Genomic DNA, 44,687 nt, shown 5'->3' with positions numbered 1-44,687 from the left:
CCAACGCCCGCCGCTGGGCGCGGCACTACGTCTATCTGGCGCAGCAGTTGATGGACTGATGTCCTCCCCGCATGGCGGGCAGGGGGACAGCCGAAGGCGGCGGAGGGGCTGATCGCCGCAAGCTTCGCCCGCCCCTGCGTCTCGTCGGCCTCGCCGACGATCCACCTTCCATTCCATGGGACGGTGACCCTCGCCTCACGCGAAAATGAGGGGCGGGGTCGCGCCGGAGGTGATTTAGTCCGCCTCCATGAAGGCGAGGGGTTGGATTCTGGGCGCGGCCGCCGTGGCGGTCGGCGCATTGGCGGCGGGCGGCGCCGCCCAGCCCAGCCGTGCGCGCGCGGTCCAGGTTCCGGCGACCCAGGACGAGCCGGTGGTGGTCGAACTGTTCACCGCCCAGGGCTGCGCCGGCTGCCCCGAGGCCAATCGCGCGGTCGAGACCGTGGCGGCCGAACCGGGGGTCATCGCCCTGACCTACGCCGTCGACTATTGGGACTATCTGGGCTGGACCGACACCTTCGCCAAGCCCGAGTTCGCGGCGCGGCAACGGGCCTATCGCACGGCGCTGAAACTGCGCGCCCTGCCGACGCCCCAGGTCATTCTGGACGGCGCGCGTCAGGCCCAGGCGCGGCCCGAGCCGCTGCAGGCGGCCATCGACGCCCAGGCCGAGCGCCGCGTCTTTCCGCCCGAGATCGAATTCCGCGACAGCGGCGACGCCGTGGGCGTGGGATCGGGCCGCGCCCCGGCCGGCGGGGCCGAGGTCTGGGCCGTGACCTTCACCCCCGGTCCCCAGGAGGTGACGGTGGCGCGCGGCGACAACCGGGGCCAACGTGTGCGGCACGTCAATGTCGTGCGCCGCCTGACCAAGCTGGGCGACTGGCGCGGGCGGCCGATGCTGTTCCGCCTGCCGGACGGCGACGCCGAGGGTGAAGCCGTGGCCGTTCTGGTCCAGTCCAAGGCCGACCGCCGCATCCTGAGCGCCGCCGTCGGCTAGGGTGACGATCCAGGCCGTTCGCGGGCCTGGTCATCTTCAATCAGTTTCCGATCCGCATGATCCGGGGCATGGTCCGGTCGAACCGCCGCGTGCTGTTCGAGGAACGAGGATCGAGTTCGTGATGAAGCGTCTGTTCGTCAGCCTGATCGGCGTCGCGGCCCTGTCGGCCGGGACCGGAGCCTTCGCCCAAGAGCCGGTTCACGTCGATCCGACGGCTGATGCGGCGGCCGAGGCGCGGGGCGTGGCCCAGGCGGTGACAGCGGCGGAGCTGGCGCAATGGGGACGTGAGCGGCGCGACCCCGGCGCCCTGATCATGGCCGCGCGCCTGCTGGCCGAGGTTCCGGTGCGGGCGGGCGGCGACGCCCCGATCCTGACCCCGGACGCCCTGCTGGACGAGGCGGCGGGTTTCGCCCAGGGCAGTCAGGCGGTGCTGGACGCCGTGGCGCGGCTGAAGGCGGCGGGGACGCGCGGGGTGCTGAGTTCGCCGTTCGGACGCGGGCCGGTGTTCACCGTCAAACAGATCGAGCCGCGCGAGACCTATTGGTTCGAGGTCGAGGCCAAGGGCGGCGAGGTGCTGCGGGTCGCGGCCATCGGCGACGGCGACACCGACATCAATCTGACGGTGCGCGATGCGGACGGAACGCTGGTCTGTCGCGACGGTTTCGGCGATCATTATCCGGTCTGCACGACCCAGCCGCGGGCCGATGGGCGGATGCGGGTGGACATCGTCAACCGGGGCGCGGTCTGGACGCGGGTCCAGATCCTGACCAACTGAGGAGACGGGACATGAGGGGCATCGGACGACGAACGGCCGCGGCGATCGCCCTGGGCGCCGGTCTGTTGTTGGCCGGATCGGGCGCGGCGCGGGTCGAGGACACGCCCGAATCCCTGCGCGCCGAGGCCTTCGAAGCGGCGCAATGGGCCATCGCCTCGGACGCCGCCGACGCCCTGGCCAAGGTCTCGGCCCGGTTCGCCGAGGGCGACGACGCCCTGGGGCGGCTGGCCGAGGAACGCGAGACCCTGCTGGGCCGTCGCGACGCGCTGGAACTGGAGCTGGAGCGGCTCTACGCCGTTCAGGGCGACGAGGGACGCGACCGCCGCGCCGCCGCCCGCGCCGATTATGAACAGGTGCGCGCCCGGCTGACCGCCGTGGACGCCGACATCGAGGCGCGTTTTCCCGCTTATGCCGAACTGACCAGTCCGCGCGCCCTGACGGTGGCCGAAACCCAGGCGTTGCTGAAGCCGGACGAGGCCCTGCTGCTGGTGCTGGTGAACCCCGAGGCGGCCTATGTCTGGGGCCTGTCGCGCGACCGGGTCGAATGGGCGCGGGCCGAGGACCTGGGCGACGCGGCCATGACAGCCGCGGTGGCGAAACTGCGCGAATCCCTGACCACGGCGGCCCAGAACCGCAGCGACCTGGACCCCTCCATCTTCGCCGGGCGGCCGGTCGCCGCCTTCGACCGGGCCGAGGCGCACCGGCTGTACGCTGAACTGATCGAACCGGTCGAGGGGGTGTTCGAAGGCAAGTCGACCCTGATCACCGTGGTCACCGGCGCCCTGACCACCCTGCCGCTGGCGGTGTTGTCGACCGAGGCGCCGACGGGAGCCGACACGGCCGAGGCCCTGGCCGCGACGCCGTGGCTGATCGACCGTTACGCCCTGGCCACCCTGCCGTCGGTGTCGAGCCTGAAGGCCCTGCGCTGTCACCTGGTGTCGGACCCGGCGCTGCGCAGCCCCGGCTGCCCGCCCTCGGCCGCCGCGTCCGCGCCGCGACCGGCGGCGCGCGCCGAGAACCGGGGCTTCACCCTGGCCGCCTTCGGGGCGCCGATATTGGCCGGGGCGCCGGACTACGCCTCACGCGGGGCGCCCGCGGCGGACTCCATCCTGGGCGAAGGGCGGCTGGCCGATGTGTCGCGGTTGAAGGCCCTGCCCTATCTGCCCGGCTCCAAGACCGAGCTGGAGGCGCTGAAGACCCGCTATCCGCGCGCCCTGGTGCGCATCGGCGGCGAGGCCACCGAGACGGCTGTGCGGCAAGGCGACGCCGTCGCCCTATCGAACGCGCGGTTCGTGGTGTTTTCGACCCACGGGCTGATGGCCGGATCGACGGCGGCCGAGCCGGGGCTGGTGATGACCCCGCCCGACCAGGCGACCGAGGCCGACGACGGCTATCTGAGCGCGTCCGAGGCGGCGCGACTGAGGCTGAACGCCGAGTTCGTGGTGCTGTCGGCCTGCAATACGGCGGCCTCGGACGGGCGTCCGGGGGGCGAGGGTCTGTCGGGCTTGGCGCGGGCCTTCTTCTACGCCGGGGCGCGGTCGGTGCTGGTGTCGCACTGGGAGGTGTCGGACGCGGCCACGACCGAACTGATCACCTCCAGCTTCGCGGCCCTGGATGCGCCGGGCGCCGATGTCGGCGACCGGGCGCGGGCGCTGCAAGCGGGGATGCGGGCCGTGCGCGCCAACCGCGCCTGGACCCACCCGGCCTTCTGGGCGCCCTTTACTCTGGTGGGTGAGCCGGGCTGAAGCCCGGCCGCCTAACGCTCGCGACACGGTCACTCGCTTTTTGAGGCGATCCTCCCCCGCGCGGCGGGGGAGGGGGACCACGAAGTGGTGGAGGGGGCGGCTACGCTCTCAAGCCCCGGCCTTCTTGGCGAAGGCCCACGCGGCCGCCGACAACGGCTCGACCTGGGCGGCCATGGTCTTGGCGTGGCTTGAGGCGGCCGTGCCGTCCCGCACCCGGCCGGCGATGCCCTGGCAGATGGCGGCCAGGCGGAACAGGTTGTAGGCGGTCAGCCAGTCCAGGTTGGTCGGCGCCGCCGAACCCCGTCGGGCGGCGTAGCGATCCACCGTCTCCGCGACCGACGGGATGCCCAAGGCCTCCAGATCGGCGCCCGCCAGGCCGTTCCGCAACGTCGCCGGAATGGCCCAGGCGATCAGCAGATAGGACAGATCGGCCATCGGATCGCCCAGGGTCGACAGCTCCCAGTCCAGCACGGCCAGCACCTTCGGCGCGCTCGGCGCCAGGATCATATTGTCCAGACGGAAGTCGCCGTGGACGACCCGGGCCGGGGCCTCGGGCGGCAGACTGTCGGGCAGGAAGGCGATCAGCCGGTCCATGTCGGGGATCGGGTCGATCTCGGACGCGCGATACTGTTTGGTCCAGCGGCCGACCTGGCGGGCGAAATAATTTCCCGGCGGGCCATAGTCGGCCAGGTCCAGTTCGACCGGGTCAAAGCCGTGCAGATCGGCCAGGGCGTCGGTCTGGGCGTGATAGACGGCGCGGCGTTCGTCGGGCGTCAGGCCGGGCAGTTTCAGGTCCCAGAACACCCGGCCCTGGACCCTGTCCATGACATAGAAGATCGAGCCGACGACCGCTTCATCCGTACACAGGGCATGGGGCCGGGCGACCGGATAGCCGCGCGCGTGCAGGGCCGAGATGACGCGGAATTCGCGGTCCACGGCATGGGCGCTGGGCAACAGAACCCCTGGCGGCTTGCGACGCAGCACATAGGCGCCCGAAGGGGTGGTCAGCTCATAGGTCGGGTTCGACTGGCCGCCCTTGAACTGACGGATCGTCAGGGGACCGGCGTAGTCCGCGACGTTGGCGCGCATCCAGGCGTCCAGGCGCTCGACGTCCAGCGCATGGCGGGGGTCGACCTCGCGCGTGCCGGAGAAGGCGGCCTGAGGGTCGGCTTGGGGATCGTTGACGGCGTCGCTCATTTGGCGGCGATGATGGCGGCCCGGACGGCGGCGCGCCAGCCCTTCAACAGGCGCTCGCGTTCCTCGGCGCCCATGCGCGGGGTCCAGCGGGCGGGGGCCTGGGCGGGGGCGGCCGACAGGTCGGGAACCAGACCGGCGCCCAGGGCGGCCAGGCGCGCGGCGCCCAGGGCGGTCATCTCTTGGAAGGCGGGGCGCTCGACCTCGACCTGGCAGATGTCGGCCACAAACTGCATGGCGAAGGCATTGGCCGTGACGCCGCCGTCGACCTTCAACGTCTTCAGCCGGGGGGCGCCGTCGTCGGCCAGGGCGTCCAGCAGATCGCGGGTCTGATAGGCCAGGCTCTCCAGGGCGGCGCGGACGAAATGGGCCGGGCCGGAATCGCGGGTCAGGCCGACCACGGCGCCGCGCGCATCGGCCTCCCACCACGGCGCGCCCAGGCCGGTGAAGCCGGGCACCAGATAGACGCCGCCGTTGTCGGGCAGGGACTGGGCCATGGCCTCGGACTGGCGGCTTTCGGAGATCATTTTCGCCCCGTCGCGCAGCCACTGGACCGCCGAGCCGGCCGAGAAGATCGAGCCTTCCTCCGCATAGGCCGCCACGCCGCCCGCCTCATAGCCCAGCGTGCCCAGAAGGCGTCGGGTCGAGGCGACCGGCTGCGCGCCGACATTGGCGACCAGGAAGGCGCCGGTGCCATAGGTGATCTTGGCGTCGCCGGGGTTCAGCGCCCCATGCCCGACCAGGGCCGCCTGCTGGTCGCCCGCCGCCCCGGTGACGGGCAGGGCCAGGCCGAACAGGGCCGGATCGCAGGTCCCCAGCGTCTCGGCGCAGCTCCTGATCGCGGGCAGGGCGATCCGGGGCACCCGGAACAGGGCGCACAGGTCGTCGCGCCATTCGCGCGCCCTCAGATCCATCAGCGAGGTGCGGCTGGCGTTGGTGGCGTCCGTGACATGGGACGCGCCGCCGGTCAGTTTCCACACCAGCCAGCTTTCGATCGTGCCCAGCTTGACCTCGCCGCGCGCGGCTCGTTCGCGGGCGCCCGGCACGGCGTCCAGCAGCCAGGCGTATTTGGTCGCCGAGAAATAGGGGTCCAGGATCAGGCCGGTCGCGGCCTGGACCATCGGTTCATGGCCCGCCTCGGCCAGGGCGGCGGTGACCGGGGCGGTGCGCCGGTCCTGCCAGACGATGGCGCGGTGCAGCGGCTGGCCCGTCGCGACGTCCCACAACACCGAGGTCTCGCGCTGATTGGTGATGCCGACGCAGGCGAAGCGGGCCACGCCCCCGGCCTTGCGGATCACCTCGCGGCAGGTCTGGAGCGTGGCGGTCCAGATCTCGGCGGCGTCGTGTTCGACCCAGCCCGAGGCCGGGAAATGCTGGGCCAGTTCGATCTGGCTGACGGCGACGGGCGACAGGCCGCCATCGGTCTCAAGCTCGAAGGCGATGGCCCGGGTCGAGGTGGTGCCCTGGTCGATGGCGAGGATCAGCGGACGCATCGGACCATTAAGGCCGCCTGGGACGACCGCGTCCAGATTTCCTTCTCCCCAAGGGGAGAAGGATAGGGAAACTAGAATTCCTTCCAGGACGAGCCGGGATCGCGTTCGCCGGGGTTGGCCGACTGCTGGCCCCAGCCGACGATCATCAACGCCTTGTGGCTGCGGATGCGATAACGGCCGATCATCGGGCTGACCGCGCCCAGGGGCGCGCCGGTGCGGGCGTCGTAGAGAAAGCCCGAGAATTCGGCCACGCCGATCCGGTCGCGGCGGGAATAGACCGACAGCTCCGGCAGGGAGACGACGTTCAGGTTCTCATTGATCGGCACCCGCATCTCGGGCAGGCCGACGACGCGGCGCATCTGTTCCAGCGACAAGGCGCCGGCGCGGATCTCGAAGACGGCGTCGGCCTGGTTGCGGTCGGTCGACAGACGATAGCCGGCGTCCGACAGGGCCGAGCGGATGGCGCTGACGGCGTAGGCCCCGCTGTCGACGCGGAAATAGACGTCGTCGACGAAGATGCGCGACCCCTGGGCGATCGGCAGGATCAGCCCCTCGGCGGCGCGGTCGGCGGCGCGGGCCAGCAGCAGTTGCTCGGTGGCCGTGCGGCCGGTGTTGGATTCGGTGGTCGAGGCGCAGGCCGACAGGGCCAAGGCCGCCGTCTGGGCCGCGACGAGGATCAGGCGCTTCATCACCAGGCTCCGATATTCGGCATGGAGGTCCAGGGTTCGGCCGGGACCAGGGCCTCGCCGGTCTGCAACAGTTCGACGGAGATGCCGTCCGGCGAGCGGACGAAGGCCATGCGGCCGTCGCGCGGCGGGCGGCTGATCGTCACGCCGCCGTCCATCAGCCTGCGGCAGGCGGCGTGGATGTCGTCGACGGCATAGGCCAGGTGGCCGAAATTGCGCCCGCCCGCATAGGTTTCCGGGTCCCAGTTGTAGGTCAGCTCCAGCTCGGGCGAGCGTTCGGTCTCGGCCCGGTCCTGGTCCTGGGGCGCGGCCAGATAGACCAGGGTGAAACGCCCCTGTTCGCTCTCCATCCGCCGCGTCTCGACCAGGCCCAGCAGGTCGCGCCAGAACCGCAGCGAGGCGTCGAGGTCCGATACGCGGACCATGGTGTGCAGATAACGCATGGCGACAACTCCGGTCCCGGGGAGGGGCAGGGGGCGTTCCTATACCGACAAGCGGGTAAGAACCCGACTCAATTCGGGTAAAAAGTCATGTCGCGCGCGCTAGGCGAAGAAAAGCAGCCTCAAGCAGCGAGCGACCGCGTCGCGAGCGTTAGGCCAAGAAAAGCAGCCTCAAGCAGCAAGGCTCCGCGAGCCGAGCGATAGGCTCAAGAAAGACAGCCTCAAGCAGCGAGCGACCGCGTCGCGAGCGTTAGGCGAACAAAAAACTCAATGCGCCTCGGGCGGGCGGGCCGCCGGGTCCAGGTATTCGCTCTCGGGCTTGGCCTTCTTGCCCCGGATCACGAAGCGGCGGTCGCAGTAGCCGCATTCCACGAAGTCGTCCTCGCCCATGTCCATATAGACCAGCGGGTGGCCCAGAACGCCGCCGCCGCCGTCGCAGGCGACGCGCTTGGTCGAGACCTTGATCTCTTCGGGCGGCGGGATGATCGCGTCGGTGGAGCGGGGCGGCATTTTCGGACGGCCTGGCCTTGGCGGTGAAGGGTCGGCGGCATACCTATGCGGCGCGCCCTCGGGCGTCAAACGTTCACAGCCGGACCCGCATGACCGAAGCCGAAACCCCGCCCGAGAACGCCCCGATGAACGCGATCGAGATCCGGGGGCTGAAAAAGACCTATGCCGGGTCCAAGAAGGCGCCGCCCAAGACGGCGCTGAAGGGCGTGGACCTGAAGATCCGGCGCGGCTCGGTGTTCGGCCTGCTGGGTCCCAACGGGGCGGGCAAGTCGACCCTGATCAACATCCTGGCCGGGGTGGTCAACAAGTCGGAAGGCGAGGTCCGCATCTGGGACCGCGACATCGACCGGACGCCGCGCGACGCTCGCGCCGCCCTGGGCGTCGTGCCGCAGGAGATCGTCGCCGACGTCTTCTTCACCCCCAGGGAGGCGCTGGAGGTCCAGGCCGGCTTCTACGGCGTGCCCAAGGACCAGCGGCGGTCGGACGAACTGCTGGCCGCCGTCGGCCTGTCGGACAAGGCCGACGCCTATGTCCGCTCCCTGTCGGGCGGGATGAAGCGACGGCTGATGGTCGCCAAGGCCATGGTGCACGCCCCGCCGGTGCTGATCCTGGACGAACCGACCGCGGGCGTGGACGTGGAGCTGCGCCGCCAGCTCTGGGACTATGTCCGAAAGCTGAACGCCGAGGGCGTGACCATCGTCCTGACCACCCATTATCTGGAAGAGGCGCAGGCGCTCTGCGACACCATCGCCATCGTCAACCACGGCGAGATCGTCGCCTGCGAGCCGACGTCGCAACTGTTGCGGCGGATGGACACGCGCAATGTGGTGGTGACGCCCGAGGGCGACCTGGGCGCCCCGCCCGCGCTGGAGGGTTTCGAGGTCACGCCGCGCGCCGACGGCGCCTTCGCGGTGACCTATCGCAAGGGCCGCTCGTCGGTGGAGCAGGTCATCAACGCCGTGCGCGCTGCGGGCGTGACCATCGGCGACATCACCACCGAGGACCCGGACCTGGAGGACGTCTTCCTGGCGCTGACCTATGGCGACGCCTCGCGGCAGGACCCGACCAAGGACTGAAGCCGGGGTCCAGACAGCAAAACGCCCGCTCGGCCGGAGGGGGGAGGGGGCGGAGCGGGCGTCTCGCTTGGAGGAAGCATCGGCCCGCCGAAGCCCTGTCGGAAAATCCAGGGGGGCTGGGGGGGCTGTTCAGGATCCGGGACGTTCCGAACTCCGACGAGCCGATGGTTGACTTTTCTTCCCTCAAACAGGCGGGCGAAGGACCGAAACAGGGCCATTTCGTGTCGTTCGCGAACGTCGAATTCAGACGTCCGCCCGCCGGTTGCGCGCCCTGAGATCGGGGCTAGTCTGATCGCCGATGAGTCTCGACTTTTCCGGCGCGCCGCCCCTGCCCGGCCCGGTCTTCTTCGACCGGCGCGAGCTGATGCAGATTCTGTCGGTCTACGGGCGTCTGGTCGCGGCGGCCGAGGCGCGGGACTACGCCCTGGCCGACGGGCGCGACGCGGCCGAGTTCGCCGTGTTCCGGCGCAGCGGCGACGCCCCCGCCTGGCGCATCGAGAAACGCCCCGCGCTCCAGGCGCGCCAGGGCCAGTGGGCGGTCTTCGGCGAAGGCGGACAGGTCCTGAAACGCGGGCGCGACCTGGGCCAGGTGCTGCGCGTCTTCGACGGCCGCCGCTTCACCGTCATCGACTGAATCGCCGCGTCCGCCGCGAGTCACCGAAAGGTCATGATCGTTGAAAAATAGCGGTATTCCGACGAACGCCGGTTGACAACAATAGGTTAACGGCTTGGATGGCGGCGGAAGGGACCACCATGACCGCCTTGCCGATCTCTCGCCTGATCTGCAGTCACGACTTCTATTGGTCGCGAAAGCGCCAGGCCGACGTCTGTCGCCGTTGCGGCGCCCTGTCGCCCGTGCTGGCGCTGCATTTCCGCAGCAAGACGTCGTGGACGGTCGGCGCGGACCTGCCGCCCGAGCGGGGCAATGGTTTCGAGGCCCTGCCCGCCCTGTCGGCGCCGTCCGCCCCCGTCGCCGCCCCCGAACCCCCGGCCCAGATCACCGCCTTCGTCGCCGAGCCGGCCGAGGCGCCCGCGCCTGAGATTTTCGCGCCTGAAGTCCTCACGCCTGAAGTCCTCGCTCCTGAGATCCTCGCGCCCGAACCCGCGTTCGACATTCCCGCGCCGGTCGAGACGCCGCCGACCCCCGCGGCCCAGATCATGATCGTCGAACTGACGCCGTCGGCCGAGCCTGAGCCGACGCGCGCCGCGCCCGAACCCGAAAGAACCGAGCCTGAGGTGTTCGAGGTCGAGACCTTCGCGTCGGACCCGTTCAGCCGGCCGATCTTCTCGCGCGCCCTGACCGATTTCAGCGGCCGCGACGCCGCCCCCCTGCTGCGGCCTCTGGTGACCTGAGGCTTCCGCCGCCTTCGTGCGGCCGATTTCGGTCTAGCGTGAACGGCGCCGCGCCTGTCATGATGGCGCGACGTCGGGAGGGCGGATGACCGAGCACGGAGCGGGCGACTACAAGGACCTGGTGGTCTTCCTGGCGGCGGCCGGGGTGATGGTGCCGCTGTTCAACCGGTTCAAGGTCAGCCCGGTGCTGGGGTTCCTGGCCGCGGGCGTGCTTCTGGGGCCCGACGGTCTGGCGCGTTTCGCCGACGCCGTGCCCTGGCTGCGCTATCTGACCATCGACGACGAGACGCAGATGCGCCAACTGTCCGAACTGGGCGTGGCCTTCCTGCTGTTCATGATCGGGCTGGAGCTGTCGTGGGGACGGCTGCGCGCCATGCGGCGGCTGGTCTTCGGACTGGGGCTGGCCCAGATCGCGGCCTGCACCGCGGTGCTGGCGGGCGGCTTCATGCTGATGGGCCAGCCCTGGGTCGGGGCGGTCGTTCTGGGCATGGGCCTGGCCCTGTCCTCGACCGCCGTGGTCATGCCGGTGCTGGCCGAGCGCGGCCGCCTGAAGGGCACGGTGGGGCGTTCGACCTTCGCTGTTCTGCTGGCCCAGGACCTGGCCGTGGCGCCGATCCTGATCACCGTGACGGTCATGGCGACCCTGGCTCAGGCGGGCGGAGAATTGGACCCGCCCGCCCTGGGTTCGGCCCTGTTCACCCTGGTTCCGGCGGCGATCGGCCTGGCCCTTTTGATCATCCTGGGGCGGCTGGTCCTGCGGCCGATGTTCCGGTCGGTGGCGCGCGCGCGCAAGCCGGGCCAGGGCGGCGAACTGTTCCTGGCGGCGGCCATGCTGGTCGTGGTCGGGGCGGGGGTCGCGGCCCAGGCGGCGGGCCTGTCGATGAGCCTGGGCGCCCTGGTGGCGGGCATATTGCTGGCCGAAACCGAATACCGGCGCGAGGTCGAGGTCTCGATCGAGCCGTTCAAGGGCCTGTTGCTGGGCGTCTTCTTCGTCGGCGTCGGCCTGAGCCTGGACCTGGACGCAGTGGCCGCCGATCCTCTGGCGGTGTTCGGCATGGCGGCGGCGATCACCGGGGCCAAGATCGCCATCATCTTCAACCTGGCCCGGCTGTGGGGCCTGTCGATCCGTTCGGCGGCCGAGACCGCCCTGGTGCTGGGTCCGGCTGGAGAATTCGCCTTCGTCATCCTGACGGCGGGCATGGTCGAGGGCGTGGTCTCGCCCGCCTTCGCCGCCCAGGTGCTGCCCGCCGCGACCCTGAGCATGTTCACCGTGCCGCTGATGGCCCTGCTGGGTCAGAGGCTGAACCGCGCGGGCGGGGGCGGGGAAACCGCCGTCTCGGCCGCCGGCCTGTCGCCCGAGGGCGCGCGGCCCGAGGGCGCGGTGATCATCGTCGGCTTCGGCCGGGTCGGCCGCCTGGTCGGAGAGCTGCTGACCGAGCACGGCCAGAGGTTCATCGCCCTGGACACCGATCCCGCCGCCGTGGCCCAGGCGCGTAAGGACGGCATCGAGGCCTATTACGGCGACGCCGCCCGGCCCGAGCTGCTGCGCAACTGCGGCGTCGACACGACCCGCGCCCTGGTCGTGACCATGGATTCGCCCGGCAAGGTGGACGAGGTCGCCATGGCCGCCCGCGCCGCCCGCGACGATCTGATCCTGATCGCCCGCGCCCGCGACGACCGCCATGCGGCGCGCCTGTACGCCCTGGGGGTCACCGACGCCGTGCCCGAGACCACCGAGGCCAGTCTGCAACTGGCCGAGAACACCCTGGTCGACCTGGGCGTGCCCATGGGCCTGGTCCTGGCCTCGGTGCACGAAAGACGCGAGCAGTTCCGCAAGGTCTTCCAGGCCGCGGCGCCCAAGGACCGCGCCGCACGGCCCAGTCGGGCCTTGCGCAGCAGCCTGGGGCGCGACCCCGGCTGACGCCGCGACGGATCGTCACGGAAAGCTTCCGTTAAGGCGAAAGACCCATTTTCGTCACCGTTTGGTGGTCTGGGTCCGCCCTAACGGCCCTCCTCCCCCGGCCATTCCCCCACAGTCCGGCCCGGCTCCGTTTGTCGGAAATCCGGCCGTCGTATTGAGTCGAGTACGCTTTTTGATGCGAGACACCGTAATCCCCACCGCCGCCGACACCGTTTCGAGCGAGCCGCGCATGAACCGCCGCCAGGCCGCCAAGATCCGCACGCGCGGCAAGGTGCTGGACGCCGCCCGAAACCTGTTCGCCGAGCGCGGCTATGACGCCGCCACCATCCGCGACATCGCCAAGGCCGCCGGCATGTCCACCGGCGCGGTCTTCGCCAACTTCCAGGACAAGGCCGAACTGTTCGAGACCGTCCTGGCCGATGAGATGGGCGACCTGCTGCTGGCCGTTCAGACCGGCGCGCCCAAGGACGGAACCGTGGCTGAACGCCTGACCGGCGCCCTGGCCGCGGGCTATCACCGCTCGCTGGACCAACTGCCGCTGATGCAGGCGACCATCGCCCGGTCGTGGTTCCAGCCCGACGACGCCGACCAACGCTCGCGCGTCTTCGTCAAGCCGATCATCGAGACCCTGGTCGCCATCCTGCGCGACGGCGTCGGTTCGGGCGAACTGCGCCAGGACCTGGACCTGCCGCTGCTGGGCCGGATGATCTGGGAGATCTATGTCTCCAACTTCCGCTTCGCCGCCTATGACGGCTGGGACATCACCCAGTTGGAGCCGCACGCGCGCAAGCAGGTGGACATGATCCTGGCCGGGCAACTGGCGAAGTGACCGAAGAGGCCCCCCGATTGGGGGGCCTTTTTCGCATCAGCTTTTCCAGCGCAGGGTCGTGGGCGTGACCGGATTGACGAAAGCCCGGCCCTCGGCCCGGCTCTTGGTCCATTCGCGCTTGAGCTGCTGGTACCATTTGGCCTGTTTGTCGGCGTCGTCGATCCAGATCAGGGCCGGGTCGTAGCGCAGGCCCTCGTTCTGCAGGTTCACCATGCCGCCGTCCTGTTTCAGGAAGGCGACCACGCCCCGGCGCAGGAAGGGCTTGGCCAGGTCGAAGACCCAATGGTCGGACCAGAAGATCTGGGTGATCCGCGTTTTCGTCTCGGTGACGGGCGTCAGGCAGGTCAGGGCCAGAACCTGTTTGTCCCCGACCTGGATATGCTCCCAGCGATAGCCGGGCAGGCGGAAGGTGATCTCGGTCGCCGGGGCGCCGCCCAGGATCTTGTAGGCGCGGCTGTTCGACGACGGCGCATGGCGGGCCATGGCGAAGCCGTGCTCGCGCGGCTCGAAGGCCTTGGCCTTCTCATGCATCGAATGTTCGGATCGCCACCACCACTGCTGGTGCACGAAGGGACCGTGGGCGGGGTCCATCAGGCCGACGACGGCGTGGTCGATATGGCTGTCGAAATCCATCCATTCGACCAGTTTGGCCCCGCCGCCGACCACGCCGGGAAAGACCGGCGGTTCATGGTCCGGCTCGGGCTTGGTGCGCGGGTCCGACGCCATCCAGACGAAGACCAGGCCCTGGCTCTCGCGCACCGGATAGGCGCGCACGCGGATGCGGTCGGTCTCGAACGCCTGGTCCTGGACCAGGGACGGAATGGAGGCGCAGGCGCCGTCGGGGCGGAAACGCCAGCCGTGATAGGGGCATTCGACCGTCTGGCCCTCGCCCGGCTTGTCGACCACCCGGCCCGCCGACAAGGGCGCGGCGCGGTGCGGACAGATGTCGCGCAGGGCGAAGATCTCGGCGGCCTTGCCCGGCCCGCTCTTGGTGCGGCCGATCAGCACCGGCTCGCCCATCAGTTCGTATCGTTTCAGCGAACCGGGCGCGACGTCGCGCGACAGGGCGACGAAATACCAGGCGTCCATGACGAAGCCCTTGCCGAAGGCGGCGGGCGGGGCCTTGGCCTCGGGCGTCGAGGCGGCGGTCTGGGCGCGGTCGGCGGACGTCATGGCCGCGATCCTAACGATGCGCGGGGCGGAAGTCTTGACCCGGCGCAACCAAAGCCGTCATCGGTTACGACCAAGTCGATAAGACGGGTGATCCAGCCCGTTCCGTTCCTGGGGGGACCTCTATGACCCGATTGTTCGCCGCCGCCGCCGTTGCGGCCCTGCTGACCGCCGCCGCGCCCGCCCTGGCGCAGGAGCACGATCACGCCGCCCACGCCGCCCACGGCGCTCCGGCCGCCCCGGCGGCGCAGGCGGCCGACCACGGTCATGCCCATGCGAATTTCGTCTCCGGCCGTTTCCATGTGCGCGTCGACGGGCCGGAGCATCCGATCGGCGACGTCATCCTGATCCCCGGCCTGTCGTCCTCGCCCCATGTCTGGGACAGGATCACCGACAGTCTGAAGGACCGTTACCGCGTCCACCGCATCCATGTTCAGGGCTTCGCCGGGGCCGAGCCGATGGACAACGCCACGGGGCCTGTTTCCGCACCCGTCGCAGAGGACCTGGCGCGCTACATCCGCGAACAGGGGCTGAACAAGCCCGCCGTCATCGGCCACTCCATGGGCGGGACCATCGGCATGATGCTGGCGGCGCGCCATCCTGACAGCGTCGGCAGGCTGATGGTCGTGGATATGATCCCCTTCATGGGCGCCGCCTTCGCCGGGCCGGGCGCCACGGCCGAGAACGTCGCCCCCCTGGCCGACCAGATCTACGCCGGCATGATGAACGGCCCGGACGAAGCCTATCGCGCCCAGGCCGCCGCCTCCGTCACCGGCATGATAAAGACCGAGGCCCTGCGCGCCGGCCCCCTGCGCGACGCCGCCCGCAGCGACCGCGCGGTCTCTTCGGCGGCTTTCCGTGAGCTGATCGTCACCGACCTGACGCCCGAGCTGTCGCACATCACGGCGCCGACGACGGTTCTGTATGTGAAGTTCAACGACCCGCGCATGAACGACGCCATGATCGACGGCATGTACGGCGCTGCATTCCGAAATCTGCAGGGCGTGACGCTGAAACGCATCGACGACAGCGCCCATTTCATCATGCTGGACCAGCCCGCGCGGTTCGAGGCGGAAGTGAACGCCTTTTTAGATTAATGGCCCGCACGGTCATGCTTTCGGCGGAAACGGCCTTCACGGTCGCGTGAAGCGGGTAGGCCGTTTCCGCGCGACCGCTGTTCGGCTAGAGCGGTCGCTGGATCGGGATTGAGGTTGGCATGGCGGGTTTCGGCCAAGGCGGTCAGGGCGGCGGGGCGCAGCGGCGCACCCGGATGCAGCAGTTCCTGTACTGGGGCGCGGTGGCGGCCGTCTGGGGCCTGATCTTCCTGGTCGTCTTCTTCGCCGTCTTCGCACGCGACCTGCCCGACACCTCGACCCTGTACGAGATCGACCGCCAGCCCTCGATCACCTATCTGGACCGCAACGGCGCCCTGATCGCCACGCGCGGCACCCAGCAGGCCCCGCCCGCCGACCTGGAATCCCTGCCTGACTACGTCCCGGCGGCCTTCATCGCCATCGAGGACCGACGCTTCTATTGGCACCCCGGCTTCGATCCCGTCGGCATGAGCCGGGCCATCGTCGCCAATATGCGCGCGGGCCGGGTGGTGCAGGGCGGATCGACCCTGACCCAGCAACTGGCCAAGAACCTGTTCCTGACGCCGGACCAGAACCTGAAGCGCAAGGTTCAGGAGTTGATGCTGGCCGTCTGGCTCGAGATGAAATTCTCCAAGAAAGAGATCCTGGCCCTCTATCTGAACCGGGTCTATTTCGGCGCGGGCGCCTATGGCATCGAAGCGGCGTCGCAACGTTATTTCGACAAGAGCGCCAAACAGTTGACCGTCGGTGAGGCGGCCCTGTTGGCCGGGCTGCTGAAAGCCCCGTCGCGCTATTCCCCCGTGTCGGAGTCCGAGCGCGCGGCGACCCGCGCCACCGTGGTCCTGAACGAGATGGAGGACATGGGGGTCATCACCGCCGAACAGCGCGCCGCCGCCGTGCTGGAGCCGGTGCGGGTGTCGCGGACCCTGGCGACCCAGCACGCCCAGTATTTCATCGACTGGCTGGACAAGTCGATCCGCGGCCTGGTCGGCGAACCGACCGAGGACCTGGTGGTCGAGACGACGCTGGACCTGACCTTGCAGACCGCGGCCGAGCGCAGCGTGCGCCGCATCCTGGATCGCGACGGATCGCGCGGGGTGCAGCAGGCGGCCCTGGTGGCCCTGGACGGCGACGGCCGGGTGCGGGCCATGATCGGCGGCGCCTCCTACGCCGACAGCCAGTTCAACCGCGCCGTGGACGCCCAGCGCCAGGCCGGCTCGGCCTTCAAACCCTTCGTCTATCTGGCCGCGCTGGAGGCCGGATACACGCCCCAGACCCCGGTGGTGGACGAGCCGATCCGCATCGGCAACTGGTCGCCGCGCAACTATTCCGGGACCTTCGCGGGTCCGATGACCCTGGCCCAGGCCGTGGCCCAGTCGACCAACACCGTGGCCGCCTCGGTCGCCGATCAGATCGGCCGCGACAGCGTGGCCCGCGCCGCCCGCCGCCTGGGCGTCACCAGCCGCATCGGGCTTGAACCGGCCATGGCCCTGGGCGCGGTCGAGGTGTCGCCGATCGACATGGCCACCGCCTATGACGCCTTCGCCAATGGCGGGCGCCGGGTCGAGGCCTATGGCATCAACCGCATCCGCACCCCGCGCGGCCGGGTCATCTATCAACGCAGCGTGCGCGAGAACGCCAGCGGCCAGGCCATCAACAATCCGCCGCTCTATTATCTGAACCAGATGCTGCGTGGGGTGATCACCTCGGGCACAGCGCGGTCGGTGGCCATTCCCGGCCGCGACCTGGCGGGCAAGACCGGCACCACCTCGGACTATAAGGACGCCTGGTTCGTCGGCTACACCGGCGGCTTCGTCACCGCCGTCTGGGTCGGCAAGGACGACAACAGCCCCATGCGCGGCGTGACCGGCGGCTCGTCGCCCGCCGCCATCTGGAAGGGCTTCATGGAGGCGGCTCTGCCGCGCCTGAACGCCCCGCGCATTCCCGACGGCCCGGCCATGCCCGAGGGCTGGCGGCCCCAGGACCCGGTCGGCGACCTTTTGGGCCAGATCGGCGACGCGGTCGGCGGAACCGAATCCGAGCCGGTCGATCCGGCTCAGGGCGAACCCTATCGGCCCGAACCCGAGCGGCCGACGACGCCCGCCCAGCCCGTGATCCGCCCGACCACGCCCCAGCCGGATCGCCGCGACCCGCCGAACCAGCAGCCCGAGGGCCGCCCGGCGCCCGAGAAGAAGTCCGACCCGTTGTTCTTCTGATCGATCCTTCTCCCCTTGGGGGAGAAGGTGGGCGTCGGAGGCGTTCGGATGAGGGGGCTGTGTCAGGCAGGCTGACCGGCTGACAATTATCGCGGATCAGGCCTACCCCTCATCCGTCATGCTCCGCATGACACCTTCTCCCCCAAGGGGAGAAGGACGACGATCAGCGTCCGACTGCGTGCAGTTCGGCGCCGTGATCGCGCAGCCATTTGCGGTGCGGGCGGTGATCCCCGATCAGCCGTTCGACCACCGACCAATAGGCCGGGCTGTGGTCGGCGTGGACCAGGTGCGCCACCTCATGGGCGGCCAGATAGTCCAGCACCGGGGGCGGGGCCATGATCACCCGCCAGGAATAGCGGATCGAGCGATTGTGCGGGCTGCAACTGCCCCAGCGCGATTTGGTGTCGGCGATCGACAGCGTCACCGGCCGCTGGCCCAAGGTCTTCAGATGAACCTCGGTGCGCGCCGTCAGGGCCTCGCGCGCCAGGCGTTTCATCAGATTGACGACCCGGCGGGCATAGGCCTCGCCCTCGCCGCCGGAAAGAATGGTCGGGCCGTCGTGCGTCTCGACCAGTCGGGCCGCCCCGGCGCCGCCGGTCGCGGCCAGCCGCACCGTTCGACCGTGCAGGGGGATGACGCCTCCCGGCGCCAGCGGCGAAGACGGGGGGCGGATCGCCAGCCGTTCGGCGATCCAGGCCGCCTTGGCGCGGGCGAAATCGACCCCGTCCTTCAGCCGCCGCTCGCTGGGAGCGGTGACCACGGCCTCGCCGACACGGGCGTCGATGCGGATCGAGACCCGGCGCGCCCGACGATTGACCGACAGCCGCAGCGTCAGCGGCTCAGCCGTCAGGCCGTCAAGCCGCAGCCGCTGGCCGTGCTGAAAGGCCACCGACGGCCTCCTCGTTCAGGGCGATGAAGTCGCACACCCGCGGATAGATCTCGTCGCGGAAACGGCGGCCGTTGAACACGCCGTAATGGCCCACGCCCGGCTGGACATAGAGCACGCGCCGGTCGTCGGGGATGTTCGTGCACAGGCCGTGCGCGGCCTGGGTCTGGCCGACGCCGGAGATGTCGTCCATCTCGCCCTCGACGGTCATCAGGCCGATGTCGGCGATCTGGGTCAGATCGACCGTGCGTCCGCGATGTTTCAGCAGGCCGCGCGGCAACAGATGCTGTTGGAAGACGATGTCGATGGTCTGGAGGTAGAATTCCTCGGTCAGGTCCAGGACCGACAGATATTCATCATAGAATTCCGCGTGTTTCTGGGCGCTGTCGCCGTCGCCGTCGACCAGGTGGCCGAAATAGCGCTGATGGGCGTCGACGTGTTTGTCCTCGTTCATGGACATGAAGCTGTAGAGCTGGACGAAGCCCGGATAGACCCGCCGCCCGACCGCCGGATAGGGCAGGGGCACGGTGTGGATCATGTTCGACTTGAACCAGGCGAAGGGCCGTTCCTCGGCCAGTTGATTGGTCACGGTCGGCGACAGGCGCGCGTCGATCGGCGATCCCATAAAGGTCATGGAGGCCGGGCGGTTCGGGTCCTTGTCCTCGGCCATCAGGGCGCAGGCGGCCAGCACCGGCGGTCCCGGCTGGCAGACGCCGACGACGTGGGCGCCCGGTCCTACCTGGCCCAGCATGGCGCGGACGTGGTCGATATAGTCGTGGAAGTCGAAGCGGCCTTCCAGCATCGGCACGTTGCGGGCGTTCTCCCAGTCGGTGACATAGACGTCGTGATCCTGGAGGAAGGTCTCGACCGTGCCGCGCAACAGGGTGGCGTAGTGGCCCGACAGCGGGGCCACGATCAGCACGGCGGGGGCCGTCGTGGGCTTTCCGGCCTTGCGCAGATCGGTGACGTCGCGCTCGAACCGCACCAGGCGGCACCAGGGCGAGGACCAGACCACGCGTTCGGCGGTGCGCACCGGCTTGCCGCCGACATCGACCGTCTCCAGCCGCCAGTCGGGCTTGCCGTAACGGCGGGTCAGATTCTCGAACAGCTCGGCCGAGGCATAGGCCGTGCGCCCGATGGCCGTGTCGGACCAGGGGTTGATGGGAGAGGTCCAGAACGTCCGCGCCATCTGCGCGCCGATCCGAAAGGGAGCCGCCGACTGGTAGGCAAGCTCATGTAGCGAATAAAGCATGGAATCCTGTACGCGGCCCAGCCGATTGCTGCAGGGCAGCATGAAACGCCCGCGGCTGCAAAGAGATTATGAACACGGCCGCGTGTTCGGCGGGTCGATTTTCCGCCGATGGATTGAACCGCGCCGCCGTCAGGCCGCACCTATAGCCCTGAAGGGACGGCCCATGACCGAGGACAAGGCCAGATCGAGGGCGCTGGACGGCTATCTGATCGCCGCCGTGCGGACCGGCGACGGCAAGGCCGCCGACCTCTTGGTGCGGCGCTGGCAGCCGCGACTGGTCGCCCACGGCTGGCGTCTGACCGGCGACGTCGACCTGGCGCGCGAGGCGGTTCAGGACGGCTGGATCGAAATCCTGCGCGGGATCGGCCGCCTGCGGGACGAGGCGGCCTTTCCGGCCTGGGCCTATCGCATCGTCACGCGACGTTGTGCGCGGCGGATTCGCGGCCGTCAGCACGACCGGGCCTTGGCCGCGGCCGTCGCCGCGGAGCCTGTGGCGGCTTGGGTCGAGGCGGAGGCTGGCGATCCGCCGGCGTTGCTGCGCCTGAAGCGGGCCATGGCCGGCCTGCCCGCCGAACAGCGGGCGACGGTGGCCCTGTTCCACCTTGAGGATATGAGCGTGGCTGAAACGGCCATCGCCCTGAACGTGCCGGCGGGCACGGTGAAGACCCGCCTGATGCACGCGCGACGCAAGCTGCGCGCCGCGCTGGAAGGAGAGACGTGATGCAGGATCTCGACCGCATGATCGAAGAGGCCCTGAACGACGAGGACCGCGCCCTGTTCGAGCGCACTGCACGCGAGCCGGGCTATTTCGACCAGTTGGGCGGCCTGTTCGGCGGGACGGCGGGCTGGGTCAACGCCATGATGGTGGCGGCCCAGACCGCCATCTTCATCGTCGGGGTCTGGACGGCCTGGCGCTTCTTCCAGGCGGAGGATGTGCTGACCGCCCTGCACTGGGGCCTGCCGTCGGCGGTGCTGCTGTTGATGTCGTTGATGATCAAGCTGGCGCTATGGCCCGCGCTGCAGGCCAATCGCGTCATCCGCGAGCTGAAGCGGATCGAACTGCAGATCGCCCGTTCGCGGGGCTGAGCCGTCAGCCCCGCGCCATCGCCCGGCGGATCACCTCGGCCGAGCGTTGCGGTCCCAGGTCGTGGGCCAGGGCGGCGCGGAAGCGGCCGTCGGGACCCATCAGATAGATGGTCAGCGAATGCTGCATCATATAGCCCGGACCCTCGCCGACCTTGGCGTAGCTGGCGCGGTAGGCGCGGGCGGCGGCCGCCACCTGGTCAGGGGTTCCGGTCAGGCCGACGACGCCCTTGGGGAAGCCGTCGCTGGACAGATAGTCCTTCAGCGCCTGGGGCGTGTCGCGTTCCGGGTCGATGGTGACGAACAGGATCTGCACGTCCTTGGCCTGGTCGCCCAACTGGTCTTTGACCGCCTTCAGCACGCCCAAGGTCGTCGGGCAGTAGTCGGGGCAGTAGGTGAAGCCGAAGAAGACCAGGCTCCATTTGCCGTTCAGGATCGTCTGATCGACCGCCCGGCCGTTCTGATCGACCAGTTGGAACGGTCCGCCGACCAGGGGCTGGCCCGTCTCGCTGACCTCGATGGCGTTGCGCGTCGTCTCGTCGCGGCCGGACATGACGATGGTCGTGACGGCGATGGCGGCGGCCAGGGCCACGCAGGCGGCGGCGAAGATCAGTATGGAACGGCGCGGCATGAGGCCCTCTCACGGTTCGGATCGCACAGGTCTATAGAAGGCCGGTGAGTTCCGAAGAAGTCTTCAGTTCGCCGCAGGCCGGGCCGCAGTCGATCACCGGCTGGCGCGACGTGCCTCGGCGTGGGCGCGGCCTGACCCTGCGCACCCTGATCGTGCTGCGCTGGCTGGCGCTGCTGGGCCAGACGGCGACGGTGCTGACGGCCTATTTCGCCCTGCATTTTCCCCTGCCGCTGTGGCCCTGTCTGGGGGTGATCGGCGCCAGCGTGCTGATGAACCTGGCAGCGACCTCGCATCTGAAACGCACCGACAACCGCCTGCCCGATGGGCGGCAGACGGCGACGCAACTGGGCTTCGACATCGTCCAACTGGCGACCATGCTGGCCCTGACGGGCGGGCTGGAGAACCCGTTCTGCCTGTTGCTGGTCGCGCCGGTGACCATCGCGGCGGCGGCCCTGCCGTCGCGCCAGGCCATGCTGTTGGGCCTGATGGCCATGATCGCCACCGGGGTGCTGTTCTACTGGTCCCTGCCGCTGCCGTGGCGCCAGGGCGAGCATCTGGACCTGCCGCCGCTGTACCGGTTCGGCATGGGTCTGGCCCTAGTGACGGGGGTGGTGTTCACCGCCGCCTATGCCTGGCGGGTGGCGACCGACGCCGAGAAGCTGGAGCTGGCCCTGGCCACGACCCAGGATGTGCTGCAACGCGAACAGCGGCTGGCGGCCCTGGGCGGGCTGGCGGCGGCGGCGGCGCATGAGCTGGGCACGCCGCTGGCGACCATTCAGGTGGTGGCCAAGGAGCTGTTGCGCGCCTCGCCGCCCGACAGTCCGGCGGCCGAGGACGCGGCCCTGATCCTGCAACAGTCCGAACGGTGCCGCATCATATTGAAGCGCCTGTCTCAAAGGCCTGAACAGGGCGACCCCCTGTACGCCGACGTCGGCCTGAAGGCGTTCCTGGAAGAGGTGGTCGAGCCGCACCGGGGCTTCGATCTGGAGTTCGAGGTCGCCGTCCTGACCCCGCCCGGCCGCCCGGCGCCGCGCATCAAACGCCTGCCCGAGATCATCCACGGCCTGTCGACCCTGGTCGAGAACGCCGCCGACTTCGCGCAAGACCGGGTCATCGTCCAGGCCACGGTGGACGCCGGCTGGATCGAGATCGCGGTCATCGACGACGGTCCCGGCTTCGCCTCCGAAGTGCTGCCGCGCCTGGGCGAGCCGTATGTGACCAGCCGTCCGCACGGCAAGGCGCGCCAGGCCCTGGCGGCCCAGATCGCCGCCGCCGCCCGCCCCGTCACCCCGTTCCGCGGCAGGAAGGCGCCGCCCAAGCCCCAGCCGATCGCCCCCAGCCAGGGCGGCATGGGCCTGGGCTTCTTCATCGCCCGCACCCTGCTGGAGCGAACCGGCGGGGCGCTCAGCGTCGGTCCCGCCGCGCCCGAGGCCGGGCGGCGCGGCAACAAGGGCGCGCGCGTCGCCGTGCGCTGGTCGCGCCAGAGTCTGGAGGCGCCGCCCGAGACCCTTGCCGAAATGTCGCAGGACGCTCACTGAACCTTGAATGCGAGGGACCGCCTCCCGACCTGCGGCCCAGGAGATTTGAATGCCCGACCTCGAAGCCCGTATCGCCGCCCTGCCCGACACGTCGCTGCTGCTGCTCGACGACGACCAGGCGTTGCGCACCCGCATGGGCCGGGCGCTGGAATCGCGCGGCTTTTCGGTGCTGCTGGCGTCGTCGGTGGCCGAGGCCATGCAGATTCTGAAGGACCAGGCCCCCGCCTTCGGCGTCTTCGACATGCGGCTGGAGGACGGCAACGGGCTGAAGGTGGTCGAGGCCCTGCGCGACCGGCGCGAAGACGCCCGCATCGTCATGCTGACCGGCTATGGCGCCATCGCCACCGCCGTGGCGGCGGTCAAGGCCGGGGCGGTCGACTATCTGTCCAAGCCCGCGGACGCCGACGACGTGGTCAAGGCCCTGCTGGCCGTCGGCGACGCGCCCGAGCCGCCCGAAAACCCGATGAGCGCCGACCGCGTGCGCTGGGAGCATATCCAGCGGGTCTATGAGCTGTGCGATCACAATGTCTCGGAGACAGCGCGGCGCCTGGGGATGCACCGGCGGACGCTGCAGCGGATTTTGGCGAAACGGGCGCCGCGATGAGGGAGTAGGGCTTAGGGGTTAGGTCCTAGGGCTTAGTTTGGTCAGCAGGGCGCGAAGCATACGGCCGATCTCATCGGCTTCGGTTAAGGCGACCTCGATGTCCGCCGCCGCGCAGTAGCCGATCCGTTCGGCCAACAGCAAATGCGTCTCTAGCTCCTTGAGCGAACCCTGCGCGATACGGACAAAGCTCATATAGGCTGGGCGCGTGCCTCGACCGTAGCCCTCAGCGATATTCGCTGGAATGGACACGGCCGCTCGACGTGCCTGAGACGTGAGACCGAACCGCTCGTCCGTCGGAAAAGCCTTGCTCAGCCGATAGACGGCTTCGGCCAAGCCCATGCTTCGTTGCCAGACGATGAGATCACGATAACTCTGCATATCACCCTCCTAAGCCCTAAGCCCTAAGCCCTACTCCCTCACGGACCGCATCGCGGCCAACCGGGCGAAGGCCAGGGTCAGGGCTTTGCGCCGTGCGGGGGCCAGCGGGGTGAGGGGCGCGTCTCTGACCACGGCGCCGCCAAAGCCGTCAGCGACGATCAGGCCCGGTTCGTCGGGCAGGACGCCCTCGGGAAACTCGGGCGCGACGGCGAAGTAGAAGGCGTCGCAGAACGGGCCGTACTCATGCCATTTGCGGTCGACGCGATAGTCGTCGATCCCCGACTTCACCTCGACGATGGCGATGTCGCCGCGCGGTCCCAGCGCCATGACGTCGGCCCGGCGCCCGTTCGGCAGGGTGACCTCGCACAGGGGCGCATAGCCCATGTCGATCATCAGCCGCGCCGCCCCGCGCGTGACGCCCAGTGTCGTCTCAGGACGCGAGAAGACCAGCTCCAGATGGACGGCGGCGTCGGGCATCGGGCTTTATGTTCTGCTTGTGTTCCGTCGGTCAAGCAGGAGGGCTGGCGGTCAGGGCGCCAACCGCGCCCGGTTGACGGCCCATTCGGCGCGGCTCTGGCCCCATTTCTCGGCCTCGATCTCTTCATAGGGCGGCGGGCAGCGGGCCATGCCGAGCACCTTGGACCCCAGCTTTTCGGCCAGCCGTTGCGACGGGGCGTTCTCGGGGTCGATGCAGTGGATCACGTCGTCCCAGCCCAGCACGTCGAAGGCGTAGTCCATCGATGCGGCGGCCGCCTCCAGCGCATAGCCCTTGCCGGCGGCCTCGGGGTGGACGCCCCAGCCGACTTCGTTGCCGGGCCAGCCCAGCGGCCGCCACGGGCCGACGCGGCCCATCCACAGGCCGGTGTCGCGCTCGATCAGGCTGAACATGGCGACGCCGGTCAGGCTCCAGGCCCCGGCCATGGTCATGAAGCCGCGCCAGGCCACTTCGGGAACCATGGGACCGCCGATGAAGCGGGCGCTTTCATGGGCCATGGAGTCCGCCCAGCGCGGAAAATCCTCCATGCGCGGCGGACGCAGGGTCAGGCGGGCGGTCTCGATCACCGGGCCGGAGAGGTCTGGGGCGGTCATAGAGGATACTCCCGTTCCAAGGCGTAGAAGCCGCCGTTATCGCTCAGCGCGCTGCTGTACAGTCCGAACCGGTCGATCCGAAACGGCGGCGAATGCAGCAGATTGTGGCCGACGGTCCAGGCTCCGATCCGATCCGGGTCGGTCTGGGGCTTCAGATAGGCCAGGGTGACGTGCGGCCGATAGGCGCGCTTTTCCAGCATCAGCCCGGCCCGTTCGCCCGCCGCGCGGCAGCGTCCGGCCAGGACGTTCAACCGTTCATTGGACGCCACCCCGGCCCAGATGGCGTGGGTGCGGTGGCCTTCTCCAAAGGCCCCCACGCCGCTCAGTTCGATGTCGAACGGAGCGGCCGTGACGCGGGCCAGTTCGGAGGCGACGTCGTCAGCCGTGCGCGCGTCCATCTCGCCGTAGAAGGCCAGGGTGACGTGCAGCGCCTCCTCGGGTCGCCATTTGGCGCCGGGCAGGCCGGATTGACGCCGTTTCAACGTCTCGGCGACGTCCGGCGGGATCGACAGGGCGGCGAACAGGCGGACCATGCGACCGTTGGTAGCGGTCCCGATCCGGCCCGCAAAGACCGGATTCGCTTGCACCGGCCGGGCGCCGACCCGATATTCCCCGCTTACGCCGGGCGGAGGACCGCCCGCGATTGGGAGACGAAACGCGCGATGAGCGATTTCAACAACGGTTACGCCCGCCCGGCGCCGGCCAGCCTCGACATGTCGGTCGACGCCGGTCTGCGCGCCTTCATGCTGGGCGTCTATAACAAGCTGGCCCTGGGCCTGGTGGTCGCGGGCGCCCTGGCCTGGGTCACCGGCAATGTGCCGGAGGTGCAGCAGCTTCTGTTCGTGCGCACCGCCGACGGCCGCCTGGGCATCACCGTGCTGGGCATGGTGGTGCAGTTCGCGCCGCTGGTGCTGCTGTTCGGCTCGATGTTCTTCATGCGGAACCCGACGGCGCGCGGCGTGAACATGCTGTACTGGGCCGTGGTCGCCACCATCGGCGCGGGCCTGGGCGTGCTGTTCCTGCGTTACACCGGCGGGTCTCTGGCCTCGACCTTCTTCGTCACGGCCGCCGCCTTCGGCGCGCTGAGCCTGGTCGGCTATACGACCAAGAAGAACCTGTCGGGCATGGGCACTTTCCTGATCATGGGGGTGATCGGCCTGGTCATCGCCTCGATCGTCAACATCTTCATGCAGTCGGGGACGCTGTACCTGATCATTTCGGGCGTGGGCGTGCTGATCTTCTCGGGTCTGATCGCCTATGACACCCAGCGGCTGAAGATGACCTACTACGCCCTGGGCGGCGACAAGGCGGCCATGGGCGTGGCCACCGGCTATGGCGCGCTGAGCCTGTTCATCAACTTCGTGAACCTGTTCCAGTTCCTGCTGGCCTTCATGGGCGGCAACCGAAACTAGGCGAAACGGATCGCTGAGCGACCCGAGGCCCCGGTGGAGACGCCGGGGCCTTTTTCATGAATTCACATTGAGCGTCGGCGGGATTCCCACTCACCGTTTCCCCGGCGAATGCCGGGGTCCCGATCCAGTCTCGGTCTCTGGGATCAGGACTGGGCCTGGTGTCGCAATCGACGGAGACCTGCCATCTGGCCCCCGGCATTCGCCGGGGAAGCGGAGAAGGCTCGATCACCGGTCGCCTGACGAGACACAGCCTTTTTCGTTCAGGCGCACGCTTTATCCATCGCCGCATCGATGGCGGCGACGGTCTGGCCGATCTCGTCGTCTGTCAGGGTCGGGTGGACCAGGAAACACAGGCCGGTCTCACCCAGCAGGCGTGCGGTCGGCAGGCGCTGGGCTGGGCGGCCGACCGTATCGAAGGCGCGCTCCAGATAGACCTCGGGCGCCGAGCCTTGCAGGCAGGGAACGCCCCGCGCGTTGATCGCCGCGATGATCCGGTCGCGGTCCCATCCGGGCGCCAGGCGATCCGGCGCGACGAAGGCGTAGGCGCGGTACCAGGCGTGGGTCGTGTCGGAGGCGACAGGCGGAACGCGCAGGGCCGGCCAGCGTGCGCAGGCCGCCAGAATCCGTCCGGCGATCTCGGCCCGGCGCGCCGTCCAGCCGGCCATGCGGTCCAGTTGGATCAGGCCCAGCGCCGCCTGCATCTCGATCATCCGGCCGTTGGTGCCCAGCCGGTCGTGCACCAGGCGCGGGCCGGGCGGGTGTTCGCGCTCGTACATCGCCTCCCAGGTCTTGCCGTGGTCCTTGTAGGACCAGACCGCCGACCAGATGTCCGGGTCGTCGGTGGTGATCATGCCGCCCTCGCCGCCGGTGGTCATGATCTTGTCCTGGCAGAAGGACCAGGCGCCGATGTGGCCGATGGCGCCGACGTTGCGCCCGCGATAGCGCGCGCCGTGGGCCTGGGCGCAGTCCTCGATGACCTTGAAGCCGTGCTGAGCCGACAGGTCCATGATCGGCTCCATGTCGCAGGGCATGCCGCCCAGGTGGACGCAGACGACGGCCTTGGTGCGGGGCGTCAGCGCGGGCCGGATGGTCGCGGCGCTGACGCCTTGGGTGTCGGCGTCGACGTCGGCGAAGACCGGCGTCGCCCCGGCCATGGCGATGGACGAGGCCGAGGCCACGAAGGTGCGCGGGGTGGTGATCACCTCGTCGCCCGGCCCGATCCCCAAGGCCGCCAGCGCCGCGTCCAGCGCCACCGTGCCGTTCGACAGGGCCACGGCGTGACGGGTCCCGACCCAGTCGGCGAAGCGGCGCTCGAACTGGCGGCACAGGTCGCCGGTCCAGTAGTTGACGCGGTTCGAGGCCAGGACGGCGGCGACCGCCTCGATCTCTTCGGGCGAATAGCTGGGCCAGGGCGAAAAGGGGGTGTTCAGCATTCGCGTCCTCGCATCGGCCGGGCCGGAACGCCGACCACGGTCTGGCCGTCCGGGACCGGTTTGACCACCGCCGCCCCGGCGCCGACACGCGTCGCCGCGCCCAGCGTCAGCCCCTCGCGCACCACGGCGCCGATGCCGATCCAGGAGCGTTCGCCCGCCGAGACCCCGCCCGCCAACCGCGCGCCGGGCGAGACGTGGACGCCGTCGCCCAGGACGCCGTCGTGATCGACGCTGGCGCCCGTATTGATGATCACCGCCCGGCCCAGGCGCGCCCCGGTCCCGACCACGGCCTGGGCCAGGATCACGGTTCCGCCGCCCAGCATCGCCCTGGGGCTGACCCAGGCCGTCGGGTGGATCACGGTCGCCAGGACAAGGCCGCGCGCGGCCAGGTCCAGCGTCGCCGTCAGTCGCCGGTCGTTGTCGCCCAGGGCGACGACCACGCCGTCGAATTCGGCGGCCCTGGCGAACAGGGCGTCCGCGTCGCCCAGCACCGGCCAGGGATGGTCCCCCGGCGGTGCCTCGCGGTCGAACAGGCCCGGCACGGTCCAGCCCGCCGCCTCGGCCGCCTCGGCCACGACCCGCGCATGGCCGCCCGCCCCCAGGATCGCCAGCCGTCTGGTCATGCCGTCCCCCACCGTTCGCGCCAGGCGCCGTAGATCAGCACCGGCCACAGCCGCCGTCCGTGATCGGCGCGTCCCGCCTTGTGCGCGCTCCAGAGTGCGCGAACTGTCGCCGGATCGAAGGCCGCCTGGCCCGCCAGCCGCTCCGGCGCCAGCAGATGTTCGGCCCAGTCCGCCAACGGCCCGCGAATCCAGTCGCCGATGGGCGGGGTGAAACCGGCCTTGGGCCGGTCGGTCAGGGCGGCGGGGGCGTATCTGTCCAGCAGCCGCCGCAACGGCCGCTTGCCGATCCCGCCCGACAGTTTGAGACCCATCGGCAATCGCCAGGCCAGGACGGCCACGTCCGGGTCCAGATAGGGACAGCGCGTCTCCAGCGAATGATGCATGGCCGCGCGGTCGACCTTGGTCAGGACGTCGTCGGGCAGATAGCCCAGATAGTCGGCCAGCATCATCCAGCGGGTGTAGTCGTCTTCATCCGACGGCGGCGCATCGGGCGCGACCGCTCCGGGCCAGACCCGCAGCGCCGCCGCATAGAGGGCGCGCGGGTCGTCGGCGGCGTCCAGCATGGCCGCCAGGTCGTCGATCCGCCGCGCGACCGAGGCCGAGGCCCCCGCCCCCGCCGCCAGCCGCTCGACCAGGCCCAGGGGCGTGTGCCGCAACAGGCCGGCCGCGCCCCGTCGCAAGGGCCGCGGCCACGGTCCCAGCGTCCGCCGGATGCGCGGCAGCAGGCGATGGCGGTTATAGCCGCCGAACAGTTCGTCGCCGCCGTCGCCCGACAGGGCCACCGTCACCTGCCGCCGGGCCAGGGCGGCGATCAGCGAGGTTGGGATTTGAGACGCGTCGGCGAACGGCTCGTCATACATGTCGGCCAGGGTCGGCACGACGGCCCACGCCTGGTCCGACGACACGCGCAGGGCGTGATGTTCCGTGCCCAGATGATCGGCGACGGCCTTGGCGTGGCCGCTCTCGTCGAAGGCCGCCTCGTCGAAGGCGACAGTGAAGGTCTTGATCGGCCGGGCTGAGCGCGCCTGCATCAGGGCCGTGATCAGCGAGGAATCGACGCCCCCCGACAAAAAGGCCCCCAGCGGCACGTCCGAGATCATCTGCCGCTCGACCGCGCGGCCCAGCGTATCCTCCAGGGCGGCGTCGGCGGCGTCTGGATCGGTGATCGGATCGGCCGCGCCTCGCGCCGCCACCGCCTCGATCGCCCACCAGCGGACGGGCGCGGGCCAGGTCCGCCCGTCGCTGGGCGTCCAGCTCAGCCAGGACCCGGCGGGCAGTTTCCGCGCGGCGCGATAGATGGTCAGCGGCGCGGGCACATGGCCGCGCTCGGCGAAGGCGGCCTCGGCCTGGGGATCGACGGCGGGATCGAAGCCGGGCGCGACGCGCAGGGCCTTCAGCTCCGAGGCGAAGACCAGGGCGTCGCCCGCCCAGCCGTAATACAGCGGCTTCTCGCCCGCCCGGTCGCGCGCCAGGGTCAGACGGCGCTGCACCCGGTCCCAGACGGCGAAGGCGAACATGCCCGCCGACGCCTCCAGGGCCGAGACCACGCCGTGCCGGGCGATCCACTCCAGAAAGACCTCGGTGTCCGAACGCCCGCGCCAAGCGATGGCCGGACCTTCGGCGTCCAGGCGGCGGCGCAGAGACTCGGCGTTGTAGATCTCGCCGTTGAAGTTGATGACGTATCGGCCGTCCGCCGACAGCATGGGCTGGGCGCCCGCCTCGGTCAGGTCGATCACCGCCAGCCGGGCCTGGCCGAAGGCCGCGCCGTCGGCGGCCCACAGGCCCACGCCGTCCGGGCCGCGTCGCCGCAAGGTGGCGATCATGGCCCGCGCCGAGGCCTCGGGCGGCGTCCGCGCCGAGACGGCGCCGGCTATGCCGCACATGGCGCGATCGCGATTCGGCGACGGGGGCTGGACATGACGTCAGGCTAGTCCCGCCGTGGCGCAGAGCAAGCGTTCCCAGCGATCGGCCGAATCGTCCGCTCCCGCCATCGCCTCGGCCCGCGCCCGCCCGGCCGCTCCCAGCCGTTCGCGCAGGGCCGCGTCGGCCATCAGCCGCTCCAGCCCGGCCGCGAAGGCGTCGACACGGTCGTCTCCGGGCTGGACCAGCAGGCCGGTCTGCTCATCCAGGACCACTTCATTCGTGCCCGGACAATCGGCGAAGCCGACGACGGGCAGGGTCTGGGCCATGGCCTCCAGCGTCGCCAGGCCGAAGGATTCGTAGGACGACGACAGGGCGAAGACGTCGGCCTGGGCATAGGCGCCGACGATGTCGTCGGTCACGCCGGGCAGGGCGATGCGGTCGCCCAGGCCGGTCTCTGCGGCCAGGGCCTCAAGCTCCGGCCGCAGACGCCCCTCGCCCAGGATGCGCAGCCGCCAGTCGGAAAAGCGCGGCGCGACCCGGGCGAAGGCGCGGATCAGCAGGGCCTGGTCCTTCTGTTCCTCCAGCCGCCCCACGTTCAGGACTAAACGGCCCGAACGCGTCGATGTCGCCGGTGGGGCGATCATGATCGGATTGGGCATGACCACCATGCGGCGGCGGACATCGGCGGTGTATTCGGCGCCCACGGCCTCGGTCGTCACGGTCACGCGCCGGACCAGTCGGGCGGCGAGACGGAACAGGGCGTAGTCGACGGCGCGGTCGCGATAATGGGCGCGGGCGCCGTGCTCGCTGGCGATCACGGGCAGGCCGCTTCCCGTCAGGGCCAGGGCCAGGGGCACGAACATCGAATGGCCGAAGCCGATCGCCACGTCCGGCGCCTGGGCCATGATCGTGCGGCGCAGATCGAGAATGCGGGCCGGCAGCTCGTGCGGTCGGGTCGGCCGGGCGCTGTCGCCGACGCCCCGGTTGATTAGCCGCACCGCCGGATCGAGCGGATAGAAGGGCCGGGCGTCGGGCGCGTCCCAGGTCAGGACCGTCACCGCATGGCCGCGCCGGACCAGGGCGGCGGTCAGATGGGCCAGAACCCGTTCCGACCCGCCGGAGGCGCGCTCCAGCCGCTTGATGGCGAACAGCAGTTTCATCGCCGGGCCGCCTGGGCGAACAGGGCTTCCCATCGGTCGAAGACAGCGTCGGGCGCATAGGCGGCGATGGCGTCTCGCCCCGCCGATCCCAGGGCGGCGCGACGGTCGGGATCGGCCATCAGCGCGCCCAGGGCCTGGGCCAGGGCCGCCTCGTCGCCCATGGGCGCGGCCAGCAGGCCGGTGCGATCCGGCTGGATCAAGACATTGACCCCGGCGCAGTCGGCGAAGCCCACGGCGGGCAGGCCGTGGGCCATGGCCTCGGCCAGGGCGTTGGGGAACCCCTCCCAACGCGCGGGCAGGCAGAACAGTTGGGCGTCGCGGTAATGGCGCGCGACATCGGTCTGGGCGCCGATCAGGCGGATGCGGCCGGGCGGGGCGGCGGACGCGGCCAGGGCCTCGATCTCCGCTCGATCCTCGCCGTCGCCGACCAGAACCAGGTCCCAGTCGGGAAAGTCGTCGGCCAGCCGCCCGAAGGCGCCGACCAGAACCGCCGGATTCTTCTGCGCGCTGAGCCGGGCGACGCACAGCAGGGTCTTGCGGCCAGTCTCGGAACCCTTCGGATCGGCCGTTTTCGTGACGCGTCCGACCGGATTGGGGATGCTGACGATCCGGTCACGGATGAAATCGGGATAGCCGTCGCGATAGGCGTCGAACTGTACGGTCACGAACCGCGCCAGACGAAAGCTCTGGAACTGAAAGGTCCGGCCGTGGCCGTCCTTTTGATGGTCGAACCGCTGGGGGGCGTTGCGTTCGGCGGCGATGACGGGAACGCCCATGCCCAGGGCCGCCGCGGCCATGGCGACGAAGGCGCCGTGCTGGAAGCCGATGATCACGTCGGGACGGAAGCGCCGCACGACGCCGCGCATGGCCGCCAGCCGCGCCAGGATTTCGCGCGGCGAGGCGCGCCGCGACGGGTCGCCGATGGCGATGCGGGTCCAGTCGACGGCGGGGTCCAGCGGATAGAAGGTCCGCGCCTCGGGCGGGTCCAGGGACGTCAGGGCCACCTGATGGCCGCGTCGGACCATCTCGTTCATCAGGACAACGGACATCCGCTCCACGCCGCCCGCGACCCCGTCGTATTTGCGGCTGTTGAACAGGATTCTCATGCCGAACCGGCGTCCCGGTTCATGCGGCCCTCGTGCGCCAGCCGCGCGGGACCGGACTGCAACAGGCGTCGCACGGTCAGGATCGGCCGGTTCAGGAACAGGCCGAAGGCGCGCCATGCGGCCTCGCCGCGCCGCCGCGAGAACCAGGCCTCGCGGAACTGGAACCACGCGCGGGCGTGGCGGTACAGGCCCTGCCGCTCCAGCCAGGCGCGGTGTTTGTCGACCACCGCCAATTCGGCGGCCAGGTTCCGCGCCGGGGTCTTGTCCGAACCTTGGGTGGCGTGTTGCAGATACAGACGCTCCGGGCAGCCGACGAAACGCCCCCCCGCCAGGGCCAGGCGGATGGCGATGTCCACGTCTTCGGCGCGGCCCAGGGTCTCGTCATAGCCGCCGACGGCCCGCAAGGCGGCGACCGGCGCCATCAGGGCGCAACTGGGCGTGCCGGCGCCGTAGAAGGCGTCGGCCGTGCGCCGGTTCACCAGCAGATAGCCGACGACCTCATCTCCTTCGGGCGGGCGGCCTTGCGAGCCGATGGCCGGGGCCTGGATCTCATAGCCGTTGGGATAGCGGCGCGCGCCCGAGGCGAAACACAGCACCGGCCCGCCGCCGGTCGGTTCGGTCTCGATCCGCGCGACCTGGATCGCGATCCGTTCCGGCGCGCTCTCGTCGTCGTCGTCGAAGAAGGCGATGTAGCGGCCGGTCGCCTGGGCCAGCAGGGTGTTGCGCGCCGCCGCCACGCCGCCGTTGACCGGCCGCCGGATCAACCGCCCGTTGGGCAGGTCTCGCAAGGCCGCCTCAGCGGCCTCGGCCGAGCCGTCGTCCGAGGCGTCGTCGACGACCAGGATCTCGGCATCCGGCCAGGTCTGGGCCGCCGCGCTGGCGATGGCGCGGGCGATGGTGTCGCACGCCTTGTAACAGGTGATGCCCACCGTCACCCGGGTCACGTCGGTCTCGCCAACAGGTGCGAGGTGCGGATCGACAGCTCATCGTCCGTCAGATCGCGGAAGGCGGGATCGAGGTCGCGCCGGGCGAGGGGAAGCGCGGGCCAGCGGCCGAAATCCTCGACGATCAGGTCGAACCCGGCCTGGCGGATCAGGTCGTGCATCGTCCGGGCGCGCACGCGGTTGGTGTAGAAGCCCGCGTTCCGCATCGTCGGCGATTCCCAGACCGCTTCGGAAAACCGCAGGCTGTTCAGGCCGTGGGACAGGTGGTCCTGAAAGTCGATGTTGTGCGACATCCGCCCGCCCGGCGTCAGCACCCGGCGCATCTCGGCCAGCAGGCGCGGGAGTTGTTTCAGCGGAATGTGCTCCAGCACCGAATGCGACCAGATCAGATCGACCGACCGATCCGGCAGCGCCGCGAAGGCCTCGACCCCGGTCGTCAGATAGCGGGCCGAGCAACGCGCCAACACCTGTTCCAGGGTCTGTGCGTCCGACAGGTCGGGCGGCGTCTGGCCGCGTTCGGTCAGGGCGGCGGCCATGGCGCGGTACAGATCGACCTCGCGCCGGGCATAGGGGCCGGCGTCGACCAGTAGGGTTTGATCAGCGCCGTGCGCGCGCGCGGCGACGGCCGAGGCCAGGCTGTCGCCCGGCCCGATCTCCAGCACCGTCTTTCCGTCCAGCCGTCCGTCGGGGAAGGCGCGGCGGACATGCAGGTCAAAGGTCCTCAAGGCATAGTCGGGCCGGTCCATCCGGCCCAGCCGGAACAGACCCAGCTCGCGCCAGCGGTCATAGGGCAGGCCCAGGCGCGACAGGGCGACCTTGGCCGCGATCTTCAGGCGCCAGTTCATCCCGCCCCTCCCGGCGCCGGGCCGCGGCGGTGCAGGTCGCGCACCCCGGCCCGCGACGCCGACATCGGCAGGGCGTAGGCCAGCCGTTTCGCGGTCTCGACCGGGCGGTTCAAGGCTAGGGCCAGAAGGCCCGCGGCGAACCGGCCGCGGCGCCCGGCCAGCCAGTCGAATTTCAGCGCCGTCCAGCGACGGGCGAAGGCATGGGCGCGCGCGGTTCCGAACACGGCCCGGTGCTTGTCCAGCAGGGCCAGCATGGCCTCGCGCTCGGCCGTCAGGGTCTTGTCGCCGGCCAGGGTCAGGGTCTGGCGCACCAGGGGTTCGGCCACGCCGACGAAATGGGCGTCCGCCAGGGCCAGGCGGATGGACAGGTCGGTGTCCTCGCTGCGCCGGAAAGCGGGGTCGAAGCCGCCGACGCGGACATAGGTCGAGCGCCGCGCGGCCTGACTGCATGTCGCCAAGGCGCCGTAGCCGTCGGCCAGGGGCCGGCCTGTCAGTATGCGCTCGGCCACCGCCCGGCCGTGCGGGGCGCGAACCGTCTCACGTCCGCCCATGGTGGTTTCGATCCTCTGGGTCCCGTCCGGCGCGGTCTGCAGACGCGCCGCATGGCAGATCACCGGTCCGCCCGGCGCGAACCGGGATTCATAACTCTCGATGCGGGCGATCTGGTTGGTGATGCGGTGCGGAACGCTTTCGTCGTCGTCGTCGAAAAAGACCACGAACTCTCCGGCCGCCGCCTCCAGCAGGCTGTTGCGCGCCGCCGCGACCCCCTGGTTGCGGGCATGGCGGATCAGGCGGATCTGGGGGTGGAGCGCCGCCATGGCTGCGACGCGGTCGGCCGTGCCGTCGGTCGAGGCGTCGTCGACCACCAGGATCTCGATCGGCCGCCAGTCCTGGGCCAGGGCCGAGGCCAGGGCGTGTTCGATCGTGTCCTGGGCGTTGAAGGCGGTCATGGCGACGGTCGCCAGGGGCCTGGCCATGGTCGGGGCGCTCCCGGGGCGGCGGATCGCGGGCGCGCCGACCTTAGGCGCCGGGTCCGCGCCGGACAAGGCGAGGCGGGCGCTCATGTCGCCGGTCCCAAGCGATAGCCGCGGCGATAGACCCTGAGGGCCGCGGTCCAAACCGCCCACAGCACGACCGGCCCGATGATGCCCGCGAACAGGCGCAGGAAGGGATTCTGGGCCTCGACCTCCAGGCCGATCAGGCGGCCGATGCGCCATATCCCCCAGAAGGCGTAGTAGTGGAACAGGAAGATGAACAGGGTCGCCTGGCTGATCACGATGGTCACGCGCGCCAGCACGTTCGGCAGGCTGATCCGGTCCAACCAGATCACCGGCAGGATGATCAGCGGCATATAGATCGCCCGCGTCTCGCCGCCGAAGGCGTCCACGCCCAGGAACAGGACGGCGACGGACGCCGCCAGCACCCCGGTCAACAGCCAGCGCCCCGTGAGCGTGGGCAGGTCCGAGGCGCGAACGGCCCAGATCAGCCATCCGAAGACCAGGTTCCACAGGATCAGGTGCGGCAGCTTGTCGGCCCAATAGGTCGTGTCCCACGTCGCATAGGAGGCCAGGGCCAGGCCGCAACTGACCAGATACAGGCCGCCGACCCACAGGATCGGGCGTCGCGCGATCCGCGCGCCCATGTCGGTCAGCAGGAACAGGGGGATCAGCACGATCAGCATCTGACCGATCGCCTGGGCGTACCAGATGGGAAACAGGGCGACCCGGAATTTGTAGAGCCAATTGCTCCAGAACCCCAGTTCGGGAAGACTGATGTGTCCGACGCCGACCTGCCAGACCAGGGCCAAAAGGAAGCTGGGCAGGATCAACCGCACGCCGAAGCGGAACATGGCGCGCACGGCCTCGCGCGTCGTCGCGCCGAAGCCGAACTGGGCCATGGCCAGGCCCGAAACGACCAGAAGCGCGTTCAGGCCGCCGTGCATGTTGATGCCGAACACCACGTGATTGGCCACGACCAGGACGATGGCCGCCGCGCGCGCCACGACCACGGTCTCGACCGACCGCATGTCGTTCACGACCAGGCCTCCCGGCGATGTTCCAGCGCCTCGACCGACATATGGGTCCAGCCGTCGGGCAGGCGGCCCATGACGTCTTCCAGGGCGACGGACAGTTCGACGTAGTTCAGGGAATCGGCGCCCAGGGAGGTGAAGCTGTCGGTCATCGTCACCGGGCGGCGCAGCACGTCGCGGAACACATCGACGACGGCGCGCGTGCGGTCGCCGCCGCCCGCCAGCAGCCGCCAGGTCTCCACGGCCGTGTCGCGGGCGAAGCGCAGCGGATGGGCCGGCAGCCAGGCCTTGCTCGGCGTCGTCGGCTTCAGCGCGCCATAGTCCGGCTTGCCCGAGACCAGGCGGGGCAGGGCGTCCACCCGCCGGGTCTCGACCAGGGTCGTCGGCAGACCCAATTCCTGGGCCAGATGCGCGGCCGACGTCGCCTCGGCGCCTTCACAGACGACCAACAGGCCCTCGCCCTGGGCCACGGCCGCCGCCGTCACGCCGCGCGCCGCCAGCAGCCGTTCGACCTCGTCCAGGCCGATGCGGACGCCCAGGGGTTTGATGAAACGCGAGCGCCGCCCGGTGATGACGAACAGGCCGTCGGGCCGCCGCACGGCCAGGTCGCCGGTGGCCAGGCGCCCCAGGGATTGGGCGGCCGCCAGATCGGCGCGCCGCGTCGCATAGCCGGCCATGACGTTCGGCCCGCGATAGATCAGTTCGCCCTCGGTCTCCGGCGTGTCGATCGTGCGGCCCTGCTCGTCCTGGAGCGACAGCTCGCCGCCGGGAATGGCCACGCCCATGGCCTCGGGCGCCGTCTCGGCCAGTTTGGGCGGCAGATAGGCCATGCGCGGCGCGGCCTCGGTCTGGCCGTACATGACGCAGAAGTCCCAGCCCGCCTTGCGGCCGCGTTCGGCGAACCGCCGCACCAGCTCGGGCCGCAGCTTGCCGCCCGCCTGGGTCAGCAGGCGCAGGCTGGGCGTTCGTTCCAGATCGTCGCCGTCGGCCAGGACCTCCCAGGTGTGCGGCACGCCCGACAGGGTCGTGGCGCCGTGCGTCCGCGCAAACCGCCAGAAGGCCGGGTCCTGCACCGAACGGTCGGTCAACAGCAGGGCGCCGCCCGACAACAGGGTCGAATGGATCACCGACAGGCCGTAGGTGTAGGTCGGCTTCAACGAAGTGATCGCCCGGTCCTCGGCCGTCAGGCCCAGATAGTCGACGATGGCCTCGGTGTTCGAGCGGATGGCGCCGTTGGTGATCTTGACCATCTTGCTGGCGCCGGTGGTGCCCGAGGTCGAGAACAGCAGCACCAGGTCGGGATGGACCCCTTCGCCCGAACCCTTGTCGTCGCCGGTCTCGATCGCCGTCGTCATGTCGCCGCAACGGATGAGGACCAGGGGACCGAAGGCCGCCCGCAAGGCGTCGGCGCGGCCGCTCTCGGCCAGATGCGCCAGGCCGCCGTTCAAAAGGACGCCCAGATAGGCCGCGATCGTGGACGGCGCATTGCCGCCCTCGATCACCGTCAGACACGGGCCGGGCAGCTCGGCGGCCACCGCCCGCGCCTCGGTCTCCAGCCGCGCATAGGTCCAGACGTCGCCGCTCTCGGCCACTAGGGCCGGGCGGTCGGCGTGACGCCGAAGAGTTTCCGCGACCGCCCGCCTCATCCGGCCCGCCGTATGGCCGAGACGCACCAGAAGGGCGGCCCTTCCTCGCGGAAGCGGATGTCGCCGAAGCCGGCGTCGGCCAGCATCTTGGTGATCTCGGGTCGGGTGAAGCGCTGCTCCAACCGGGTGCCGAACCGGTCCAGCGCATCGGTCTTCAGCGAATACAGGCCCTGCCAGCGATAGTTGGACAGGGGGAAGTTCGTCACGTCGACGCCGCGCCGATCCAGCCACCGGGCCAACCTCGCCAGGGGCCAGTACACCGTCAGGGCGATGGCGTAGGCGACGGCGTGTTTCAGGCCGAACGGCAGGCGGCTGATGATCCAGCGGGGAATCTCGCTGAGCGCCCACAGGCCGCCGTACCACCAGGGCCGGTTGTCGAACCGGTAGTAGAGATACAGCAGCAGTACTCCGCCCGGCCGGATCACCCGGCCGCATTCCTTCACGCCGCCCGCCGTGTCGGGGATGTGATGCAGCACGCCCAGCGAGAAGCCGAAGTCCAGACTGGCGTCGGCGAAGGGCATGTCGCCGGCGCTGGCGTTGTGAAAGGTGATGTTGTCGTGGTCCGCCAGGTTGCGACGCGCCGTCTCCAGCGCCTGCGGGCTGGCGTCCAGACAGTGCAGCCGACCGACGCGCGGGGCCACGAATTGCGCCCAGCGGCCCGAGCCGCAGCCCAGGTCGAACCCTTCGGCCCCGTGGTGCAGCCGCTCCCAGGGGAAGGGCGAGAAATACTGGCCGAAATGGATCGCCAGTTCGTCCGTGGCGATCGGCGACTGATCATAGGCGGCCCATTCACGGCCGAAGTCGCGCACGGTCGCCGGGTCGACGTTCTTCATGGGGCTGTTGGGAGAACTATCCATGGCCGACCTCGGACGTGGCGGAGCGATAGCGCCGCCGGATCACGGCGGATGAAAGCAGACTCAACACGGCTCGATGCAGGAAAACCGTCGCCACCGCTCCCCAGACGCCGAAGACGTAAACCAGGCCGAACCCGGCCACGATGCGCAGGCCCGAGGTCCACAGGGTCACGGTGCGGAACGATTCCCCGTCCAACTGCGAACGGATGAAGCGGAACTGAAACTGGCCGACATTGCCGATGGCCACCGAACACAACAGGGCCTGGGCGAAGGGGATCGACGGCGCGTAATCGTGACCGAAGATCAGGATCAGCAGGGGCGGAGCCAGGGTGAAGGCGAAGCCGATGATGCCGACCCCGGCGGCCATGCAGATCAACCAGATCGCCTTTTCGACCTTGCCTTCATAGGCGCGCATCCGCGCGAACCGAGGCGCCAGCACGGCCGCGCCGTCCTGGGCCACGCTGCGAACCAGCTCCGACAGACGATCCCCCGCCAGATAGACGGCCAGGACGGCGGGGCTGAGCAGCAGGAAGATGGCGATGCGCTCGATCTGTTCGGCGACCAAGCTGACCATGGTGACCGCCGAGGCGCCCAGGCCGTAGCGGAACAGCCTGTCGTTCTCGTCGGTGTCGCCCGGTTCGTTCATCCGCGCCCAGCACAGACCGCTGGCCAGGACGTTCATCACGGCGCCCGGCCCGAAATACAGAGCCACGAAGATCCATAGCGATTGCACGTCCAGCAGGACGGCGCTGATCAGCAGGCCGTGCGTCATCAGCGACACGAGGCTTTCCGTCAGCGCCCAGACCGAGAAGCGCGTCCGCGCCAACAGCACGCTCTTCCACTGGGTCAGGCCGGCGTAGGCGGGAAACAGGGCGGCGGCGACCAGCAGAGGCAGAAACACCTCGGGCCGATGCGACCGCAGAACCAGGGCCGCGAGAACCAGCAGAACCGCGCCGAGCAGGCTGCCGAACAGGGCGGCGCGGGTCGCGCGGCGGTACAGGGCCTCGGACCCGCGGGCGACCGACTGCATCACCGCATTGTCGAGACCGGGCAGGGCCATAAAGGCCACGGTCGCCACGGCGACGGCGGCGAATTGATACTGGCCGAAGTCCGTCTGGCTGAGGTGACGGACGACGAAATAGAGGCTGACCAGGCCTACGGCCCGCTGGAACACCCGTTGCGCGGTCAGGCTGCCCATGTCTCCGGCCAGTCGCCGCAGAACCCGGCCCTCCTGCCGTACGAAGCCGATGACGCCCCCCGCGAACGTCATGGCGTCGTCGCCTCCGACCGGCGCGCCGTCAGCACATAGGTGACGGCCCAGGCCATGCGGGATGCGGCGACGTCTCGCTTCATGAGGCGCAGCGACGCCGCCTCCAGCCCGTGCAAACCCCGGCACAGGGTCCGGGCGATCCAGCCGAACGCCCCGCCCAGCCTCAGCGCCCTGAGAGGCGGCAAGCCGGCCAGGTAGATCGGCGTCACGGCGCCCAGCAGATACCAGAAGCCGCCCAGGGTGCGGCGCTCGACCAGTTCCAGCCCATGGGCCGTCAGCATTCGGTCCATGGCGAATTCACTGAGCCGGGCGAAGTCCCAGGGCGGGGCGTGGATCGGATAAAGATAGGGATAGCTGAGAAACAACAGGCCGCCGGGCTTCAGCACTCGGGCCGCCTCGGCGATCGCCTTTTCGGGATCGGGCAGGTGTTCGATCACCTGGCTGGACAGGATGGCGTCGACCGATCCGTCCGCCATCGGCAGGTCGTCGGCGCTGCCGATCAGGTCGATATGGCGGGTGTCGTAGAAGCCGTAGTCGACATCGACCCCGACATGGGCGGCGACGCGCCCCTTCAGAAAGGCGGCGAAGGGCTTCTCGCCGCAGCCGACGTCGTACAGCGTGATCTCGGGCGTCAGGCGCGCGGCCATCATCGCCTGCATCAGCGCCTGGGAATCGCTTCGCTGGTTCAGGGTCTCACGCATCGGCGCCGCCTTGCGAAATTTCCGCACGATCCATGGCCGAAAGCGTCGCGCGCGTCACGGTTCCCAACTCGAAACGTTCCGCACACAGAAGGCGGCTGGCCCGGCCCATGGCCTGGACGCGCGCCGGGTCGCGCGCCAGGGCCAGCATGGCCTGGGCCAGGGCGGCGGGGTCGCGCGGCGGGACCAGCAGGCCGTTGACGCCGTCGCGCACCGTCTCGCGGCAGCCGGGCGTGTCGCAGGTGATGACGGCGCGGCCCGTGGCCAGGGCCTCCAGATTGGTGCGCGGCACGCCCTCTCGGTAATAGGACGGCAGCACGAAGACGTGACAGTCCGCGAAGGCCTGGCGCGGATCGGCGACCTGGCCCCGGATCTCGACCACGCCCTCGCGGCGCCAGGCCTCCAGCTCGGTCTCGGTGACGGAGTTCGGATTGGCGTCCGGCGCGCCGATCAGGACGAAACGCGCCTGGGGCGCCTCGGCGCGCACCCGCCGGGCCGCCTCGACGAAGTCGTGCACGCCCTTGTCGCGGATCAGACGCGCCGTCATCAGAAAGACGGCGGGTCCGTCGGGCAGGGGCGTCTGGGCGAACCGCTCCACATCGACGCCGGAGCCGTCCACCACCGTCGTGGCGGTTCGGGGCGACAGGGCGCCGCGCGCCAGCAGTTCGTTGCGGTCGTCCGTGTTTTGAAAGATCACCAGGCTGGCGCAACGCGTGGCCAGGGCATAGGCGGCCTGGGCCGTCATCGACACCAGGCCCGCCTTGACGCCGCCATCGCGGCCGAAGGCGTAGCCCAGGCCCGGAATCATGGCCACACGGGTCCGCGCCCCCGCCATCCGCGCCAGGATCATGGCGTAGATCACCGGTTTGACGGCGTGGGCGAAGACCAGGCCGGGGCGCTCCCGACGCAGAATCCGCCACAGGTCCGCTAGGGCCGGCAGGTCCGCGATCGGATTCAGGGCGGTGCGGCGCAACGGCCAGGGGATGAAGCGCGCGCCCAGCCGCTGGACGGCGCCTTCGTCGAAGTCCGGCGTCGGCGCGGCCAGGATCGTGACCGGCCGTCCGCGCGCGGTCTGGGCCGCGATCAGGGGCGCGCGGAAGTCGATCATGTATTTCAGATCCGCCCCGACGAAGAGGGCGGAAGAGACGGGGCGTTCGGCTGTCGTCACGCCCTGGCCTCGTGCAGCCAGGCCTTGATGTCGCCCTTGATCTCGGCGCGGCACCGCGCCGCCTCGACGGCGTCCACGCGCTCCAAGCGGCGAAGACGCATCGCCGTCAGCGCCAGGATCTTCAGATCCAGGCCCAGGGTCGCGTGTTTCACATACCAGGCGTCCATGATGAATTTGTCCTCCAGGGACAGGGCCTGCCCGCCGTGGATCTGCGCCCAGCCGGTCAGGCCCGGGGTGACCTGGCCACGCAATTGTCCGCGATCGGGCAGCCCCGCCACCTGTTCGGTCACCAGGGGCCTGGGACCGACGAAGGCCAGGTCGCCGACCAGGATGTTCCAGAGCTGGGGCGTCTCATCCAGCCGCCAGCTTCTCAGCCAGGCGCCGATGGGATTGGTTCGGTCGTCGTCGGGCAGGGCGTCGCCGCCGTCGGTCGAGGCGAACCGCATGGTGCGGAATTTGGACACGACGATCGGCTCGCCGTCGCGGCCCACCCGTTCCTGGCGGAACAGGATCGGCGCCCCCAGGGCCGCCCGGACCAGGGCGGCGATCACCAGCATGGGGACGGCGGCGACGACCAGGCCGGCGGCGGCCAGGCCGATGTTCAGGCCGCGCCGCGCCGCCGCCGAGAAACCGCCGCCGGGCGGCTGCAGTCCGATGGGGACGGTGCGGCGGCGCACGATGTGGCGCCGGGTCACGGTTTCAAAACTGCGGGTCAGGTCTGCGGCCACGTCGATGACCGTCAGACCGCGTCCGTCCGCGGCCTCGTCCAGCGCCGATCGCGTCGCGGCGCGCAAGCCGTCGCGCCGGGTCGCCAGCAGGACGACGGGCGGAAGCCGCCGTTCGGTCGCCAGCCGTTCGCAGATGACGACCAGGTCGGACCCGGCGCCCAGCACCTCCTTCAGCGCCAGGGTGCGCACCGGCACGGCTTCGTCGGTGACCACGCCCAATATGACCAGCCCGCCCCGATCCGGCAGGGTCTGGATGTATTCGACCAGGGCGCGGGCGTCGCCCGGCCGACCCAGAACCACCGCCGCCGGCGCGCCCAGCGGCGGCTGCGTCGTCAGATGCAGCACCCGCGCCACGGTCGCCGTCAGCCAATGCATGGCGATCAACGCCAGGGGCAGGCTGACGCCGTATCGCAGAAGCACCTGACGCGGCAGCTCCGCGCCGCGGTTCAGCAGGAATTCGGCGACCAGCCACAACAGGGTGATGACGCCGCCCAGGATGATCAGCCGCGCGATGGTGCTTTCCGTCACCGCGGCCCAACTGCGTCCCGGCCGCAGCAGCAGGGCCGAGCCGATGGTGATGGCCGCCAGCACGGCGGCGCTCAACTCGGGACTGGGCAGCGACCACTGCGGATAAATCTCTCTTTGCCAGGCGATGGAGACGAACAGCACCGCCAGAGCACAGGCCACGTCCAGCGCCACCAGCAGACCCAGGCGGATCGCGCCCGTGCGCGGCGACGCCGCGACGCGACGGTCGCTGCTCCTGCGCCGTTCGTCAGGCGGATCGTGATCCTGCGTCATTCCGCCCCCATCGAAATCCCCAGCGTCGGCGCGGGGTCTTTCATCCCTCTGAAACGCATAACCTACGAATATGAAACTTACATTCAGAAACTCTCGGTTCCTGACGCGCGAGGCGCGGGGTTAGGCGTTGTCTTCTTTTGCGCCTTCCGACAGGGTTGGTTCATGACAGCCGTCGCCACAGCGTCCGATCCGGGATCGCGCCCCATGTTGGCGCGCCTGACGCCGCCGCTGGTCTTCTTCCTGTTCCTCATCCCGTTCGCCTATTCGGACGATAACGACCTGCTGCGCGCGCCAAAGGTGGCGTTGGTCGGCGTCGTCGCCCTGTGTTTCGGCTTCGTGATGGCGGGACGGTACAGGTTCCGGCCCGAAATCGTGTTCCTGGCGCTGTACGGGGCCTTGCTGACCTTGCAGCAACTGGTCATCCCGAACGGCGACCTCTTCTTCGGCCTGCAATACGCGGTCGTCATGGTGGCGGCCTTCCTGCCGGCCCTGACCCTGGCGGCCGTCAACTGGGACCTGAACCGCATCGAGCGGCTGTGGGATCTGGCGATCCGCGTCATCGCCGTGGTGATCGTGGGCAATATCCTGTTGTCGCGGCTGTTCGGTCTGGGCGAGACCTTCTCAGGCTCGGGCGGGCGGTATTTCGGCTATCTGGGCGACTCCATCTCGCCGGTCATCGTCTTCCCGACCCTGTATTTCACCCTGTCGCGTCGACCGCTTTGGGCCGGCGCCTGCCTGGTGGCCCTGTGGCTGACCGGCGGCAAGGCGGCGCTGTTGATGCTGGGTCTGGCCCTGGCGTTGATCCCGTTGACGCGCTTTCGGTCCTTCGTCGTGATCCTGGGGCTGATCGCCTTCGTGGTCGTCGGCGTGTGGCTGTATCCCACCGTGGCCTCGATGTTGGAGTCAGACCACCTGGTCTATTCCTGGAACACGCGGCTCTTGTCCTATGAGATCGGCTGGCGGCATTTCCAGGACAGTCCGATCTGGGGCGTGGGCATCAACCAGTCGATGATCGGCCTGAAGGCCGAGGCCCAGAATCTGGCCGGCATTCGCGGCATGACCCGCTATTGGGACGTCGGCCAGGTCCAGAACAGCTTCCTGCGCAGCCTGGCCGAGACGGGGGTGATCGGTTTCTGCCTGCTGGCGTTCTTCTGCG

Annotated in this window: 44 protein-coding genes (1 of these 44 running past the window's edge); 16 read left to right on the top strand and 28 right to left on the bottom strand. The window is 69.9% G+C overall.

The window, feature by feature from the left end; all coding sequences use genetic code 11:
* Window positions 1–247: 247 nt before the first annotated feature.
* The 3 genes from V7D63_RS02945 (at window position 248) to V7D63_RS02935 (ending at window position 3,511) form a co-directional block, all read left to right on the top strand.
* On the top strand, window positions 248–991 hold the full coding sequence (locus tag V7D63_RS02945) for a DUF1223 domain-containing protein (RefSeq protein ID WP_333590758.1): 744 nt from the start codon (window positions 248–250) through the stop codon (window positions 989–991).
* A gap of 121 nt (window positions 992–1,112) precedes the next feature.
* Window positions 1,113–1,766 carry a hypothetical protein gene (locus V7D63_RS02940; protein WP_333590757.1) on the top strand — a complete coding sequence of 218 codons (654 nt, stop codon included), beginning with the start codon at window positions 1,113–1,115 and terminating at the stop codon, window positions 1,764–1,766.
* 11 nt (window positions 1,767–1,777) lie between these two features.
* Window positions 1,778–3,511 (top strand): CHAT domain-containing protein, encoded by a 1,734-nt coding sequence (locus tag V7D63_RS02935; protein ID WP_333590756.1) that lies wholly within the window; start codon window positions 1,778–1,780, stop codon window positions 3,509–3,511.
* Between the two features lie 108 nt (window positions 3,512–3,619).
* On the opposite strand, the gene V7D63_RS02930 is transcribed toward V7D63_RS02935, so the two are convergent.
* The 5 genes from V7D63_RS02930 to V7D63_RS02910 all read right to left on the bottom strand — a co-directional run bounded on the left by V7D63_RS02930 (window position 3,620) and on the right by V7D63_RS02910 (window position 7,834).
* Window positions 3,620–4,708, bottom strand: a complete 1,089-nt coding sequence (locus V7D63_RS02930) for a phosphotransferase family protein (RefSeq protein WP_333590755.1) — start codon at window positions 4,706–4,708, stop codon at window positions 3,620–3,622.
* Window positions 4,705–6,198, bottom strand: coding sequence for a glycerol kinase GlpK (gene glpK / locus V7D63_RS02925; protein ID WP_333590754.1), 1,494 nt, complete (start codon window positions 6,196–6,198; stop codon window positions 4,705–4,707). The genes V7D63_RS02930 and glpK overlap by 4 nt, the downstream gene beginning before the upstream one ends.
* A 71-nt stretch (window positions 6,199–6,269) precedes the next feature.
* Window positions 6,270–6,887: a DUF6655 family protein gene (locus V7D63_RS02920; RefSeq protein ID WP_333590753.1), complete on the bottom strand. Its 618-nt coding sequence runs from the start codon at window positions 6,885–6,887 to the stop codon at window positions 6,270–6,272.
* Window positions 6,887–7,327 carry a VOC family protein gene (locus V7D63_RS02915; protein ID WP_333590752.1) on the bottom strand — a complete coding sequence of 147 codons (441 nt, stop codon included), beginning with the start codon at window positions 7,325–7,327 and terminating at the stop codon, window positions 6,887–6,889. The genes V7D63_RS02920 and V7D63_RS02915 overlap by 1 nt, the downstream gene beginning before the upstream one ends.
* Before the next feature lie 264 nt (window positions 7,328–7,591).
* Window positions 7,592–7,834, bottom strand: coding sequence for a zinc-finger domain-containing protein (locus V7D63_RS02910; protein ID WP_333590751.1), 243 nt, complete (start codon window positions 7,832–7,834; stop codon window positions 7,592–7,594).
* A gap of 89 nt (window positions 7,835–7,923) precedes the next feature.
* On the opposite strand from V7D63_RS02910, the gene V7D63_RS02905 reads away from it, so the two are divergent.
* The 5 genes from V7D63_RS02905 to V7D63_RS02885 all read left to right on the top strand — a co-directional run bounded on the left by V7D63_RS02905 (window position 7,924) and on the right by V7D63_RS02885 (window position 13,013).
* Complete coding sequence (locus V7D63_RS02905; protein ID WP_442882107.1) at window positions 7,924–8,910, top strand: ABC transporter ATP-binding protein; 987 nt, start codon at window positions 7,924–7,926, stop codon at window positions 8,908–8,910.
* 298 nt (window positions 8,911–9,208) lie between these two features.
* Complete coding sequence (locus V7D63_RS02900; protein WP_333590750.1) at window positions 9,209–9,544, top strand: DUF2794 domain-containing protein; 336 nt, start codon at window positions 9,209–9,211, stop codon at window positions 9,542–9,544.
* A gap of 119 nt (window positions 9,545–9,663) precedes the next feature.
* Entirely contained in the window at window positions 9,664–10,263 is a 600-nt protein-coding gene (locus V7D63_RS02895; RefSeq protein WP_333590749.1) for a hypothetical protein, read from the top strand.
* Window positions 10,264–10,348: 85 nt separating this feature from the next.
* Window positions 10,349–12,184, top strand: coding sequence for a cation:proton antiporter domain-containing protein (locus V7D63_RS02890; protein WP_333590748.1), 1,836 nt, complete (start codon window positions 10,349–10,351; stop codon window positions 12,182–12,184).
* Window positions 12,185–12,359: 175 nt separating this feature from the next.
* Entirely contained in the window at window positions 12,360–13,013 is a 654-nt protein-coding gene (locus tag V7D63_RS02885; RefSeq protein WP_333590747.1) for a TetR/AcrR family transcriptional regulator, read from the top strand.
* Window positions 13,014–13,049: 36 nt separating this feature from the next.
* Here the strand turns inward: V7D63_RS02885 and V7D63_RS02880 are convergent, their stop codons facing one another.
* Window positions 13,050–14,186 (bottom strand): aromatic ring-hydroxylating dioxygenase subunit alpha, encoded by a 1,137-nt coding sequence (locus tag V7D63_RS02880; protein WP_333590746.1) that lies wholly within the window; start codon window positions 14,184–14,186, stop codon window positions 13,050–13,052.
* A gap of 122 nt (window positions 14,187–14,308) precedes the next feature.
* Between V7D63_RS02880 and V7D63_RS02875 the strand changes: the two genes are divergently transcribed.
* Together V7D63_RS02875 and V7D63_RS02870 are read left to right on the top strand one after the other, a co-directional pair.
* On the top strand, window positions 14,309–15,280 hold the full coding sequence (locus V7D63_RS02875) for an alpha/beta fold hydrolase (RefSeq protein WP_333590745.1): 972 nt from the start codon (window positions 14,309–14,311) through the stop codon (window positions 15,278–15,280).
* Between the two features lie 119 nt (window positions 15,281–15,399).
* Window positions 15,400–17,493 carry a transglycosylase domain-containing protein gene (locus tag V7D63_RS02870; protein WP_333590744.1) on the top strand — a complete coding sequence of 698 codons (2,094 nt, stop codon included), beginning with the start codon at window positions 15,400–15,402 and terminating at the stop codon, window positions 17,491–17,493.
* Window positions 17,494–17,656: 163 nt separating this feature from the next.
* Here V7D63_RS02870 and V7D63_RS02865 read toward each other — a convergent pair whose 3' ends face one another.
* Window positions 17,657–18,382 carry a M48 family metallopeptidase gene (locus V7D63_RS02865; RefSeq protein WP_333590743.1) on the bottom strand — a complete coding sequence of 242 codons (726 nt, stop codon included), beginning with the start codon at window positions 18,380–18,382 and terminating at the stop codon, window positions 17,657–17,659.
* Window positions 18,348–19,631: a polyhydroxyalkanoate depolymerase gene (locus V7D63_RS02860; protein WP_333590742.1), complete on the bottom strand. Its 1,284-nt coding sequence runs from the start codon at window positions 19,629–19,631 to the stop codon at window positions 18,348–18,350. Before V7D63_RS02860 ends, V7D63_RS02865 begins: the two co-directional genes overlap by 35 nt.
* 163 nt (window positions 19,632–19,794) lie before the next feature.
* Between V7D63_RS02860 and V7D63_RS02855 the strand changes: the two genes are divergently transcribed.
* Window positions 19,795–20,352, top strand: coding sequence for an RNA polymerase sigma factor (locus V7D63_RS02855; protein WP_333590741.1), 558 nt, complete (start codon window positions 19,795–19,797; stop codon window positions 20,350–20,352).
* Entirely contained in the window at window positions 20,352–20,717 is a 366-nt protein-coding gene (locus tag V7D63_RS02850; protein WP_333590740.1) for a DUF6768 family protein, read from the top strand. Before V7D63_RS02855 ends, V7D63_RS02850 begins: the two co-directional genes overlap by 1 nt.
* 4 nt (window positions 20,718–20,721) lie before the next feature.
* On the opposite strand, the gene V7D63_RS02845 is transcribed toward V7D63_RS02850, so the two are convergent.
* Window positions 20,722–21,345 carry an SCO family protein gene (locus tag V7D63_RS02845; protein ID WP_333590739.1) on the bottom strand — a complete coding sequence of 208 codons (624 nt, stop codon included), beginning with the start codon at window positions 21,343–21,345 and terminating at the stop codon, window positions 20,722–20,724.
* 44 nt (window positions 21,346–21,389) lie between these two features.
* On the opposite strand from V7D63_RS02845, the gene V7D63_RS02840 reads away from it, so the two are divergent.
* On the top strand, window positions 21,390–22,883 hold the full coding sequence (locus tag V7D63_RS02840; protein WP_333590738.1) for an ActS/PrrB/RegB family redox-sensitive histidine kinase: 1,494 nt from the start codon (window positions 21,390–21,392) through the stop codon (window positions 22,881–22,883).
* 49 nt (window positions 22,884–22,932) lie between these two features.
* On the top strand, window positions 22,933–23,487 hold the full coding sequence (locus tag V7D63_RS02835; protein WP_333590737.1) for an ActR/PrrA/RegA family redox response regulator transcription factor: 555 nt from the start codon (window positions 22,933–22,935) through the stop codon (window positions 23,485–23,487).
* Window positions 23,488–23,505: 18 nt separating this feature from the next.
* On the opposite strand, the gene V7D63_RS02830 is transcribed toward V7D63_RS02835, so the two are convergent.
* Genes V7D63_RS02830 through thpR form a run of 4 tightly spaced genes read right to left on the bottom strand, consistent with a single transcriptional unit; the run spans window position 23,506 to window position 25,487 of the window.
* Window positions 23,506–23,865: a four helix bundle protein gene (locus V7D63_RS02830; RefSeq protein WP_333590736.1), complete on the bottom strand. Its 360-nt coding sequence runs from the start codon at window positions 23,863–23,865 to the stop codon at window positions 23,506–23,508.
* Window positions 23,866–23,895: 30 nt separating this feature from the next.
* Complete coding sequence (gene mmcB / locus V7D63_RS02825; protein WP_333590735.1) at window positions 23,896–24,342, bottom strand: DNA repair putative endonuclease MmcB; 447 nt, start codon at window positions 24,340–24,342, stop codon at window positions 23,896–23,898.
* A 51-nt stretch (window positions 24,343–24,393) separates the two neighbouring features.
* Window positions 24,394–24,954 carry a GNAT family N-acetyltransferase gene (locus V7D63_RS02820; protein WP_333590734.1) on the bottom strand — a complete coding sequence of 187 codons (561 nt, stop codon included), beginning with the start codon at window positions 24,952–24,954 and terminating at the stop codon, window positions 24,394–24,396.
* Window positions 24,951–25,487 (bottom strand): RNA 2',3'-cyclic phosphodiesterase, encoded by a 537-nt coding sequence (gene thpR / locus V7D63_RS02815; RefSeq protein ID WP_333590733.1) that lies wholly within the window; start codon window positions 25,485–25,487, stop codon window positions 24,951–24,953. The genes V7D63_RS02820 and thpR overlap by 4 nt, the downstream gene beginning before the upstream one ends.
* A 129-nt stretch (window positions 25,488–25,616) precedes the next feature.
* Between thpR and V7D63_RS02810 the strand changes: the two genes are divergently transcribed.
* Window positions 25,617–26,366, top strand: coding sequence for a Bax inhibitor-1/YccA family protein (locus tag V7D63_RS02810; RefSeq protein ID WP_333590732.1), 750 nt, complete (start codon window positions 25,617–25,619; stop codon window positions 26,364–26,366).
* Window positions 26,367–26,626: 260 nt separating this feature from the next.
* Here the strand turns inward: V7D63_RS02810 and V7D63_RS02805 are convergent, their stop codons facing one another.
* From V7D63_RS02805 to V7D63_RS02735, 15 genes are read right to left on the bottom strand one after another with little or no spacing between them, the layout of a single operon-like run.
* Window positions 26,627–27,799 (bottom strand): DegT/DnrJ/EryC1/StrS family aminotransferase, encoded by a 1,173-nt coding sequence (locus tag V7D63_RS02805; protein ID WP_333590731.1) that lies wholly within the window; start codon window positions 27,797–27,799, stop codon window positions 26,627–26,629.
* Complete coding sequence (locus V7D63_RS02800; RefSeq protein WP_333590730.1) at window positions 27,793–28,422, bottom strand: acetyltransferase; 630 nt, start codon at window positions 28,420–28,422, stop codon at window positions 27,793–27,795. The genes V7D63_RS02805 and V7D63_RS02800 overlap by 7 nt, the downstream gene beginning before the upstream one ends.
* Entirely contained in the window at window positions 28,419–30,305 is a 1,887-nt protein-coding gene (asnB, locus tag V7D63_RS02795) for an asparagine synthase (glutamine-hydrolyzing) (RefSeq protein WP_333590729.1), read from the bottom strand. Before asnB ends, V7D63_RS02800 begins: the two co-directional genes overlap by 4 nt.
* Before the next feature lie 39 nt (window positions 30,306–30,344).
* On the bottom strand, window positions 30,345–31,445 hold the full coding sequence (locus V7D63_RS02790; RefSeq protein WP_333590728.1) for a glycosyltransferase family 4 protein: 1,101 nt from the start codon (window positions 31,443–31,445) through the stop codon (window positions 30,345–30,347).
* Window positions 31,442–32,551 (bottom strand): glycosyltransferase, encoded by a 1,110-nt coding sequence (locus V7D63_RS02785; RefSeq protein ID WP_333590727.1) that lies wholly within the window; start codon window positions 32,549–32,551, stop codon window positions 31,442–31,444. Before V7D63_RS02785 ends, V7D63_RS02790 begins: the two co-directional genes overlap by 4 nt.
* Window positions 32,548–33,495 carry a glycosyltransferase family 2 protein gene (locus V7D63_RS02780; protein WP_333590726.1) on the bottom strand — a complete coding sequence of 316 codons (948 nt, stop codon included), beginning with the start codon at window positions 33,493–33,495 and terminating at the stop codon, window positions 32,548–32,550. The genes V7D63_RS02785 and V7D63_RS02780 overlap by 4 nt, the downstream gene beginning before the upstream one ends.
* Window positions 33,492–34,340 (bottom strand): class I SAM-dependent methyltransferase, encoded by an 849-nt coding sequence (locus V7D63_RS02775; protein ID WP_333590725.1) that lies wholly within the window; start codon window positions 34,338–34,340, stop codon window positions 33,492–33,494. Before V7D63_RS02775 ends, V7D63_RS02780 begins: the two co-directional genes overlap by 4 nt.
* Window positions 34,337–35,404, bottom strand: a complete 1,068-nt coding sequence (locus V7D63_RS02770) for a glycosyltransferase family 2 protein (protein WP_333590724.1) — start codon at window positions 35,402–35,404, stop codon at window positions 34,337–34,339. Before V7D63_RS02770 ends, V7D63_RS02775 begins: the two co-directional genes overlap by 4 nt.
* Entirely contained in the window at window positions 35,401–36,366 is a 966-nt protein-coding gene (locus tag V7D63_RS02765) for an acyltransferase family protein (protein WP_333590764.1), read from the bottom strand. The genes V7D63_RS02770 and V7D63_RS02765 overlap by 4 nt, the downstream gene beginning before the upstream one ends.
* 5 nt (window positions 36,367–36,371) lie before the next feature.
* Window positions 36,372–38,015, bottom strand: a complete 1,644-nt coding sequence (locus tag V7D63_RS02760; protein ID WP_333590723.1) for a non-ribosomal peptide synthetase — start codon at window positions 38,013–38,015, stop codon at window positions 36,372–36,374.
* A complete protein-coding gene (locus V7D63_RS02755; protein WP_333590722.1) occupies window positions 38,012–38,872 on the bottom strand; it encodes a methyltransferase domain-containing protein in 861 nt (286 codons plus the stop codon). Before V7D63_RS02755 ends, V7D63_RS02760 begins: the two co-directional genes overlap by 4 nt.
* Window positions 38,865–40,139, bottom strand: a complete 1,275-nt coding sequence (locus tag V7D63_RS02750; protein WP_333590721.1) for a lipopolysaccharide biosynthesis protein — start codon at window positions 40,137–40,139, stop codon at window positions 38,865–38,867. The genes V7D63_RS02755 and V7D63_RS02750 overlap by 8 nt, the downstream gene beginning before the upstream one ends.
* Window positions 40,136–40,840, bottom strand: coding sequence for a methyltransferase domain-containing protein (locus V7D63_RS02745; RefSeq protein ID WP_333590720.1), 705 nt, complete (start codon window positions 40,838–40,840; stop codon window positions 40,136–40,138). The genes V7D63_RS02750 and V7D63_RS02745 overlap by 4 nt, the downstream gene beginning before the upstream one ends.
* On the bottom strand, window positions 40,833–42,005 hold the full coding sequence (locus V7D63_RS02740) for a glycosyltransferase family 4 protein (RefSeq protein WP_333590719.1): 1,173 nt from the start codon (window positions 42,003–42,005) through the stop codon (window positions 40,833–40,835). Before V7D63_RS02740 ends, V7D63_RS02745 begins: the two co-directional genes overlap by 8 nt.
* Window positions 42,002–43,531 carry a sugar transferase gene (locus tag V7D63_RS02735; RefSeq protein ID WP_333590718.1) on the bottom strand — a complete coding sequence of 510 codons (1,530 nt, stop codon included), beginning with the start codon at window positions 43,529–43,531 and terminating at the stop codon, window positions 42,002–42,004. Before V7D63_RS02735 ends, V7D63_RS02740 begins: the two co-directional genes overlap by 4 nt.
* Window positions 43,532–43,735: 204 nt before the next feature.
* Here V7D63_RS02735 and V7D63_RS02730 point away from each other — a divergent pair, with 204 nt between their 5' ends.
* Window positions 43,736–44,687, top strand: partial view of an O-antigen ligase family protein gene (locus tag V7D63_RS02730; protein ID WP_333590717.1) — the 5' portion only. Its footprint extends 311 nt past the window's final position; only the first 952 of its 1,263 coding nucleotides appear in the window; it begins with the start codon at window positions 43,736–43,738; the stop codon falls past the right edge of the window.

Origin of the sequence: Brevundimonas sp., assembly GCF_036732845.1 — a bacterium.
GTDB lineage: Bacteria > Pseudomonadota > Alphaproteobacteria > Caulobacterales > Caulobacteraceae > Brevundimonas.
The sequence above is the reverse complement of the archived record's forward strand: the minus strand, read 5'-3'. Positions and strand labels throughout refer to the sequence as shown.

Bases quoted from the DNA above. Each gene is read 5' to 3' on its own strand.
- V7D63_RS02945 (WP_333590758.1), top strand. From the start codon at position 248: ATGAAGGCGAGGGGTTGGATTCTGGGCGCGGCCGCCGTGGCGGTCGGC.
- V7D63_RS02940 (WP_333590757.1), top strand. From the start codon at position 1,113: ATGAAGCGTCTGTTCGTCAGCCTGATCGGCGTCGCGGCCCTGTCGGCC.
- V7D63_RS02935 (WP_333590756.1), top strand. From the start codon at position 1,778: ATGAGGGGCATCGGACGACGAACGGCCGCGGCGATCGCCCTGGGCGCC.
- V7D63_RS02930 (WP_333590755.1), bottom strand. From the start codon at position 4,708: ATGAGCGACGCCGTCAACGATCCCCAAGCCGACCCTCAGGCCGCCTTC.
- glpK (WP_333590754.1), bottom strand. From the start codon at position 6,198: ATGCGTCCGCTGATCCTCGCCATCGACCAGGGCACCACCTCGACCCGG.
- V7D63_RS02920 (WP_333590753.1), bottom strand. From the start codon at position 6,887: ATGAAGCGCCTGATCCTCGTCGCGGCCCAGACGGCGGCCTTGGCCCTG.
- V7D63_RS02915 (WP_333590752.1), bottom strand. From the start codon at position 7,327: ATGCGTTATCTGCACACCATGGTCCGCGTATCGGACCTCGACGCCTCG.
- V7D63_RS02910 (WP_333590751.1), bottom strand. From the start codon at position 7,834: ATGCCGCCCCGCTCCACCGACGCGATCATCCCGCCGCCCGAAGAGATC.
- V7D63_RS02905 (WP_442882107.1), top strand. From the start codon at position 7,924: ATGACCGAAGCCGAAACCCCGCCCGAGAACGCCCCGATGAACGCGATC.
- V7D63_RS02900 (WP_333590750.1), top strand. From the start codon at position 9,209: ATGAGTCTCGACTTTTCCGGCGCGCCGCCCCTGCCCGGCCCGGTCTTC.
- V7D63_RS02895 (WP_333590749.1), top strand. From the start codon at position 9,664: ATGACCGCCTTGCCGATCTCTCGCCTGATCTGCAGTCACGACTTCTAT.
- V7D63_RS02890 (WP_333590748.1), top strand. From the start codon at position 10,349: ATGACCGAGCACGGAGCGGGCGACTACAAGGACCTGGTGGTCTTCCTG.
- V7D63_RS02885 (WP_333590747.1), top strand. From the start codon at position 12,360: ATGCGAGACACCGTAATCCCCACCGCCGCCGACACCGTTTCGAGCGAG.
- V7D63_RS02880 (WP_333590746.1), bottom strand. From the start codon at position 14,186: ATGACGTCCGCCGACCGCGCCCAGACCGCCGCCTCGACGCCCGAGGCC.
- V7D63_RS02875 (WP_333590745.1), top strand. From the start codon at position 14,309: ATGACCCGATTGTTCGCCGCCGCCGCCGTTGCGGCCCTGCTGACCGCC.
- V7D63_RS02870 (WP_333590744.1), top strand. From the start codon at position 15,400: ATGGCGGGTTTCGGCCAAGGCGGTCAGGGCGGCGGGGCGCAGCGGCGC.
- V7D63_RS02860 (WP_333590742.1), bottom strand. From the start codon at position 19,631: ATGCTTTATTCGCTACATGAGCTTGCCTACCAGTCGGCGGCTCCCTTT.
- V7D63_RS02855 (WP_333590741.1), top strand. From the start codon at position 19,795: ATGACCGAGGACAAGGCCAGATCGAGGGCGCTGGACGGCTATCTGATC.
- V7D63_RS02850 (WP_333590740.1), top strand. From the start codon at position 20,352: ATGCAGGATCTCGACCGCATGATCGAAGAGGCCCTGAACGACGAGGAC.
- V7D63_RS02845 (WP_333590739.1), bottom strand. From the start codon at position 21,345: ATGCCGCGCCGTTCCATACTGATCTTCGCCGCCGCCTGCGTGGCCCTG.
- V7D63_RS02835 (WP_333590737.1), top strand. From the start codon at position 22,933: ATGCCCGACCTCGAAGCCCGTATCGCCGCCCTGCCCGACACGTCGCTG.
- V7D63_RS02830 (WP_333590736.1), bottom strand. From the start codon at position 23,865: ATGCAGAGTTATCGTGATCTCATCGTCTGGCAACGAAGCATGGGCTTG.
- mmcB (WP_333590735.1), bottom strand. From the start codon at position 24,342: ATGCCCGACGCCGCCGTCCATCTGGAGCTGGTCTTCTCGCGTCCTGAG.
- V7D63_RS02820 (WP_333590734.1), bottom strand. From the start codon at position 24,954: ATGACCGCCCCAGACCTCTCCGGCCCGGTGATCGAGACCGCCCGCCTG.
- thpR (WP_333590733.1), bottom strand. From the start codon at position 25,487: ATGGTCCGCCTGTTCGCCGCCCTGTCGATCCCGCCGGACGTCGCCGAG.
- V7D63_RS02810 (WP_333590732.1), top strand. From the start codon at position 25,617: ATGAGCGATTTCAACAACGGTTACGCCCGCCCGGCGCCGGCCAGCCTC.
- V7D63_RS02805 (WP_333590731.1), bottom strand. From the start codon at position 27,799: ATGCTGAACACCCCCTTTTCGCCCTGGCCCAGCTATTCGCCCGAAGAG.
- V7D63_RS02800 (WP_333590730.1), bottom strand. From the start codon at position 28,422: ATGACCAGACGGCTGGCGATCCTGGGGGCGGGCGGCCATGCGCGGGTC.
- asnB (WP_333590729.1), bottom strand. From the start codon at position 30,305: ATGTGCGGCATAGCCGGCGCCGTCTCGGCGCGGACGCCGCCCGAGGCC.
- V7D63_RS02790 (WP_333590728.1), bottom strand. From the start codon at position 31,445: ATGAAACTGCTGTTCGCCATCAAGCGGCTGGAGCGCGCCTCCGGCGGG.
- V7D63_RS02785 (WP_333590727.1), bottom strand. From the start codon at position 32,551: ATGAGAATCCTGTTCAACAGCCGCAAATACGACGGGGTCGCGGGCGGC.
- V7D63_RS02775 (WP_333590725.1), bottom strand. From the start codon at position 34,340: ATGAACTGGCGCCTGAAGATCGCGGCCAAGGTCGCCCTGTCGCGCCTG.
- V7D63_RS02770 (WP_333590724.1), bottom strand. From the start codon at position 35,404: ATGAGCGCCCGCCTCGCCTTGTCCGGCGCGGACCCGGCGCCTAAGGTC.
- V7D63_RS02765 (WP_333590764.1), bottom strand. From the start codon at position 36,366: ATGCGGTCGGTCGAGACCGTGGTCGTGGCGCGCGCGGCGGCCATCGTC.
- V7D63_RS02760 (WP_333590723.1), bottom strand. From the start codon at position 38,015: ATGAGGCGGGCGGTCGCGGAAACTCTTCGGCGTCACGCCGACCGCCCG.
- V7D63_RS02755 (WP_333590722.1), bottom strand. From the start codon at position 38,872: ATGGATAGTTCTCCCAACAGCCCCATGAAGAACGTCGACCCGGCGACC.
- V7D63_RS02750 (WP_333590721.1), bottom strand. From the start codon at position 40,139: ATGACGTTCGCGGGGGGCGTCATCGGCTTCGTACGGCAGGAGGGCCGG.
- V7D63_RS02745 (WP_333590720.1), bottom strand. From the start codon at position 40,840: ATGCGTGAGACCCTGAACCAGCGAAGCGATTCCCAGGCGCTGATGCAG.
- V7D63_RS02735 (WP_333590718.1), bottom strand. From the start codon at position 43,531: ATGACGCAGGATCACGATCCGCCTGACGAACGGCGCAGGAGCAGCGAC.